Genomic DNA, 56,932 nt, shown 5'->3' with positions numbered 1-56,932 from the left:
TAGATATTGCCAATCAACAAGTTGCAGTACTGAGCGATCCACCTGCGCAAGTACTAATAAAAAACTTAGGCTCATCAACCATTAACTTTATTTTGTACTTTTGGGTTAATGGAGAGCAGCACAGTCCACTAAAAGTCAGCTCCCAACTAATGCGCGAATTAGTTAATGAGTTTACAAAACAAAATATTAGTATGCCTGATGATGCCCGCGAACGAATTTTACTTAATTCGCCTAATACTGAACTTGATAGTTCAGAGCAGCCACAATCGTATAGTGAAACCAAAAACACCGAAACACATGAGCAAACCCAGACACTTAATGATGTAAGCAGTGATACCGACGAAATTAGAGAGCAAGCCGATCAGTCACGCGATCCTGAGCAAGGGAAAAATATTATTTAAGAAAGGTAAATTGTATTGACCACACAGCAATAAACTACAAATCTTGACCTTTGATATGTGAAGTCAAGATTTGACCCTCGGGATCTTTTGTATCAACCAAACTTACTTGACGCTTTATTGCGATTGCCATAAGACACCCTGCTTGTTTTTTGCACTGATGAAAGCCTAGTACTTAGTTCGCCAAACTGCAAAAATTAGGGTGGGTGTCTAGTTTATTCTGTTTTTCTTACCCGAATACATTAGACCTGTCCAACTCTTCTTCTCAACGCCCATTTCTGTTGGGTGGAATTTAGGGGTATAGCTAAAGCCTGATGCTTGTAAAGCAAAATCCGTAACACCATAAATAGCTGCTGGAATTGTGCCTACACCAGTTAATGATGCTAACGCAAAGGAAAAATTAGAGTGGGTGTCTAGTTTATTCTGTTGCCAAAAGCATCGGCTAGCATTTTAGGCTAACCGAAAGTTGCTCACTTAATTAATTTTTACTTAGATTTTATTTTAGGTTTAGACAGGCCTGCTCGAATACAAAATAAAAAATCAGCAATATAGTTAAATGAAAACGCATAACCAAAGGCTACGGTACCAAGAATCAAAATTATAGTTTCAAATAGTGCTCCGCTTCCGCTTGCTTGCATTATCACAGCTAAAGAAGCTGCTACCGCTGAACATGTACCGCCTCTCCGAAGAGTACTTTGGAATGTATCTCCTTTTTTTTTCTTGAAGCCAAAAAACAAAAGAACAGGGTTATCATCTGAAACATCTCTTTGCCAAATGGCTGAATTAAATGAAAAAGAGGAAACTATAAATCTCCCATTTTGTATCCCCATTCTATAATTTGATTTTGGTTCTAATACTCTGACTAGAAGTCCACAAAGGCACATACCCGATATCAAAAATATTATAATTGAAAGCCCGAGCTCACCTCCACTAAACACATTCCATAGATATATTATAATTGATGTTAAATAGGCTAAATATGCTATTGATAGCAGACATTGCCAAAACAAAAAAATAAAAGATAACTTAGACTTCCTTTTGAAGTACAACCCTCCTGATATAAATAAAAACAGCATGAATAAGAATATACTTCCGTAAAATTGTAAGTTTTCCACATCGAAGTATGGGCGAAACAATATAGTCCCGCCTATTACTAAACTAACGATGAAGACACCCCCAAAGTTAATTAATTCACTATTATCTGATCTACTGAGCATCATTCACCTTGAAGGGACTTTACCAGCCCCAATTTTCAACACCGTATCCGATAAACGAATCAAGTCCACTTCGAATACCTTTTGCTAACTAAACTTGACACCCACTCTAATTTAACAAGCAAAGCTGTGTCTAGATTTACTTTTTTAGGTCAATAATTAATGTTTTACGACTACGTTAATTTTATTTCATCCAGAACGCAATTAAACTTGACACCCACTCTAATTTAACAAGCAAAGCTGTGTCTAAATTTACTTTTTTAGGTCAATAATTAATGTTTTACGACTACGTTAATTTTATTTCATCCAGAAAATCAGCAATTATTACTCTTAAACCTGAATTACACGCAAACGCAATTAAACTTGACACCCACTCTAATTTAACAAGCAAAGCTGTGTCTAAATTTACTTTTTTAGGTCAATAATTAATGTTTTACGACTACGTTAATTTTATTTCATCCAGAAAATCAGCAATTATTACTCTTAAACCTGAATTACACGCACGAAAATGACTGCATGATGCAGTTTTAACTTTTCTACTGAGTAATTTAAGGTTTATGCTAATAGCTTTTCACAATTACTTATATTAGCTCGCCGTTTTCTGCTTAAGTTTTCACAATAACTTGCTTGTGAGGTCGGCCTGCCTACTGCGCCGTGAAATACGCGTGTAAATTGTGTGGTGAGTTTTAACCAGTTTTCAGAGGAAATATTGACTCTTTCGAGTAAGGGTAAGTGTGTACTTTCAATATACCCTCGTTTGTCCTCTCGTATACAACGCCCTGTTAACTCAACAAGTTCAAGGTACGATTTAAGCTCAAACGGTAGTCCTTTTGGCATGATTTGACGTGGCATGCCTGCAAAGCGGAGCAATTTTTTCGGTTGCTTGCCTTCTTTTGCGCATGTTAAGCGTAGTTGAGCGCTGGTATGGTCAGATTCTTCTGATGTATTTGCCATTTTGGCTCTGATGGGGTTTAAATCTACATACGCCATGCAGGCCGCCAATGCAGCTTCATCCAATAATGCTTGTGATGTAAATCGTCCCTCCCAAAACCTCCCAGTGCAGTTATCTTCTTTATTTGCTCTGCGGGCTATGCTTTCATTTAATAATCGCATAAACCAACTAATACTTGATAGACGCTCTCGATATTCCTTTACCGTTTGATTAAAAAAGATAAGTTCAGCTTTACTTAGCTTTTCACCTTGTATGTATTTTTGCGTGAGTACAGTGCCTTTACAAAGTTTATGCCAGCGAATAACAATTGCTTTGTCATTCAGCCGATTCGCTTTTTTATCATCAACATACAGGACTAAATGGGTGTGGTTACTCATAACAGCATAAGCACAAACGTCAATACAAAATATCTTGGCTAACTCTAGCAGTTTGTCTTCAACCCACCCTCTGCGGTGCTCGTAAGATTGACCAGTAAAATGGTCTTCACCGCACAAAAAAGCACGCCGAACACAACGTGATATACAGTGGTAGTACTTTGTATCAACCAAACTTACTTGACGCTTTCTTGCGATTGCCATAAGACACTCTGCTTGTTTTCACACTGATGAAAGCCTAGTACTTAGTTCGCCAAACAGCAAAAATTAGGGTGGGTGTCTAGTTTATTGGTTTGTCATTAATCCTGTTCCACCTGAACCTAAGAAGACATTAATCCACCGAGAGAAGGTTAAACCTATAAGCATTGCTGACACTCCCGTTAAACATTGGTGGTTTACTGCCTCTGGAGCATTAGGTTTAGTAGGTAATTTGGCCAGTATATTAGGAGTATGGTTAACCCTTGGAACTGGCGAACAATCGCCGCTTCCAACATTTCCTATCTGGTTTATGTTGCTATCTGGTTTCTTATTTATTTTTGGAATTGGTATGTGGCGTATGCGTTATTTAAACTTACCATTTTCCAGTCAGGCTATAGAGATCAGCAAGGATGGTCAGTTGTATTTAACCCGTATTTCGGGTGTGTGCAGTCAGTGTGGTAGCCCAGTAGAGGTTAGAACGATTGGACCGAAGGAACATAGAATTACCGTTGTGCAATGCACGAACAACCCCCAACAACATCGCTGGGAGTTTGATCGTACTATTTTAGGTGATGTGAAAGGTGATTATCAAAGTTAAATAATCACCTATTTTCTTTTGTTATACTCTCATAACAACCAAACTTCGGTAACGATTCCCAATTACCAGAAACATCAATACTGTTATTAGCTGTAGCAACTTCTGAAGTAATATAGTCTCTTTTTTCAATATAGAGACTACCGTCTGGTTTAAATGCATAAACAGACTTTTCAATTTCTTTTCCTGTCTCTGCATCATGCTCATGGTAGGTCGCAAACGCTAAAAACAACTTACCTTCCACAACATTGAACTGATAAGCAAGATAGACTCTTTTTAAGTCATCCAAAAAGCTTACTAGATAAGTATCGTTAGCTATATCCACTAAGTTACGCGGACTTCCTTCTGAATCTTTAATAACAACGGTGTAGGCTTCATCTGATTGATGAAGCTTAAGAGCATCCTCAGCTGTCATTACATCTATAGGACGCTGCTTTGCCATAAACCATCTTTTACAATACTCTTGTGTGCTCATTAATAAACCTTACCGTTTATATCTCTAATTAAAATACCTAGCCTATCGGCTTCACCTATTATTGAGGTTGGAACTGGCGTGGCTTGGACTGGCACTTCCAGTATTAAATCTCCACTCAGCCTCTGGCCTGCTAACCCTCCACTAGATGGAACGTTAGAAATTACCGAGCCTGCGGGGTATTTATTACTAAGTTCTCTTAAATATCCAACACCAGTTTTTCCTTGAATGTCCCCAAGCTGAGTAAACTTACGAGATATAATTTCACTGTTAATAGAGTAAGAGTCTAAACGAACATACCCCCCGCCCGGCTTATCAATATATAATTCATCAATATCATAAACACCTGCACGCTGCCTATTAAAGTCATTACCAGCATCAAGCTTTTGGAATCCAACGGGGTCAAATCTTTGGAATCCAACGGGGTCAAATCTTGACTTCATACATCATAATTTCTCACAGCCAAGTTATTACTTTTTATTGAAATTCTACTGAGTGCCACAAGCTGACGGCTAAAAGATGACTTATCTTAATTTTTAAGCACAAAAAAACCCGCAGCGTTAACTGCGGGCTTTTTTGTTGAATGAGTGAGTCAGCCGGTAAGCCGGGTTTTGTCCTTTCCGAAGAAAGTGATAATCATTCGTCTAGGCCATAAATCGCTCTATGGCTCAAGCAACCTACCCGGTTCTCACGTGGGCCACGCGTTCATTATTTAAAATGATAGAACCCTATTTGGTCTTGCTCCGAGTGGAGTTTACCTTGCAACCGACTATTACTAGCGGCCCGGTGCGCTCTTACCGCACCCTTTCACCCTTACCAACCGAAGTTGGCGGTCTCCTCTCTGCTGCACTTGTCGTGGGCTCGCGCCCCCCAGCCGTTAACTGGCACTCTGCCCTGTGGAGCCCGGACTTTCCTCCCCCTGATCATTTTCGTCACAGGCAGCGATCATCTTGGCTGACTCGGCGCGCAGTATACATGAGGCGAATGCCAAGCGCAGTAAGATTTACTCTTTTTCTTCAATAATTGTTTTATATAAGGCGTTTTTTTTCATTCCAAAGTATTCGGCAACAACACCACAGGCTTTTTTCATTGGCATTTCATTTTCAAGTAGTGCCAACATTTTGCGTGCTTCTGGTGGAACGTCGTCTACTTGCTTGGGTTTACCTGGCAGCATAAGTACTATTTCGCCGCGTTGCTTGGTTGGATCGTTTGTTAAAAACTGTTTTAGCTCACTTACGCTGCCGTTAAAAAATGTTTCAAACGTTTTGGTCAGTTCTTTAGCAAACACGACTTGTTGATCGTCGCCAAGTGCTTGGGCTAAATCATCAAGGCTTGCCATTATACGGTGCGTGCTTTCGTACATTATGCTGGTCATGCTTGAATTAACGGCTTCGGTAAAAAAGTCTTGGCGGGCTTTACTTTTAGCCGGCGTAAAGCCTATAAACTGAAAGCGGTCGGTGGGTAGCCCAGAGCAACACACGGCTGTAATTGCAGCACACGCACCAGGTATAGGTGTTACATGTGCGCCTTGCTCGCGGCATAAGTTTACAACCGCATAACCTGGGTCACTGATCAAGGGGGTTCCAGCATCAGAAACCAGCGCGATATTTAGCCCTTGGTTAAGCTGATCAATTATTTGTTGCGCTTTTTGCTTCTCGTTATGATCGTGTAATGCAAAGGTTTTAGCCTTGATACCAAAGTGGCTGAGTAGCTTGCCAGTATGGCGAGTATCTTCAGCAGCTATTAAGTCGACTTGCGATAATGTCGCGATTGCACGCTGACTTAAGTCGTCATAATTGCCAATTGGGGTGGCTACGATGTAAAGAGTGCCAATTTTCTGTGAATTCTCCTCATTTAACATTGAGGTCTCCTGCGTCAGTCAGTAATATAAGCAAATCGCGTTAACGTATTGGGAAATCATTGTGCGACTTAAACTAGTTAGTCTATTAATTATATTGTCAGGGTTATCGGCTTGTAGCACAACCGAAAAACCAACTAAAAACAGTGATAACTTCAGTAACAGTGCTAATGCACTAAAAAATCAAGCAACCAGTGCACAATCTATCTATCTATTAGCTCAAAATCGTCAAGGTGCCGATAAAATACAGTTATTATATAGCGCGCGCGATGCTGCTATTAATGAAAAAAACTGGCCTTTATTAGAGCAAATAGGCAGTGACCTTGAGCTAACAGCCAGTGTAGATCAGATTCAAAACCGCCTTTATATTGCGTTTGCGCAAAAACAACAAAATAAAAACAAACAAGCCTTGGTTATTTTGCAGTCTTTAGACGGTCAACTTATTCAGCCTGAACATTTTGCATGGCATCAGTTTTTAACTGCCAGTATTTATGCATCACAAAATTTTCCTAAAAAAGCAGCGCCTTATTTTTTTAAAGCATCAGAAACAGCAGCTAAAAATAATATTGATATCCCGCAGCTTAATGAAAGCTTGTGGGATAACTTAAAAAAGCTCTCGTCTTATGCACTTGAGCGCTTTAACCGTGGAGCAGTGATCCAACAAGGTTGGGTTAACCTTGCTTTATACTACCAAGTTTATGCAAATAGCGGTGTGGAATTAGACCAAGCAATTAATAATTGGCGACGTCGTTATACAGGCCATCCAGCAGATTCTATTTTACCTAAAAAAGATGCAGCGCTTACCGAGTTAGCAGCCATAAAAATTGAACGCTTAGTGGTACTATTTCCGCAGTCGGGCCCTAATGAGCGTTTAGGTGATGCACTTAGAGCTGGCGCTTTAGCGGCGCTGGATACAAAAAAGATAGCTGAAACTATTTTTATTGACGAAAACCTAAGCACCGAAGAAATTGCAATACAGCTTGAAAAAATTAAGCCTGACTTTGTAATTGGCCCACTACTAAAGGCTAACATCGACAAGCTAGCGAGTGCTAAAACATTAATTGATACACCCGTTTTGCATTTGAACACACTTGATGGCGAGCGTATTTCACTACAGCATTACTTTTTTGCATTAAATCCAGAACATGAAGTAGAACAAGCATTGGAGCACTTTTTAGCTATGGGTTACCAAAAACCTATGTTACTTGCGCCTAATAATGCTAACGGACAACGTCTTGTTGATTATTTTAATTTGCAATGGCAGCGCTACAGTGAAACTAAAGCGCAAATTGGCTTATACAATGATAAAAAAGATATGCCAAACACCATTACCAGTTTGCTCGAAGTTGATAAATCAAAAGAACGTATAAAAACTGTAAAAGCGTTATTTAAGCAAGAAGTCGAAAATGAAACACGCTCACGCGGTGATATAGACGTTATTTATATTCTAGGTGATGCAATCGAAACACGTTTAATTAAACCTTACTTAGATGTAAATGTAAGTACATTTGCGGACAGAATTCCGCTTTACGCTAGCTCAAAAAGTCATAGTAAACAGATTGATCGTACAGACAAAGGTGATTTAGATGGCCTATACTTTACCGAGTTACCGTGGATGCTTAATTCACAACTAAAACAATCAAATTTACGCTATCAATATAATACATTGTGGCCTGATCAGGCTGATATAAGCCAGCGCCTATTTGCGATGGCATACGACGCTGTACTCGTGTTACATGATATTAGACAGCTAAGTATAATACCTGGTAAGCAGTTTAATGGCCTAAGTGGCAAACTATCGGTCAACAGTAATGGCTATATAGAACGCACACTCGATTGGGCACAATATGCAAACAGACGCATTAAACCTGTTAAGTTAAAAACACAGCGTCCTATTCCGTTATTTATGCAATCAGCGGGTGAAATACACACTATAAATTAAATAAGGGGGCGACATGTCGTGGTTTAAAGAGCTGTGGCAAAATAGTCGTGAAAAAGGCCAGTATTATGAGCTTGAAGCACAAAAATACTTAGTTACTCAAGGGTTAATCCCGATTGAGCGTAATTATTACTGCCCCTTTGGTGAGCTTGATGTCATTATGAAAGAGGGCAACACCCTTGTATTTGTAGAAGTTAAATTTCGTAAAAATAATTCACGCGGTGGTGCAAACTATGCGTTAAGTCCGCAAAAGCAAGCGAGGCTAAAACGCAGTATTTATCATTATTTAGCGGCTAAAAATTTAACAAACGAAGCACTAAGAATTGATTACGTAGCCATAACGGGAGAGTCATCCCCTAAAATAAACTGGCTTAAAAACGTATTTTAAATACTTAAGCAACATGAGCTTAAGTTCAATATAAAGATCAAGTATAAATTATTGGTAGGCTATGCAAGACACAATTAAAGAAATTTTTACAGAAAGTATTCAAGTTCAAATAGCCGCAGGGGAAGTACTCCCCAGTGCGCTTGAGTCAGCGGCATTTACAATTGCACAAAGCATGATAAACGGAAATAAACTCATTTGCTGCGGAACCGCTAATTGCCATATGTTGGCACAGCATATGGCGGGAGTATTGGTTAATCATTATGAAACTGAGCGTCCGTGCCTACCTGCTATTGCTTTATCTCAAGAAAATGTAAATTTAGGGCAAGCTAGCCAAAACGACGAACATGAAACATTTGCTCGGCAAGTTCGCGCATTTGCTCAGCAAGGTGATTTATTACTGGTATTGGCAATAAATGGTAACGAGAAGCATATTATTTCTGCTGTAGAAGCTGCACTAACCAAAGATATGAAGGTCATAGTCATGGTTGGTGATGATGGGGGAGAATTAGTGGGTTTGCTTGGCCCTAATGACGTAGAGATCAGAACACCTTCTAAACGTCCTAGCCGCATTATAGAATCTCATTTGGTTAACTTACATTGCTTAAGCGAACTAGTTGATTTAACGCTTTTCCCGCAGGATGAAAATTATGTTTAAACGTGCTCTTATTGTTTTAAGTACTGTTGTGTTATTACAAGGTTGTGCCGCTGCAATTGTTGCAGGCACGGCTAGTGCAGTGACCTCTGCAAACGATCGCCGTACTATTGGTTCGCAAATTGATGATAACAACATTGAAATAAAAGCGAGCATTGCTTTTAGTGAAGTAGAACGTCTCGAAAAATTTGCTCATATTAACGCTATAAGCGTTAATGGCATTGTTTTACTTGTGGGTCAGGTTCCAAACCCAGAAATGAAAAATGAAGCTCAGCGTACCATTGAGGGCGTAGCTGGTATCCGTAAAATACATAACCAAATTCGCATTGGCTCGAACATTGGAGTCACTACACAAACACACGACTCTTGGCTTACATCAAAAGTTAAAGCACAGTTACTCACCGCAAAAAATATCAGTAGCAATAACATTAAAGTGGTTACCGAAAATGCTGAGGTGTTTTTAATGGGCTTAGTCTCAGAGCAAGAAGCAAATCAAGCGGTTAATATTACCCGTAATGTATCGGGCGTTGAGCGTGTAATTAAAGTATTTGAATATATGTAAAAATAATAGGCATAAAAAAACCGCTTAAAAGCGGTTTTTTTGACATTTATATATTATTTAATAATACGTAAATGTGAGCCTTTTTTCTTTTCAGGCTTTTCTGGCGGTGTTTCATCAATAAATTCAACTGATGAATCAACGCTTTCAAGCTCTGGAGCAAAGTCGTCTTCGTCCCCTAAAAACTCGTCTACTGTAAAGACTGTACCTTCACCATTTTCACGCGCATATATTGCTAGCACTGCACCTAAAGGCACATACACTTGCATTGGCTGACCACCAAAGCGCGCATTAAAGCTTAGTTGGGTTAAGTCTAACGAAAACTGTGTTACTGCTGATGGGCTTATGTTTAAAACAATTTGTCCATCTTGAACAAACTGTGTAGGCACTTGCACATTAGCAAACTCAGCATCTACCACTAAGTGTGGTGTGCATTCGTTATCGACTATCCAATCAAAAAAGGCACGTAATAAATAAGGACGATTAGGTGTCATTATAAACGGATCTCACGCTCAGCTTCAGTTAAAGAAGCTTGGAATGATTCACGCTCAAATAAACGGATCATGTACTCTTTCATTTCTTTAGAACCCGCACCATTAAGCTCAATACCAAATTCTGGTAAGCGCCATAGTAGTGGAGCCAAGTAACAGTCTACTAAGCTAAACTCTTCACTCATAAAGTAAGGAGCTTCGTTAAAGATAGGTGCTACAGCTAGTAATGCTTCTGTTAACTCTTTACGAGCTTGAGCCGCATCTGATGTGTTGTTGATGATTTTATCAGCTAGGCTGTACCAATCAGTATCAATACGGTGCATCATTAAACGGCTACGGCCACGCATTACCGGATATACAGGCATTAGTGGAGGATGAGGAAAACGTTCATCAAGGTATTCCATGATGATATTTGCCTGATATAAACCAAGCTCACGGTCAATCAGTGTTGGCACTGTACCGTAAGGGTTAATTTCGTGAAGTGCTTCTGGCAGGTTATCTTTTTCAGCCAAATGAATATCTACACTTACACCTTTTTCAGCAAGTACAATGCGTACTTGGTGGCTATACATACAGTTAGCCCCAGAAAAAAGGGTCATTACAGGGCGCTTATTGGCAGCTACGGCCATGCCTACCTCCATTAAATCACTAAAACAGCAATAGGGGCTTAAGCCCCTATTGCAAAATTACCTTTAAATATGTTCAAACTTAATGAACATCTCTCCAGTATTCTTTCTTAAGCATAAATGCCAAAATAAATAGGATGATTAAAAATCCAATTACCTTAATACCTAGTGCTTCCGACTCAAGACGTGAAGGTTCACCCACGTACTCAAGGAAGTTCGTTAAATCACGAGCTGCTTGGTCATACTCATCTACGCTTAACTCACCCGTACCATCTGTTTCAGTAGCGATCACTTTAGTCACTGTGTGACCGTGCTCTTCTACTTCTTTAGTGATAGGAGCTGGTAAACCTTGTAGTTCTTGAAGAACATGCGGCATACCTACCGATGGAAAAACAATATTGTTAACTCCAAACGGGCGAGACTCATCTTTATAAAACGATTTTAAGTACGTGTAAATATAATCAGGTGATTTTACACGCGCAATTAGAGTCAAATCCGGCGGAGCCGCACCAAACCATTTTGCTGCATCGTCTTTTGTGATTGCATTTGTAATATGGCTACCGACTTTAGAACCGTCAAAAATCAACTGCTCTAAACCAACTTCTGTTGGGATACCTATATCACGAAAAGTACGCTCATAACGCTGATACTGCATTTGGTGACAACCAAGGCAGTAGTTCATAAACAACTTTGCACCGCGTTGTAAAGATGGTTGATCAGTAAGGTCGTTATTAGCTTCCATTAAAGGAACCGACGGACCCGCTGCCATAACCATGTTAGGCAACAAGTTTACTGATAAAGCAAATAAACCAATAATAAGCTTCTTCATCATTTTGTTAACCTCTCAGGCAATGGCTTAGTTTTTTCATTCTTACTGTATACGAACAACAGTACGAAGAACATAAAGTAAGTCACAGTACAGATTTGAGAAATTATCGTTTTCAGATCAGTTTGTGGAGTTGCACCCACCCAACCTAAAAGAACGAAAGTAACAACAAAACCTGCAATGTTCCATTTATGGAAACCACAACGGTAACGAACTGACTTAACCGTACCACGGTCTACCCAAGGTAATAACGCAAGCACTACAATCGATGCACCCATTGCTGCAACACCGATTAACTTATCAGGGATTGCACGTAAGATTGCATAGAATGGCGTAAAGTACCAAACTGGAAAAATATGCTCAGGTGTTTTAAGCGGGTTAGCTGCTTCGAAGTTTGGACCTTCTAAAAAGAAACCATTCATCGCAGGCATAAAAAACACAACCCAACAAAACAAGATTAAGAAACCAACCACACCCACAATATCTTTAACTGTGTAATAAGGGTGGAACGGTATTGCATCAACAATGTCTTTTTTGTCAGTGTAATACTCATGAAATTTAAATTTAGGCTTATCTTCTTCAGCTACAGAGCCTTTCTTACGCTTAATTTCAACACCTTCAGGGTTGTTTGAACCCACTTCGTGTAAAGCTACAATGTGTAAGAAAACTAAGATAACAATAACCAGTGGTAATGCAATTACATGCAGTGCAAAAAAGCGGTTAAGCGTTGCACCCGATATTACGTAATCACCACGGATCCAAAGTGTTAAGTCATCACCAATTACCGGAATAGCGCCGAATAATGAAATGATTACCTGTGCACCCCAAAATGACATTTGACCCCATGGTAATAAGTACCCCATGAACGCTTCAGCCATTAATGCTAAAAAGATAAACATACCGAACAACCACAGTAGTTCACGTGGTTTTTGGTAAGAACCGTAGATCATGCCACGGAACATATGCATATATACAACAATGAAAAACGCTGATGCACCAGTTGAGTGCAAGTAACGCAATAACCAGCCATATTCTACATCACGCATAATGTATTCAACTGAGGCGAATGCGCCCTCAGCAGATGGCACAAAATTCATCGTTAACCAAATACCGGTAAGAATTTGGTTTACTAGTACGAGCATGGCTAGTGAGCCAAAAAAGTACCAGAAGTTAAAGTTTTTAGGTGCTGGATACTGTGCAATGTGCATGTTCCAAACACGTGTCATTGGGATTCGGTCGTCTATCCAACCAATAATCTTACCAAACATTAGACTACCCCTCTTTCTTCGCCCACTAAAATAGTGGTTTCATCTAGAAAAGTATAAGGTGGTATTTCTAAGTTTAATGGTGCAGGTACCGATTGAAATACTCGGCCAGCCATATCAAATTTAGAACCGTGGCATGGGCAGTAGAAACCATCGTCAGTCCCTTCTACTTTTTCACCAAAGTTACCTTGTAAAAAGCCAGGAGAACATCCTAAATGCGTACAAATACCTACAGCCAAGAATATTTCTGGGCGTAATGAACGGTAATCATTTGTTGATGATTCTAATTGTTGTGGCTCTTGCGATTGCGGATCACGAAGTTGACCTTCATGTTCTTTCATCTGCTCAAGCATTTTTGGGGTACGTGATACAACCCATACAGGTTTACCACGCCACTCGACACGTATTAATTGTCCAGGCTCAAGTTTGCTGATATCTACTTCTACAGGCGCACCCGCAGATTTAGCTCGCTCACTTGGATTCCAAGACGCAATAAAAGGAACAGCAGCCCCAGCCGCACCAACACCACCAACAACAGAGGTAGCTATGGTTAAAAAGCGACGTCGGCCATTGTCTACAGGCGCATTGCTCATCCACTTATCTCCACTTACGATTCTCAACACTTGCTATATTGAGAACATCAGTTACAGCAGGTTAATTATTCGAAATTTTTAAAATAGAAACGATCATAATTAAAACCCTTGATTAAAACAAGGTTATTCACAGCCTCATGCTCTAACAAACCCAACTTCACCTAAGGTGCAATAAGCCAGTTTGAGTATAGGGCCGAATAGTTATAATACCGTTTCTGTAAAAACAATGTACTGACCAAGATCAACTTCACTAAACAGAAGCTGTAAAAACTACCTATAGCGTCGTTCAACCGATCATTTTACTTACCGGACAATTGTAGCAAATAAATCCATCAATTAACTGATGGATTTAAACTAATTACGATAATTATTTAACTTTTTTGCAGCTATCTGACAATTTCATAACTTTCGTTCGATAAATACGCTGCTCTTGGCAAATATGATCATCAAAAAATCATCATAACCGGATATAGAGGAATCAAAGTAACTAAACTACAATAGCAAAACTTTTGATTCTAAAACAAAAAACCCAGCATAAGCTGGGTTTTTAAATTCTTGATAACGTATAGATTAACGTTTTGAGAACTGTGGACGCTTACGCGCTTTCTTAAGACCCACTTTCTTACGTTCAACTTTACGTGCATCACGAGTAACGAAACCTGCTTTACGAAGTTGTGGACGTAGTGACTCGTCAAACTCCATAAGTGCACGAGTGATACCGTGACGGATAGCACCAGCTTGACCAGTTGTACCACCACCAGCAACGGTGATGTAAAGATCAAATTTTTCAGTCATATCAACTAGCTCAAGAGCTTGATGAACAACCATGCGTGCTGTTTCGCGACCAAAGTACTCTTCTAAAGAGCGCTTGTTGATTACGATGTTACCAGTGCCTGGGCGTAAGAATACGCGAGCACTTGAACTTTTACGACGACCTGTACCGTAGTATTGATTTGCCATGATGGTGCTCCTTAAATGTCTAGAACCTGAGGCTGTTGTGCAGCATGGTTGTGCTCAGTACCTGTGTAAACTTTAAGTTTACGGTACATAGCGCGGCCTAAAGGACCACGTGGCAACATGCCCTTAACAGCCTTCTCGATGATCATTTCAGGCTTTGCAGCTTGAAGTTTATCAAAAGTAGTAGACTTAAGACCACCTGGAAAACCAGAGTGTGAATAGTACACTTTGTTTTTGAATTTGTTACCAGTTACAGTAACTTTTTCAGCGTTGATAACGATGATATAATCACCAGTATCTACGTGCGGTGTATATTCAGCTTTGTGCTTACCGCGTAGGCGATGAGCGATTTCAGTAGCGATGCGACCTAAAGTTTTACCTTCAGCGTCAACTACGTACCAGTCACGTTTTACTGTTTCTGGTTTAGCAACAAACGTTTTCATTTATAAAAATCCAATGTTTTTCAATTAAAACCACAAGTAGTTAATATTAACTACTGCTCTAAGTTTGCTATAACCCCTTCGAGTTTTAGACTTTTGCGCCGCTCACAAGTGGCTAGACTATATGAAGGCATAGAACGCAACGTGGCAGACGCGGGAGTATACCAGCACTTAAACTACATTGCTACCGGCCGCCTGTTTTTTCCACAAAATATTTAACTCAGATAACTTTATTACTTTTTGCTTTATACCAAATGCTCTTTTGCTAAATATTCTAAAGATTGCATTTCCTGTAAGCGGCTAATACAACGCTTAAATTCAAAGTTGAGATTACCCTGCGTATAAAGGTCGGTGATTGGTTGCTCTGCTGAAATAATTAAGGTTACATGACGCTCGTAAAACTCATCTACTAATGCAATAAAACGCCTTGCTGCATCATCGTTTGTTTGTCCAAGCTGTTTTACGTTAGATATAATCACCGTGTTATATAAACGACTAATTTCCATGTAATCGACTTGGCTACGCGCGGTTTCGCACAATTCACTAAATTCGAACATCACCACACATTTAGCCACTTTGCGGGTTTTAATTAAACGCCCTTCTATTTCTATAGACTCGTTTAATTGCCCAGGTTCTGGTGAAAGCTTATCGAAGTAGTCAAATAGATTTTTATCGGCTTGCTCATCAAGCGGGCTATGAAAAATTTCGGCTTGCTCAAGTGTCCGCAATCGATAGTCAATGCCAGAGTCTACATTAACTATGTCAGTATTAAGTTTAACTAACTCGATTGCTGGCACAAAACGCGCTCGCTGCAGGCCATTTCGATAAAGCTCATCCGGCACTATGTTCGATGTAGCAACAAGTACAATACCGCGCGCAAATAGCGCCTCCATTAAGCCGCCTAACAACATGGCATCGGTAATATCTTGAACAAAAAACTCATCAAAGCAAATGATGTCTGTTTCTGCTTTAAAAATATCTGCTATTTTCTCTAATGGATTTGCGGTGTTATTTAGCTTTTTAAGCTCATCGTGTACGCGGTGCATAAAACGATGAAAATGCACGCGCATTTTACGTGTACCTGGTAAGGATTCATAAAATGTGTCAACTAAATACGTTTTACCACGCCCAACTCCCCCCCAAAAGTACAATCCTTTTATAGGTGCAGGCTCATTTTTACTAAATAACTTAGCAAAAAAGCCTTTTGATTTTGGCGCTGCCTGAGTTAAGTCATCGTATAAACGTTGTAAATGACGCACCGCATTTTCTTGTGCTGCGTCATGTACAAAGTCATCTCGCTTTAAGTCTTGTTGATATGTTTGCCAAGGAGTCATATGTATTTACAGTCAAAACGCAGTTTAATTTGAAAAGCATATTAACACGCATCATAACTCGGGGTATATTACCCTTAGTATGATTCGTAATTGAATCGGCATTTATTAGTTATTTTCCCAAGGGGTAGAATTATGGGTACAGTTACGTGGATAGGTTTAATTGTCATTACTGCTGTGGTGGCATTTTTTATTGGTGCATTTATTACTAAAAAGCAATTCAAGCAAGATGAGTTAAAAGAACAAGCAGTACAAGCTCAAAATGCGCTTGAGCAATATCGTCAAGATGTAGCAGATCATTTAGCGAATACAGGTAAGCTCGTAAATAAAATGAAAGAGAACTATGATCAACTACTTAGTCATGTTGAGGCAACCAATCAACTGCTTTTAGAGGATAGAAACCAACAACCAGCCGAACCTTTTTTCTCTAAAGAAACAACGGAGCAGTTGCAGGCGTCTTTAAAGGAACGTCAATCAGATCGTTCATCGGCTAAAGCACAACCTGCTGATTACGTATCAGGCGAATCAGGTTTATTTGCTGGCCAAAATAAAGTTTCAGAACATTCTAAAGCATCTTGATGAACTTTTTTTTGACCCCATAGTCTTTAAATATAACAGCTTTGTTGTTTTATTTTAATAAACCGAAAAGGGCTGCTGTAAAGTAGCCCTTTTTGTTTTGCTTTATCTTAAGTGGAGTTACCCCTGACTATGAAAATGAAATTATCACTTATCAGCGCAGCTATCTTATCTACAAGTTTATTAATAAGTCCTGCCGCATCTTACGCAAAAATGCCGATTGCAGTAAATGGTCAACAACTTCCCACTCTCGCACCTATGTTAGAACAAATATCTCCAGGTGTTGTGAGCATTCAAGTATCGGGATCTAAAGAAGTACGTCGTCGTGCAGATCCGCTTGAATACTTTTTTGGACAGCAACAGCCCCGAAGCCAGAAACGCCAGTTTAGTGGTTTGGGATCAGGTGTAATTATTAATGCAGACGAAGGTTATGTAGTTACAAATAATCATGTTATTCAAGATGCCGAAAAAATGGTTGTCACTTTAGAAGATGGCCGTGAATTTGAAGCGACTAAAATAGGCACAGATAAAGAGTCTGACATTGCGCTTTTGCAAATCGATGCTGATGACTTAACAGAAATAAAGCTCGCTAACTCAGATAAATTACGTGTTGGTGACTTTGCGGTCGCTATCGGTAATCCATTTGGCCTTAGCCATACAGTAACATCGGGTATTGTGAGTGCGCTTGGTCGCAGTGGTTTAAACATTGAAGGCTATGAAGACTTTATTCAAACCGATGCAGCTATTAACCAAGGCAACTCTGGTGGCGCTTTAGTTAACTTAAATGGTGAATTAATAGGGATTAATACGGCTATTTTAGGTGCTTCAGGCGGTAATGTAGGGATTGGTTTTGCTATCCCTTCTAATATGATGAAAAATCTTGTTGATCAAATAATTGAACACGGTGAAGTGCGTCGAGGCTCATTAGGTATTTCTGGCCGCCCACTTGATGCTGGTCTTGCTAAAGCGCAGCAACTTGACGTAAAACAAGGTGCTTACGTTATGCAAGTAATGGACGACACAGCTGCAAGCAAGGCAGGTATTAAAGCCGGCGATGTTATTGTTAGTATTAACGATAGTGATATTAGCGGTTTTCACGAACTGCGCAGTAAAATTGCCACATTGGGCGAAGGCCGTGAGATCAAACTTGGCATATACCGCGATGGAAAAATTAAAACGGTTAAAGTAACCCTTGATGGCGCATCGGGTATTACTGCAACCGGCGAAGAGCTGCATCCTGCTTTTCAAGGTGCCGAACTCGAGAACGTACAAAAAAATAGTAATAAAGGTGTTGAGGTTAGAACGGTAGACCCCCGCTCTCCTTCTGCGCGTGTTGGTCTTGAAGAAGGCGATATTATCATGCAAGTAAACCGCCAACGTGTTGAGACAATTCGCGACATGAATAAGATTATCGACAACACTAAAGGCAATATAGTGCTAGGCGTTAAACGCGGGCGCGAGTCGATTTTTATTCTAATTCAGTAATAACACAACACAACTAACGTAATAAAAAATAACAGCGGCACTTGCCGCTGTTATTTTTTTTGTGTCATCATAAAGAGATTGCTCACTTACATAATAAGAAACTCGTGCTGAAATTAATAAAATTTATTCTCCCCCCTTTATTTGCAGGCCTTAGTATTGCTTTTTTAGTGGTTTTTTTCAGCCCTAATATGCGAGCCGCTTTATTGCCTAATGTGCCTTTACCGAGCGCGATGAGCGCCAGTCACCTGAGTTTTTCGGATGCTGTAAAGCGCGCTGCCCCTTCTGTGGTCACTATTTTTTCTGAGAGTATTTCTAAAGAGCCACGTTATAAACGCAAAAATACGGTGCAAGAACTCGGCTCTGGCGTAATCATGTCGCAAAATGGCTATATTCTCACCAATTACCATGTAGTTAATAATGCAGACCAAATCATGGTAATTTTAACCGATGGCAGGCGCTTTTTTGATGTACAGCTTATTGGGTTTGATACTATTACCGATTTGGCGCTCCTTAAAATAAATGCAGAGCACCTACCTATCATCCCTATAAATGATGACTACATATCCAGTGTCGGCGATGTTGTACTTGCTATTGGCAACCCGCTCAATTTAGGGCAAACGATTACCCAAGGCATTATTAGCGCAACAGGCAAGCAAAAAATTACGGATAGCCCTTATAATAATTTATTGCAAATGGATGCGGCGATTAATGTGGGCAACTCAGGTGGCGCACTCGTCAACTCTAATGGTGACTTAGTCGGGATTACTTCTGCTCAATTTAAAACGCGTGAGAACCTTAATATTCAAGGAATATTTTTTGCTGTTCCCTACACGTTAGCAAAAGAAGTAATGAGTAAATTAATCCGCCATGGTCGAGTTGTACGCGGTTATTTAGGCTTTGAAGGCACTGCCGTTGATAGCACTGGCAAAGAGGTTAACGATAGCCTTACACCTGTGTCTGGAATGCGTATCACTAACTTAGACCCTTTGGGTCCGGCTTGGCAGGCTGGTATTGAAGAGCAAGACATTGTTATTAAAATTGCAGGGCTTTCTGTGGCTAACCCACAAAAGGTACTAAAAGAAATCGGTAATACTGAGCCTGGTAAAGAAATAGAATTTGAACTTTACCGCAATGGTAAAATAGAAAAGATCATGGTTACAGTCGCTGAGCTTGAGACAAAGCTATAACACGATTGTATTCGCTTAGAAAATAAAAAAGCGCGGATAAAACCGCGCTTTTACTTTAAAAACAGTGATTAACTGCTTTTACGTTTAATATTTGCACCTAGCGCACTTAGTTTGTCCTCAATACGCTGATAACCTCTGTCAACATGATAAATACGATCTACAACCGTTTCACCTTGCGCTACTATTCCCGTTAAAATTAAGCTTGCTGAAGCACGTAAATCGGTCGCCATAACTTGTGCACCCGTTAGACTTTGCGTATCACCACAAATGGCGGTATTACCCTCAAGACGGATGTTTGCTCCCATACGTTGCAGCTCTGGTACATGCATAAAACGGTTTTCGAAAATAGTTTCGGTTATGGTTGCACTGCCATTTGCCACTACATTTAAAGCAGTAAACTGGGCTTGCATATCGGTTGGGAAACCTGGATGCGGTGCTGTTTTAATATTAACAGCTTTAAGTTCGCGACCACGCATATCTAGGTAAATACTATTCTCATGAACCTCAAGAAGCGCATTCGTTGCTCGTAATTTTTCAATTACAGGTTCAAGAGAGTGAAAGTCGGTATTTTTACAAAGTACTTCACCACCAGCCATTGCTGCAGCGACTAAAAACGTACCTGTTTCAATTCTGTCAGGCAAAATACGATGCTCACATCCAGCTAAACGTTCAACGCCTTCGACCTCAATACGACTAGTGCCTGCACCCGTAATTTTAGCGCCCATAGCAATCAAGCAATTAGCTAAATCGATTATTTCAGGCTCACGTGCTGCGTTATCAAGCACCGTTTTACCATCAGCAAGTGCGGCGGCCATCAGTAAATTTTCGGTAGCGCCTACGCTTACCATTTCCATAAAGATTTCAGCGCCTTTCAAACGCCCATTTACCTTGGCATTAATATAACCATTTTCAACGCTTATGTGCGCGCCCATGCGCTCTAGACCTTGAATATGAATATCTACAGGACGAGCACCAATAGCACAACCACCAGGTAAAGACACTTGAGCTTCACCAAATCTTGCAACTAAAGGGCCTAAGGCAAGTACAGATGCGCGCATTTGTTTAACTAAATCGTATGGCGCTAATGTTTTATCAACCGTAGCACCATCAATAATGAGTGTGTCACCTTGCCAAATAACATCTGCACCTAAGGTTTTTAATAGCGCTTCGGTAGTAACAATATCGCGAAGACGTGGCACATTGGTAAATGTACTTTTACCATCAGCCAATAGTGAAGCAAATAAGATAGGAAGTGCGGCATTTTTAGCGCCAGAAATAGTCACCTCACCAGCAAGTGAAGTGCCACCTTGAATTACAAATTGATCCATTAGGAGGCCCTATTTATTGCGGTAAAATAAATTTTTGTTCACGCTTCCACTCTACAGGAGTAAATGCACGAATAGATACGGCGTGAATTGTACCATCTGAGATGGTACTCATTAGTGGACCATAAACTAGCTGCTGCTTTTTAACTCGGCTTAAACCGTCGAAGCATTCGCCTACTGCAACAACTTCATAATGACTACCATTGGCTTTTACATGCACTTCAGCTAATTGAAGTTCTTCGCGTAATAATGTTTCGACTTGGCTAGTTTCCATAACTCTCACTCAAATAGGGTTGTAACTTGACCCAATTGCATTAAATTTTGCAATTGCTCAGGTAAATTTTGCAACTCAAGGCGAATGCCTTGCTGCTTTAATTCTGCAAAAGAGTGAATTAACCAAGCTAAGCCCGCCGTGTCAACCCTAGATACCCCACTTAGGTCAAAATAGATGATTTTATGCTTAGTTAATAGCTTATTGTTCAGAAGCCGTTCATCGCCAATTGAATTTCGAGTAAGCTCACCGCTTACCCGAAAGTGTTGTTCATCAACATGGCTTATCGCCAATTTAGTCATTTGCACCATTACCTCTAAACTGAACCGGTAGCTGACTCTTTTGCTCTAGAAGGTTACTTACATTGTCGATACCTTGCTGGCGCAAAATACCTTGTAGTTCACTTTGTTTCGCATCTAATAAACTAATACCTTCAGCAATCATATCGTACGCACGCCATTCACCGCCACGATCTTCTCGTACCTTAAAGTCAATTTTGATATCTGGTTTACCATCTTCAATGATTTTAGTTTTAACAACAACGACATCTTTACCTTTAAATGCTTGCTCAGCACCAAACTCAACTTTTTGGTTTGTGTACTGTGTAAATACACCCGCATACGTTGCAACTAAGTACTCTCTAAATACAATAATAAAACGTTGAATATCTTTAATTGCCTGAGCTTTTTCGGCTTCATCCGTTATCGCACGCACTTTAGATACTTCACTACCTAACACACGAAGTGCAGCGTATTTATAATCTATGTAAGGCATCAATTCTTCTTCAACAATAACGCGAAGATGCTCGCTATTTTTAACGATTAGTGGTTGATCCTTTTTTATTCTTGCAAATGTATTATCGGCAACTTGGCGAACCATTTTATTAGGATCGACGAGCTTAACATCAGCTGCATTTATACTTTGCGCAAACGTCATTGTACCTAGTGCTATAATAGCTAAAAACTTTTTCAACATAATAATTACTCACTACCTTGGTTGAATAAAAACTGCCCAATTAACTCTTCAAGTACGATGGCAGACTTAGTATCAGTGATTGAATCGCCGTCACCTAGTGCTTTACTATCTACACCAAATAAATCGTCAATTGCTTGGTCTTGCTTATTTTCGGTTACTGTTTCGCCTAAACAACGTTGTTCTGCAGAATTTGGCGAAATCACTGGGTGGAGACCTAAGTACTGCTCACCCAAAATCCCCGATGTTAAAATAGAAATTGAACTCGTATCTGAAAAACGACATAAATACTGTGCATCAATAGTCATATTAACGACTGGTAAAAATTCTTGTGGATGAACATAAATAGAGTCAACTCGACCAATAACAACGCCCCCGACTTTAACTGGGGCACGTGCTTTTAATGAGCCTATATTTTCAAACTTGGCATTTAGCGAATATGTTTCGCCTGTGCCACTAATACCTGAATTGGCAACTTTAAGCGCAAGCATCGCAAACGCTAAAATTCCTAACGCTACAAAAAAACCAACTAAAATTTCTAATTTCCGTGAATTCATTATCTATACCCTATTAGCTGGTAAACATTACCGCTGTCAAAATAAAGTCAAAACCTAAAACTGCCAATGACGAATGTACAACCGTTTCGGTGGTTGCTTTACTGATCCCTTCAGAGGTCGGTACACAGTCATAACCTTTATAAAGTGCAATCCAGGTCACCACAATGGCAAATACAATGCTTTTAATTATGCCGTTTAATATATCTTGCTGAAACGACACTTGTGATTGCATGATTGACCAAAAACTTCCAGTATCAACTCCTAGCCAATCAACGCCCACTAAATGAGCGCCTATAATAGCCACAGCTGAAAATATCAATGCAAGCAATGGCATACTAATAAAGCCCGCCCAAAAGCGCGGTGCAATTATGCGTTTTAGTGGATCAATTGCCATCATTTCGAGTGATGATAACTGCTCTGTTGCTTTCATTAAGCCAATTTCAGCAGTCAGTGCGCTACCTGCTCGTCCTGCAAATAGTAATGCAGTAACAACTGGGCCTAGCTCTCGTAATAAACTCAGCGCAACTAACGGCCCCAAACTATCTTCAGCGCCATACCCCACCAATACGGTGTAACCTTGCAACGCCAACACCATGCCAATAAACAACCCCGACACCATAATAATGAGCAGCGATTGCGATCCCACCATGTAAAGTTGGCGAATAAGTAGCGGAGTGCCTTTTTTAAAATTAGGTACATGCGCTAACGCACTAAACAGCATATAAGCAGAACGACCCAGGGCCGCAAAACGCCCTAGCGTTTTATGTCCTAGCTTTTGAAATAAATCAAACATTATGCTTTTTCTCCAAGTAGCTCATCTGCATAAGCTTGGGCTGGGAAATGAAATGGTACAGGACCATCCGACAAGCCTTTTAAAAACTGTTGGACTAAAGGAGATTCATGGTTGCGCATCTCATCAGGAGTACCACAACCAATTACACCTTGATCAGCAATAATAATAACGTGATCCGCAATACTCATTACCTCGGTAACGTCATGGGTCACAATTAAAGACGATAGTCCCAACACTTCATTAAGTGATTTAATTAACTTAACTAAAACCCCCATTGAAATTGGGTCTTGGCCAGCAAATGGCTCATCGTACATTATTAGCTCTGGATCAAGTGCTATAGAACGAGCAAGTGCAGCACGTCTTGCCATACCACCTGACAACTCTGATGGCATTAAATCTTTAGCACCACGTAAGCCAACAGCTTGCAATTTCATTAGCACCACTAAGCGAATAAGATCTTCGCTTAACTTAGTATGCTCTCTTATCGGAAACGCGATATTGTCAAATACCGACATGTCGGTAAACAACGCACCACTTTGAAAAAGCATACTCATTTTAGTACGCGCTTCGTATAGCTCTTTGCGAGACATTTTAGGAATGCTACCGCCTTCAAATAAAATATCACCCGAATCTGGCTTAAGCTGACCACCAATTAAACGTAACATCGTGGTTTTGCCAATTCCGCTTGGCCCCATAATCGCAGTGATTTTACCTTTAGGTACACTAAAACTCATATTTTTATATATGGTTCTATTGCCTCTCGAAAAGCTAACATCCTTGACTTCTACTATTGATTGCGACAAGTCGCTCTCCATAAAATGTTCACTAGTGCAGCTATTTTAAAGCTTTTTGATCCAAGATGGAAAAAACAATTCGTAAGATTTTGTAATACACATGTGAAAAGGATTATAAGACTCACTCAAAACAGCTTAACCTCAGCTTAAATAGCTAAGTAAGCTGTTTTAAAGCACCATAGGTATACAGTTGACCTTACTCTTTTATTTATACTTTCATCTTGGCTTTTGTTACTATTCGCGCCATTACTATTTTGAATAACTGGCTTAACACAATGGTTACCTCGTTTGTTATTTTAATTCTTGGTTTTGCAGCTCTAGTTTGGAGTGCAGACAGGTTTGTTTTTGGTGCAGCAGCGCTTGCAAAAAACTTTGGGGTTCCAACTCTCATTGTTGGTTTGACTGTGGTAGCGATGGGTTCATCAGCTCCAGAAATGATGGTTTCAGCTTCGGCAGCACTTGCAGGTAAAACGGATACTGCGGTAGGCAATGCCATTGGTTCAAATATAACAAACATATTACTCGTGTTAGGTATAACTGCATTATTTCGTCCGCTTTCAGTATCATCTGGTACATTAAAACGAGAAATACCACTGGTACTTCTCGTATCGTTAGCTAGCTGGTATATTTTTTCTGACAACTACTTTTCATTAGTCGAAGGCGTAGCCTTGTTAATTGGCTTCATTGTCTTTATTGGCGGATTAATTATTGTATCTATGCGTGCAAAAAATCAAGACGACCCATTTGTATCAGAAGCCTGTGATGATGTGCCTAGCAATGTACCAACAAAAAATGCTGTCTTTTGGTTAGTCATTGGCATGATATTACTCCCTGTCAGCTCATATTTTTTAATTGGTTCTGCTGTCGACATTGCTAAGTTTTTCGGTCTAAGTGACCTAGTAATTGGCCTAACTATCATTGCCATTGGCACCAGTTTACCAGAGCTTGCAGCCTCCATTGCAGGTGTGCTTAAAAACGAAGATGACTTAGCGCTGGGTAATATTGTTGGCTCAAATATTTTTAATATTTTGGCGGTGTTACCACTGGCTGGTATTATCAACCCATCAATCATTGACCCTTCTGTAGCAAGTCGTGACATACTAATAATGATTGGTGCAACAATTGCGCTTATTGTTATGTCATTGAACTTTAGAGGCACACAACGCATCAATAGAGTAGAAGGTAGCCTATTGTTAATCGCATTTTTGGGCTATCAAGGATATATTTTCAGTCAAGTAGGGTAAATAATGGCAGCGCTAAACTTTATTGAACAAGGCCTTCGCGTTTTAAACATAGAGCGCCAAGCACTGAGTGATATTGCACAATATGTAGATGAAAACTTTCATCAAGCTTGTCAATTAATATACGATTGTAAAGGTCGCACTATTGTTATTGGCATGGGTAAATCCGGTCATATTGGCAATAAAATAGCAGCCACACTAGCCAGTACTGGTAGTCCCGCTTTTTTTGTACACCCTGGTGAAGCAAGCCACGGGGATTTAGGAATGATCACTAAAAATGATGTGGTGATGCTTCTTTCAAACTCAGGTGAGACCAGCGAAGTTTTAAATATTATCCCCGTGTTAAAACGCCTTGGCGCAAAAATGATAGCGATGACGGGTAATGAAAAATCGACCATGGCAACACTTGCAAACGTACACGTATGCATAAAAGTAGAACAAGAAGCCTGCCCGTTAGGGCTCGCACCAACAGCAAGTACCACAGCAACACTTGCTATGGGCGATGCAATAGCTGTCGCCCTTTTAGAAGCCCGTGGATTTACAGCCGATGACTTTGCACTTTCACACCCTGGTGGCAGCTTGGGCAAACGCTTATTACTTACTTTAAAAGATGTTATGCACGGTGGCGCAAACACGCCTATTATTAATATTTCACAAACAGTAAAAGACGCACTGATTGAAATGTCGGCTAAAGGTTTAGGAATGACCTCTATTGTTGATGAAAACCAACAATTAACGGGGCTATTTACTGATGGCGATTTACGTCGTATTTTAGAGCAACGAGTTGATATTCATACCACGCAAATTAGCGAAGTAATGACTAAATCATGTACGACCGCAACCCAAGATATGCTGGCTGCCGAAGCACTTAATATTATGGAACATAAACGCATTAATGGTTTAATTATTGTCAATGAGCAAAACCAGCCTATCGGTGCACTAAATATGCAAGACTTATTGAAAGCAGGAGTATTATAAATGCAATTTGAAGAACTCTATCAACCGCTAAGCGATGATGCTAAAGCACGTGCTAAAAAAGTAAAATTGCTTATTTGCGATATTGATGGTGTATTTTCTGATGGGCGCATTTACTTAGGCAACCAAGGTGAAGAACTAAAAGCATTTAATACTAAAGATGGATTTGGTATAAAAGCGCTCATTAATAGCGGCTTTAACGTTGCGGTTATTACTGGACGTCACTCGCAAATTGTACAAAACCGTATGAGTAGCTTGACCATACAACACATCTACCAAGGTCAAGAAAATAAACTCGTTGCTTATGAAGAACTAAAACATAAACTTGATCTAACGGATGAACAAATTGCTTATATTGGTGATGATGGTCCTGACATGCCAGTGATGGAATTAGTCGGCTTTGCAGTCGCTGTTAACGATGCTCACCCGCTAATTAAGCGCCTGTCACACTACACCACACAAATGCCTGGCGGCTTCGGTGCAGTAAGAGAGCTTACAGACTTATTAATGCTAGAAAATGGGCACCCACTGACCACACAAGGTACAAGTTCATGAATATAGCGCGCATAATATTAAGCGTTTTATTCATCAGCTGTATGGTTTGGCTTTGGTACCCTTATTTTACGCAAACAAACATTACTACACAGAGCACATCTGAGGTTATAGCTGAGCCTGATTATACTGCAATAGAACTAAAACAAACTGCGTATGATGAGCAGGGCAAAATAAGTCACAAAGTGACAGCTGCCAAAATGGAGTTATATCAACAATTAGGTTTTACCTTTTTTGAAAAACCTATTTTTACTTTATATAACGAAAAACAGGCTTGGCGCATAAATGCTGATGAAGCAACCCTGTACGAAGGCAAACAATTAGTTTTAGAAGGTAATGTTGTCGCTAAAAATCTAACCGATAAAGCAATGATAGAAAAAATCGATGCCGATAATATTCAAGTTGATATAAAGCTACTAACAATGCGCTCAGAGCAACCTGTAGTTGTAACTGGACCTAATTTAAAGATCACTGGTAAAGGCCTAGAAGCCGATCTAAAAACCGAAGTGATAAAACTTATTAACCATACGCGAACCATATATTATGACCAATAAATTTTCAAAAATACTTATTATCCCAACGTTTTTATTAGCATTTAACAGTAATGCAGCAGAGCAGTCGACTCAACCGGCTGCCAACCAAATCTCAATAAGTGCCGATAAACAAGAAGGCCAATTAAAAGCCAATGTGGGTATTTTCGAGAAAAACGTTGAAATTATTCATGGAAATCGCCGTATTACCGCCGACCGTTTAGAAGTACACAAACGCGAAGAGCTCGGTGATAATAAGCAGCTATTAATTGCCACAGGCAGTCCGGCACATTTTGAAGAAAAACAACCCGATGGCACGACTATGAGCGCAAGTGCTAATGAAGTGCGTTACGATGTATCTAAGCGTTTTTTAACGCTTGTTGGTAATGCACAAGTATCACAAGCTGGGCAAAAAATAAATGCAAAAAGTATTACTTACGATATAGAACAGCAATTAATTAGCGCTGAAAAAGATGAAAATTCAACGGATCGCGTTCACACAATTTTAGTGCCTATTGAAGCTAAAAAAAGTAAAACAAGCGACAAAGGCCAACCATGAGCACATTAAAAGCAGAACTATTAGCCAAAAGCTATAAAGGCCGTGAAGTTGTAAAAAACGTCGGCCTTGAAGTTAAAGCTGGCAGTATTGTTGGCTTACTTGGCCCAAATGGCGCAGGTAAAACCACCACGTTTTATATGATTGTGGGCTTAGTACCTAGCGATAAAGGAAAAATATCTATCGACGATAACGATATTACTCTTTTACCTATGCACAGTCGTGCTAGATTAGGCATAGGCTACTTACCACAAGAGTCTTCAATTTTTAGAAAGCTAACTGTTTATCAAAACTTAATGGCAATTTTAGAAACACGTAAAGAGCTTAAGAAGCAGCAAAGAGAAGATACGCTAAATAATTTATTAGACGAATTTAATATTCAACATATCCGTGACAGCCAAGGTATGGCGTTATCGGGTGGTGAACGTCGCCGCGTAGAGATAGCCCGCGCATTAGCGGCTAATCCCAAGTTTATATTATTAGATGAACCGTTTGCGGGCGTTGACCCAATCTCTGTACTTGATATAAAAAAAATCATAGAACATCTTAAAAATCGTGGGATTGGTGTGTTAATTACCGATCATAACGTAAGAGAAACCCTTGATGTTTGCGAAAAAGCCTACATTGTTTCTCATGGGGAGCTGATTGCATCAGGTACTCCAGAACACGTATTAAATGACAAAACAGTACGCGATGTTTACTTAGGCGAGCAATTTAGGCTGTAACATTTACGCCATGGCTTTAAGCATCTGCTAGTATTAATTATAACAACATAAAAGGATTGTTAGAGATACATGAGGCAATCACTACAGCTGCGCATGGGCCAGCAACTTACAATGACTCCACAGTTGCAACAAGCTATTCGTTTGTTGCAACTCAGTACATTGGATCTCCAGCAAGAAATACAAGAAGCGCTCGACAGCAACCCACTTTTAGAGGTTGAGGAGCAAGACTATTCTGAAGACGCTGCAGGTAAAAATGAACAAAAAGCAGACACCGATGATATAACTGTTAGCGCATCTGCCGACGATGCTCCAAGCGAATACGAACAAGACAGCGGCGAAGCACTTGCTAAAGATACGGTAAGTGACGACATGGCGATGGATGTTAGCTGGGACGAGTACATGAGCGCAGCTCCAGCCTCTTCATCAGGTCCAATGCCTGAAGACGAGTCTATATACCAAGGTGCATCAACGGAAACGCTCCACGAGTATTTAATGTGGCAACTTCAACTAACGCCATTTAGCCCTACTGATGAAGCGATTGCGATTGCTATTGTGGAAGCCGTAGATGATTCAGGCATTTTAACACTAAGTTGTGAAGAGATTCTCGAAAGCTTCAACCAAGAAAACGAAGATGATAATGAAGTTGAACTTGATGAAATAGAAGCTGTTTTAAAACGCATTCAATTATTTGATCCGGTCGGTATAGCAGCGCGTAGTTTACAAGAGTGTTTGTGCATTCAGCTTAATCAGTTTGATAAAGAAACACCCTATATTAATGAAACAAAAATGATTTTAACCGAGCACATAGACTTATTAGCAGCTCGCGACTATCGTACATTAATGAAAAAAACGAAGCTCAAAGAAGAAGAGCTTAAAGAAGTAATGACACTCATCCATACGCTAAACCCAAAGCCTGCAGATACTATTGTTAGGGAAGAGTCTGAGTATGTAATTCCTGATGTGTCAGTGAAAAAAATTAAAGGCCGCTGGGTTGTTGAACTAAATCCAGATAGCATGCCAAAAATTCGCGTAAACAGCCAATATGCTGCGATGTCTCGCACTGTTAAATCAAGCGGTGATAGCCAGTTTATACGCTCGCATTTACAAGAAGCTAAATGGTTTATTAAAAGCTTAGAAAGTAGAAACGATACATTATTAAAAGTAACTAACTGTATTGTTAAGCAGCAGCAAGGCTTTTTTGAACATGGTCCTGAGGCCATGAAACCTATGGTTTTAAATGATGTTGCTGAAATGGTGGAAATGCACGAATCAACTATTTCGCGTGTAACCACTCAAAAGTATATGCATACACCTCGGGGGATATTTGAGCTTAAATACTTTTTCTCAAGTCATGTAAGTACCGAAAATGGCGGTGAATGCTCATCTACAGCAATACGTGCACTTATCAGAAAATTAATCGCTGCAGAAAACTCAGCAAAACCATTGAGTGATAGCAAAATAGCGGATATATTGGCTGAGCAAGGAATTAAAGTAGCGAGACGTACAATCGCAAAATATCGCGAATCTCTGGCTATTCCACCGTCAAATCAGCGAAAAAGTCTGATTTAAGACGCAAACAAAGAGGGTAATGCTTATGCAACTAAACTTAACTGGTCGTCACGTAGAATTAACTGATTCACTAAGAGACTATATAAATACCAAATTTGCGAAGCTAGAAAGACACTCTGATCATATTAATAATGTTCATGTCATTCTTGATGTAGAAAAACTAAGCCAAAAAGCAGAAGCAACAATACATGTAAGTGGTGCTGAGTTATTTGCCTCAACTGAGCATCAAGACATGTACGCTGCCATCGATTCGTTGATTGATAAGCTCGATCGCCAAGTAATTAAACACAAAGAGAAGCTTGCTCGACACTAATATGATGAAATTAAGCTCACTTATATGCCAGGACTGCAGCAAAGCTGCGGTCCTTTTTAATAGCAAAAAAAGAATTTTAGAGTTTATCAGCGAACTTGCTCACGATAAGCTTCCGTACCTTTCTCAACAAGATATTCTTAGCGCTTTACTAAGTAGAGAAAAGCTAGGCAGTACTGGTATAGGTAGAGGCATAGCGATCCCTCACGGGCGCATGAGCGGTGCACAAGAGCCCTTAGCCTTAGTACTCGTTAGTGAAACACCTATTAGCTTTGATGCAATTGATAATCGTCCCGTTGATATTTTTGTTGCACTCATCGTACCAGATGGTGATAACCAGCAGCACTTAAAGACTCTGGCAACCATTGCTGATAAACTTAACGACAAAGAATTTTGTAAGCAATTGCGCAGTGCAAAAACGGATACCGAACTGTATCAAGTTATTGTTAAGCAATCGTAATTAATATAAAGGGTGATAAATGGAGCTAATTATCATAAGTGGCCGATCAGGTTCTGGTAAGTCGGTTGCTTTACGCGTTGTTGAAGATTTAGGTTATTATTGCGTAGATAACATTCCGTTAAATCTTTTACCTTCTTTGGTACGCAGCGTTTCTGATAACTACGATAAAATCGCAGTGAGCATTGATGTACGAAACCTTCCTAAGGAACAAGAACAGTTTAATGATATTCTTGAATACTTACCCGGTTTTGCAAAGCCTACTTTATTTTATTTAGACAGCGAAGATCAAACACTGATAAAACGTTTCTCTGAAACTCGCCGCTTACATCCCCTATCGGTTGACTCGCTGCCGCTTGATTTAGCAATCAAAAAAGAAAAAGAATTACTTGATGTACTGACCAATCGAGCAGATTATATGATTGACACAAGTGACTTAAGTGTTCATCAACTTGCTGAATCTATTCGTGAAAAAATATTAGGAAAAAAAGACAAGCAGCTTATTGTCACGTTTGAATCGTTTGGTTTTAAACACGGTATCCCTAAAGAAGCAGATTATGTATTTGATGCACGCTTTTTGCCAAATCCGCACTGGGAGCCTGAGTTAAAACCGTTAAATGGGTTAGATCAACCTGTTAAAGATTATTTAGCGAGTCATAGCATAGTGCAAAAGTTCACATGGCAAATTCAAACTTTTGTACAAACATGGTTACCCCATTTAGAACGAAATAACCGCAGTTACCTAACGATTGCTATTGGCTGTACTGGTGGGCAACATCGCTCAGTGTATTTAGCACAAACAATTGGTGAAAGCTTTGCGATGACACACCCCAATGTAAAAATTCGCCACCGAGAGCAAGAGAAATAATTCTCACATAAAATAATAATCAGTTCAGCTTAGGTAGGGTAACGTATGCGCTTAGAAGATACCTTTTTAATACAAAACAAATTAGGGCTACATGCTAGAGCTGCAACTGTATTAGCTCAATTGGCCGTAAAGTTTGACGCTTCGATAACCTTGTTCCAAGATGAAAAAGAAGCGGCGGGTGATAGCGTACTCGCATTAATGCTACTTGAAAGCAGCCAAGGTAAAGAAGTTAAGGTAGTATGTGAAGGCCCTGATGCAGAGCAAGCCTTGAGCGCCGTTGGTCAACTAATATCACAGCGATTTAACGAACAAGAATAGTCAGTAATAAATACTTAAAAAGTAAAATTAAATTAGTTAACCTGAACTCTGGTTAAGAGATTTACTAACGTATTGAATCAGGTGATATTTAAATTTATTTTCTCTAGCCAGAGATTTTCAGTGAAAATAAGGCGAATTTACGCGTCAATAGCGGGCCTATTGCAAGTAAATTCAACGCAGTTAGCGCTGAAAATAGCTGCTTGAGATAGATTTATTATCCAGAGTTCAGGTTAGTTAACCTCTCCCACCAAAGTAATATTAAAATTAATTAAGGATGCCAATGCCCGAAGCTTTTGAACAAGACTATCCACTACAACAACTAAAACAAGTGACTAAGTCGCTTAACAGTGGTCAATTTGTTCAAGTTAGGCGCATGTTAGCAAAAACAGCTCCTTGTGATACTGCATTATTATTAGAATCATCACCGCATAAAATTCGCCGACTCCTTTGGCAATTAGTTGACCCTGATGTACAAGGTGATGTACTTGAAGAATTATCTGAAGATGTTCGTTTAGGCATTATTGCCCAAATGGAACCTAAGCATATTGCGGCCGCAACTGAAGATATGGGCCACGATGACTTAGGTGAAGTACTCCGTAGCCTGCCAGACACCGTTTATAAAGACGTTGTTAGCGCAATGGACATTCAAGACCGTGAGCGAGCAACACAAGCACTTTCTTATCAAGAGCGCTCCGCTGGTGCGCTAATGAATACCGATACGGTGACCATTCGCCCTGACGTTACGCTCGATGTTGTACTTAGATATATTAGGCTACGCGGAGAGCTACCTGAAGGCACCGATGACCTCTATGTTGTTGATAAACATAACTGCTTTATAGGCGCTTTATCGCTCAGTACATTATTGACTAACCCGCCCGAAAAAATTGTTCGCGATTTGATGGATGAAGATTGTGAGTCAATTCCAATTTCAATGGATGAAAGTGAAGTCGCACAACTCTTTGAGCGTCATAATTGGATATCAGCCCCTGTTGTTGATGACAACGCTCAACTACTTGGTCGTGTCACTATCGATGATATTGTTGACGTAATCCGAGAAGATGCCGAGCATAGTTTACTCAGTTTAGCGGGTCTTGATGATGAAGAAGACACCTTTGCGCCTGTTTTAAAAAGCTCGAAAAAACGCTCAGTTTGGCTAGGAGTCAACTTATTAACCGCACTTGCAGCAGCCTTTGTAGCTAGCTTTTTTGAAGGCACTTTAGATGTATTACCAATTTTAGCGGTACTTAACGGCATTGTCCCTTCTATGGGTGGTGTTGCAGGTAGTCAATCATTAACCCTTGTTATTCGTGGTATTGCTGTCGGCCACATAAATCAAACTAACCAACGATTTTTGATGATGAAAGAGCTTGCCATTGGCGCGCTAAACGGCATTTTGTGGTCACTGTTAATAGCGGGCGTTATTGCCCTATGGCAATGGGACTTTATGCTGGGTGGCGTACTCGCCTTTGCGATGTTTATGAACTTAGTGGTGGCTGGAGTTGCTGGTGCTAGTATTCCGATAATTCTTAAACGAATGAATATAGACCCAGCGCTTGCAGGGAGTGTGGTGCTCACTACTGTTACAGACATCGTTGGTATATTTGCCTTTTTAGGTACAGCCACTTGGCTGTTAGTTTAGCTTTCTAAAACTTATATTTAAAAAAAGCGGGAAGTTAAATTTAACTTCCCGCTTTTTTATAGCTTAAAAATTTTAACAACATTATAGAGTGATTTAATTCGTTAAATTGTTCAAATCTTTATGCCGGTTGGTATAAACCCTATTATCGGGCTCTTTGGCGGTTACCACCGACTTTAGGCTTAGTGTTTGCCTTTTTAAATTGGCTAAAACCTGTGTGGCGCGTTAATGCAGGTCGCCCTCCCTTGCTACTACCTTTACCGGCTTTTTCATCACGTCCTTCTTCAGGCACTAAACAGCCAGGCCCTTTACCAATTAAATTAGCTTTACCCATTTTACGCAGTGCCTCACGTATCATCGGCCAACCAGCTGAGTCATGGTAACGTAAAATTGCTTTATGCAATCTACGTTGACGTGCCCCTTTAGGGACAGGCACGACTTCTGAGTTATTTTTTATATTACGTAAAGAATTCATCTCTGTATGATAAATAGTTGTCGCATTAGCCATGGGTGATGGGTAAAAGTTTTGCACTTGATCTAGCTTAAAGTCATTCGACTTAAGCCATAAAGCCATGTTTACCATGTCCTCATCTTTTGTGCCTGGGTGAGCTGAAATAAAGTAAGGAATTAAATACTGCTTTTTACCGGCTTCTTTTGAGTATTTATCAAATAATTCTTTAAACTGATCATACGCGCCCATACCTGGTTTCATCATTTTTGATAATGGACCATCCTCGGTATGCTCTGGGGCTATTTTTAAGTAGCCACCGACATGATGCGTTACTAACTCTTTAACGTAGCGAGGGTCGCGTACTGCTAAGTCATAACGCACACCCGACGCAATCAACACCTTTTTAATACCCTTAACTTCACGTGCTTTTTTATACAAGTCTATTGTTGGCGTATGATCTGTATCCATGTGCTTACAAATATCTGGATACACACATGATAAACGTCTGCAGGTACTTTCTGCTTTTTTACTGGTACAACGCAATTTATACATGTTCGCCGTTGGGCCACCTAAATCAGAAATAACACCGGTAAAACCTGGTACTTTATCTCTAATTTGTTCAATTTCTTCAATAATTGACTCTTGCGAACGGCTTTGAATAATACGCCCTTCATGCTCTGTAATTGAGCAAAACGAACAACCACCAAAACACCCACGCATAATGTTCACCGAGGTTTTAATCATATCGTAAGCCGGTATTTTCGCATCACCGTAACTTGGGTGAGGAATACGCTGATACGGTAAACCAAATACAGCATCCATTTCATGGGTTTCCAACGGATATGCTGGGGGATTTACCCAAATAGATCGATCGCCATGACGCTGATACAACGCCCTTGCACAACCAGGGTTTGTTTCTTGATGCAAAATACGCGAAGCATGCGCATATAAAGGTTTATTAACGCTGACTTGCTCATAGGCAGGTAATTTAACGTAAGTTTTTTCCCACGGTTTAGGGCGCGCGGGCTGAACCATAATTGGTTTTGCAGCTTCCGCTTTTAAATCAATACCGGCTTGTTTAAATTCAGACTTACTACAGCCAACATCATCCGCGCCGTATGGATTTGGAATAGGATCTATTTTACCAATTTTATCTATCGCGGTAGAGTCGCTACCACGCCAACCTGGTAACGGTTCTTTTCGAATAACGGCTGTGCCACGAATATCCTGAATAGTATCCATCGTTTCACCCGCAGCAATGCGATGTGCGACTTCAACTAACGGACGCTCTGCGTTGCCGTAAATTAAAATATCGGCTTTTGCATCAAACAAAATACTACGACGTACTTTTTCTTGCCAGTAATCGTAATGAGCAATACGGCGCAGACTGGCTTCAATACCACCAATAACAATGGGGATGCCTTTGTATGCTTCACGGCATTTTTGAGAGTAAATCATTACGGCGCGATCGGGGCGTTTACCACCGACATTATTTGGCGTGTAAGCATCATCATGACGCATACGTTTTTCGGCAGTATAGCGGTTGATCATTGAATCCATGTTCCCAGCTGTTACACCAAAAAATAGATTCGGTCTGCCGAGCTCCATAAATGCATCTTTAGAGTCCCATTCTGGCTGGGCAATAATACCCACTCTAAAACCTTGCGCTTCAAGTACACGACCAATTACCGCCATGCCAAAACTAGGGTGATCAACGTAAGCGTCACCACTGATAATTATTATGTCGCAGCTATCCCAGCCAAGTGCATCCATTTCTTCACGTGTAGTTGGTAAAAATGGCGCGGTGCCATAACATTCAGCCCAATACTTTGGGTATGAAAATAAGGCGCGCTTAGCTTTGAGTGTGCTCATAAATTTGGCCGTAGAATAACAAAAGGCGCGAATTATACCCTACTACATTGTTTATATATACAACTAACCAAAGGAGGTATTTTATTATTCAATAATTTACTTTAGAGAGCATTGCGAGGCCGTGTTGACCTTTGTCGATTGAAATTTGTTCAACCTAGGGACGGTTGAATCGCGGCGTGAGGTTTGTAACCTAGTAGGCTCGGTAACAACTCCTGCGTTATCGTCTATTTATGGGGAACAAGCATAGATCATAGGCTCTGCCTTGCTTAAATACCAAACAGCCTGCTGCAAATTCAACCTCGAAAGATCAACATGCCCTAGCTAAAGGTTGAACTTACACTGTACGTTTGGTTTTAGACAAAACTAAACTTATTAAGGATGGTTACACCCTGCTATAAAAACAGGTAAAAGCAAGGCCTGTATAAACGAAGCAAATTTACTTACTTTTTACTTAGCTTTTTAAAAGTCAGCAATCTGAAAGGATTAATAATTTTTAAGTAACTCATTAAACTTTTGGTTTATAAATCAATTCATACTATATTTGGCTTATAAATCTTTACCTTTGTATATTGAGCATTCTTTTATAAGGCGCACTTATTAAATTATTAAAAACGTTATTACAATTTCTCTTTATATTATTACTGCTGGCTTTAGTAATTGGCTTAACGCTACCTCAAAATTACAGTGTTGATAAAAAAATGGTAATAAACGCAGATACTCGCACTATTAAATTATTAGTTAGCGATTTTGATCAGTGGCATAAATGGTCCCCATGGCAACAAGTGGATACATCAATTCGTTTTAGCGTTAATGAACCGAGTGCTGGCGTAGGGGCTCATCAATCATGGGTTAGTAAGTGGGGTTATGGAGAGATGACCATTACTTCCATAAATAAAGATAAAATAGCATTTAACTTACTATTAGATAATGAACATATAGTACAAGGAACCTTAGAGTTTGCTCAAGCAAATCAAGTCATCATGGTTACATGCCATATTGAAGGTCAGGCAACTACATTATTAATCTCAGGCTATATGGCTATGTTCTACAAATATATATTAAGTAATGCAGTAACCTTGGGGTTAAATAATTTAAAAACAGTCGCTCAACTATATGAGCCACAAGCTACTACGGACAGCCATGACAGTAAAAACAGCACAAGCCCGAATTAATCTCGCTAACATAATTGAGTCATTACTTGGCTACTCAGTCGCAAAAATAGCAAGCAATGGGCTTTCCTCATCAAATGAGCAAAGTTATGGGCCACAAGGAAGAATAAAACCTCTGTACCACATCAATAGTGATAACTCTATTTTAGCTCGCGCTCAAAAAAGACAAGATCTATTACTCATTAAACAACAACAAAATATTGAAGCAATTTTATCAATGGCAATGAGTTTTTGCCCTGATGTAGCCAGTAGTCACCGACCGGATGCAGACTGGGTTGAGCACTTTGTTGCTTTATGTGAAGATACTTCTAATGAGTCAATGCAAACGCTATGGGCAAAAATTTTAACGGGAGAGACTCTCAATCCTGGGACTTTCTCAATTAAAAGCCTGCAAACTCTCAAGCACATGACCCAGCGCGAAGCCGACTCGTTGCAAAAATGTGTTTCACTTTCTGGCTATAATGAAAAAGACGACAGTCATTTTATTTTGCTTGGCTTTTATAAAAAGCCATCCCTGTTTGATTTACTGCGCAAGGGCAATAAAGTGTCATTAAATTTAGGAAGAACAGGCATTAGCTTCCCTGATATTTTAACGCTAATGGACCTTAACCTACTCTATAGAAAAGAAATTGAATCAGCGGTACTTAAAGCAGGACAAGAACTTACACTGTCTTTTTTGTCACAAAAAGTAACATTAAAAGCAAAAAGCAGTGATTTAGTATTGAGCTATTACAAATTCACTCAAACCGGTGATGAGCTATCTAAACTTATTAATTTTCCAATCAACAAAGTCTACAAGCAATTGATTAATAATGCATTAGAGGGAGAGTTTGAGTTAGCATGGCATGCTATAAAATAGCACACCACACTTTATTTAATTAGTCTGTGCTAATTAGAAGTGAACTTGCACACCTACAAATGGGCCTGACGCATCAATATTAGTATTAATATCATCAACGTCGTCTAACTCCAAAGTCATAGAGCGATAACCTGCTTTAACTGCAACATCTACAGCTAGGTTATCAAGCAGTTCCCACGCTACACCCACTTGATAATCTTGTACTTTGCTGTCGTCGATAGCTAAGAAACTACCTTCAACAAACATGCTTAAACCTGTAAATGGTAGACCAGCTTCAGCACGACCGTAAGCTAGTGGTACAAAACCTGAAAAATCAACGTTTTCTGTAAAGTTAGCACCACCAGTTTGCGTAGTACCCGTTACTATCATATCACCGTCAAACTGCTTTACATTTAAACCTAAATCAATCGAGATCAAGTCGTTATCAAATATTTCGTAGTAAAAAATATAATCAATATGTGTCAAATCGTTTACCGAATTAACAGCAGTACCCACGACATAATCAGAACCATTAAAACTAAATGTATCAGTTAATACTGCAGAGCCATTTAATTCAAGCTCTGTATATTTAAATTTGAAATTAGGTACTACAGGGACTGGGTGTTCAAGCGCGATGTAATAACTTACAAATGTTTCATCTTTAAATTTAAAATCTTGAGGTTGATTTCCTTTATAAGAAAACTGACCATCGCTATCTGATTTCCAACCATCAACACCTGCGTACAAGCCTAATAACGTATCAGCTTGTGCTGCTGGTGCTAAACATGCCAGTGAAAGGGCTGCTGCTAAACAATACTTTTTCATTTTTTATCCTTGAGCTAATAGCTCGCTAAGTTCGATTAAAGCCGCGTTGGCTCTAGAAATATAATTTGCCATAACCAAAGAATGATTAGCTACATAGCCAAAACCATTTCCGTTTAAAATTATTGGGCTCCATACGGTTTCTTGAGTTGCTTCAAGTTCACGTATAATTTGTTGTACACTTACACGGGCATTCTTCTTTTCAAGTACATCAGCAAAGTCATACTCCACGGCCTGTAAAAAATGCAATAGTGCCCAAGTTGCACCGCGAGACTCATAAAACACGTCATCAATCTCTAACCATGGTGTTCTTATTTGTTGCTGTAATGGCGCAAGTGTCGCTTGTTTATTAGATGAATTACCCGCTAAATCTGTGTTTACTTTTTCTTGGCCTACACTAGCACTCAAGCGCTGACTTAAGCTGCCTAGGCGCTTTTCTGCTTCTTTAAGCCAACCGCGAAGATTATCAGCCCGTGCGTAAAATTGACTATCACGCTCGTGTTGATTTGCAATTTGCGTACGATAAACAACTAAGTAATCAATCCCTTTTTGATATTCACCTTCAGCACTTGGCCATGCCCATGCTTCAGAGCTTATATTAAACTGTGGCTGCGCTTTTTTAAGTGCTTCATGTTCAGTTGACTGTGATTGTGAGCGGCTAAAATCTTTACGCATAGAAAGTGATAAATCACGCACCATTTCTAGTGCACCATATTCCCATGCTGGCATGTCATCCATAATCACACTTGGCGGCATTACATCATTTGACAAATAGCCTCCTGATTTATTAAGTAAGGTATTTGCTACTGTGATTAATGTGGAGGTGGTGATATAGCCCGTTACTATTTTTTCGTTACGCAGCTGTGCTTGCTCTTTTGCATTTGCAACAACGTCAAAGCGTGAAGGCTCGGTGCTCCAATATACAGCAATGGCATAAAATATGATGAGCAGTAAAACAATTGCTCCTGCTATTTTTCCTTTATGTTGCGACATACATACTCCTAATGGTGGGAATGTTGTGTTGATGACTTTGATTGCTTCGCTTGCGATTCAAGCGACACCACCTGCGCATTAGTGAAAAGGCGGTTGCCATCACTAAAATATAGCGTGAGTTTACGTTCTTGCCCTACTTTTAGTGGCTCTTGTGGCTCAAACACCATTAAATGATATCCACCAGGTTGAAAGATTACACTTTCATGGCCTTTAATTACTACTGAGTCAACCTTTTGCATTTTCATCATGCCATCAACGTGTGAATGCTCATGTATTTCTACACGCCCTACACCATCAATGCTCGCTTTTATTAGCGTTGCAGCTGCTTTATTGTGATTAGTAATTGTTAAATACCCTACACTTGATGTACTTGCAGGTAAAAACTCTCTAACTTGAGCATTATTTACTATAAGTTCTGCGGTATCAGCGTCATGATCATGTCCAGAATGCGCCGCCAGTGATGACGAAAAAAAACCAAACATTAATGTAGTCGCTATCGAAAAACACCATTTCATCATCATTATAATCCTTGTTAAAACATAAAATAACACGCTAAATTTAACATAGTTACTTTATAATAGTCAGTAAAATTAAGGATTAAGAAATCATTTTTTTGTTATCAGCAACTAACCAACACACTATTGCGATAAACAATAACGGCCATGCAATAATTACCGAGCCAAACAGTAAGGCTAAAATAGTACCCACTAATGCAACTACACCAGCACCAATTAACCCCATAGCTACAAGCGCAACAACAACCACTACTGCAACTATTGCTGCAAATGCACCTACCAGCTCAAGCCCTGCCCAGCTAATATCAGCAATCCAAAGCGGAAACTGCCAAGTATCAAAGTGCGTAAACGATATTAAATTAGTAAACAACAATAAATAAACAAGTACACATACGACTAAGGCTTTCATTGGATTACTCCTTAAGATATTTTTTCATCAAGGCAGCAATGTGCAATAAAATAACCTAATGCAATTGCAAACGGAAAACTCAAAAATAACAAAATAGTGACCAAACGCGTTGACCACACTGGAAAATCTAATCGATATGCCAAACCACTACACACACCCGATATTTTTTTATCAAGCGTATTTTTATACCAGCCACGTTGACGATTAAAACTATTCATAACACCCTCCTAAGCAGTTTGCTTTACGTTAGTTTTTAAGCTCGCTTTTAAACTTGCAAGCTCTGCATCAATTTTTTCATTTTTAACTAACGACTCTATTTCAGATACAGTCGAGCTTGCTGAGTCAGTGAGTTCATAAGCTTCTACTTGCGCCTCAATACCTTCAACACGTTGCTCAATTTGTTCAAAACGAGATAACGCATGCGCCACTTTATCGCTTTGTAATTGGGTATTAATTTTATTTCTTGCAACAACAACGTTATGACGCTGTGATAATTGAGTTTGCTTAACTTTGGCTTCTGCCATTTTTTGTTGAAGACGCTCACAATCGTTTCTAATTTTTGTAATAGACTCTTGAAGGGCCACTAATTGAGTTTGCTTATTCGCAATACTTTCGCTCAGTTCCTGCTTTGCAACTAATGCTGATTTAGCAAGATCATCACGCCCTCTTTCAACAGCAAGTTCAGCTTTGGTTTGCCATGTTAAGAGCGTGTTTTTTTGAGTATCAATTTGGCGGTTGATTATTTTCTCTTCGCACAATAAGACTGCTGCAGTACTACGACACTCATTCAGTGCATCTTGCATCTCGCTAAGCATTAAATTGACCAGCTTTTTAGGATCTTCTGCTTTATCAAGCATGGCAACAATGTTTGATTGAATTACATCATTTACGCGATTAAATATGCCCATGGTATTCTCCAGTTGATTTTAAATTGATTACAACAAGACGATTCCAAGAGTTGTGCCAAGTCAATTAAAATAGAAGTAAATACAATAATATCAGTAGATTAAGCAGTTTATAACCAAAATAAGAATGACTTGAAACTGAATGAAATAAAGTGTAATTAGCCAATAAAGTATGTTTTTGACTACTTTTTAGGATCAAAAAAGCCACTCGAAAGTGGCTCAATATTTAATGCTTGTGCATAACTTTATTCTGGTACAAAGCTGAGTGCCTTATCCATAACCGATAAATCTGCTTGCTTGCCATGACCGTTTTCAGAAAGGTGGCGCCTAAACCCACGTGCGCCTGGTTGTCCCTGAAAAATACCGAGCATATGGCGCGCAACATGCCAAAAGTTGGCCCCCAAGCGCATTTCTTCTTCAATGTAGTCATACATAGAACGTACTACATCATGACGAGATTGCGTATTGGCAGCATCACCATATATTTTTTCATCAACGTCATTGAGCATAAATGGATTACTGTAAGCTTCGCGACCAATCATTACACCATCGATATGTTGTAGGTGTTCTAGGCTCTGCTCAATTGTTTTTACACCGCCATTTAGGCTTAAATCAAGCTGTGGGTAATCTTTTTTAAGCTGGTAAACACGAGGGTAATCAAGAGGTGGAACTTCACGGTTTTCTTTCGGACTTAAGCCATTGAGCCACGCTTTACGAGCATGAATAATAAAATCATCACACCCTACTTTATGAGACGCTTCAATTAACGCACATAAAAACTCATACGAATCCTGCTCATCAATACCAATACGCGTTTTAACGGTAACCGGAATAGTAACTTCACTTTTCATAGCTGCAACACAGTCAGCAACTAATTGAGGTTCTGCCATTAAACACGCACCAAAACGGCCATTTTGAACTCGGTCTGATGGGCAACCTACATTTAAATTTATTTCGTCATAACCACGCTCACCTGCAAGCTTGGCACATTGCGCAAGTGCTTTAGGATCTGAGCCACCTAATTGCAACGCAACTGGGCCTTCGTGTTTATTAAAATGTAAGTAGTCGCCTCGACCAAATAAAATAGCACCCGTAGTTATCATCTCAGTATACAACACCGTGTGCTTAGTCATCTTGCGATGAAAAGTACGACAATGGCGATCAGTCCAATCAAGCATCGGGGCTACAGAAAAACTTCGATTCAGCTTATTCATTCCCACACCTTATTAACACTGGGTTACAGCTTGGAAAAATCAAATTATATTCTCACTTATTTTTGCTTGTTTTTACACTTTTATGCATATTTTTAAAAAAATGTTCCCTAGGGAACTTTAAAAAGGGACATTTTTTGATGTGTAATTTAAGCGCTCGTGTTAAAGTTTAAGCACTATTATATAATAAAAAAGGAATAATGTATGGCTACTATTTCAGTAGAAAAACGCCAATTAAAAAACGGAGTTTCCTACCGTGGAAGAGTAAGAATTACGAAATTTGGAAAAGTTATCGATAAAGCAGAAGAAACTTTTAAAAATCGTGAATCGGCTAGAAAATGGGCAGAAAAAACAGCTAAAAAACTTGAAGAAAAACAAGCTGAAATTTTGTCTGGAACTTATTACTCAACGAATAAAGACAAGAAATTAAGAGAAATAACTGTTGGTGAACTAATCAATGAATATTTGAAAAATCCTAAAACGTCAAAAGATATAGGAAGAACAAAGGGCTATGTATTAGAGTCTCTGTTAAATTATGATATATCTTTTATAATTGTAAGCCAATTAACACCAGACGATCTAATCCAGCACTGTCAAACTCGTTTAAGTGATATTACAAAACCTTCTCCGCAAACGGTATATCATGACATAACATACCTTCATTCTGTTATTAAACGCGCAAAGCAAGTATTTAAAGTGAATGCCAATACAGCATATCACGAAGAAGCAATACCTGAGTTAGTATCGATGAAGTTAATCGGCAGAGCAGGAAAACGAAGTAGAAGACCAACTAATCAAGAACTAATCTTGTTAGAAGAAGCATTAAAAAAACGGGAAACACATCGCTCAGCTAAAATCCCTTATTCTGATTTACTTCAGTTTTCAATTTACACAGCTATGCGAGTAGGTGAAATTACAAACTTAAAGTGGACTGATGTAGATCATGAGCATAAAACAGTAATAGTGAGAGATAGAAAGGATCCTCGAAGAAAAGAGCAAAATGACTGGGAAGTTCCACTTTTAGGCGAAGCTTATTCAATATTATTAAAACAAAAGAATAATATTGACCCAGAAAAACCAAATTTAATATTTCCTTATAAATCTAAAAGCATTACTGCTGGCTGGCAACGTGTGAGAGCAGCATTAGGCATTGAGAATTTGCGGTACCATGACTTGAGACGTGAAGGAGCATCTAGGCTTGCAGAACAAGGATATGACATTAGGACAGTAGCTAAAATCACAGGTCATAAAAATTTAAATATCCTTTATGATATATATTCAACGTTAGAAATCAAAGCGTTTTCAAAAAGGGAAAATGAAAAATATTATGCTAATAAATAGTAATTATAAAAAACTCCCCTCCATGAAAAATGGGGGGATTACCGATTAAAAAGCTGAACCCAAATCTAATATTTTCAATTTCAGGGTGATCAGGTGCTTTAAAAAGCAAATTATTCTCCTCTAACCAAATGAGCATTATACCCTGCTCTGCATTACTAAAGTCAGTATGCCTCTATATTGTCATTAGCTCTGAAATTAACTCTCGATTACGATTATCAAGACCAACGTCTATTCTAAATATTTTAAAGTCACCATCTCCGATTTATTATCTTTTCTTTTCTTTTCTTTTCTTTTTCAGAATGAAAACCCGCCTATCGGAGATAGGTTTTAGTGGGTTAAAACTTTTTATCTACTAGTCTTGAATTTTTTAAATATATGGTCTTATTAAAGTATAACTACTTAACTATTAATGAAAAAATTCGCAGCTGTTAGAACCGCATATTACAAAGATCAAGCATTAAGTAAAGATGTTAAGAAAAATGCTTGGATAAAAGAAAAACAAAAAGACGGCTCAATTATAAGTGTAAAAAAGCAAACGACAGTCAGAAAATCGTACAAAAGCGCAATTGCAGAACTTGAACATGTAATGCGAACAGGGAATACAAACTCTGTTAATATTTTTGATGAATACACACATCACAACTTGTAGTGGTCAACTAATTTTGGCCACAGTTTTAGAATCTTGATATCTAACCTCAGATTCATTTGGCGCTAAACCAGCATTATAATGATGTGGCCTAACATTATTGTAATATCCATTTATGTAATCGCTCACGCTATATTTAGCGTCTATAAAGTTTTCATATCCAACCTTTGGCATCCATTCTGTCTTAAAACTTCTAAAAAATCGCTCCATTGGCGCATTATCCCAACAATTTCCACGTCTACTCATACTTTGTGTCATTTTATAGCGCCATAAACGTTGGCGATATTTTAAACTTGTATAATGGCTACCTTGGTCTGAATGGAACATGAGTCCTGTCGGTTTCCCTCTGCTTTCATATGTGAGTTCAAGCGCTTTTAGCGTTAAATTAGTATCTGGTGACAACGACATTGCCCAGCTAACCACTTTGCGTGCAAATAAATCAATAACCACGGCTAAATAAGCCCAGCGATTGCCTGTCCAAATATACGTCACATCACCGCACCACACGGTATCTGGCTCAACAACATCAAACTGTCTATCAAGCAGGTTTGGGATTTCAAGGTGTTCATTACCACCACGTTTATATGAATGTTGAGGTACTTGGCAGCTTTCGAGCTTTAATTTAACCATTAGCTTAGCTGCACGATAACGGCTCAATTCAAAATCATTGTTCGTTGCTATCGCTGCGATTGTCCGTGCCCCTGCTGAACCACCACTCATCGCATGTATTGCTTTTACTTCAGCCTCTAACCTTACTTGCTCAGGTGTCGGCGTTGTATCCCGTATGGCCCAGTACTTATAGCTGCTGCGATGCACATTGAATACGCGACATAGCACATTAATTGGATAACGCTCTCGTTGATTTAATTTCTCAATTAACGAGAATTGTTCAGGGAGTCGGACATCAAGAGAGCGGTGGTGTATTCAATCGGTCAATGCGTTGGATTTGCTTTTTAAGTTCGCGGATTTCAATTTGTTCGGGCGTCATTGGTGAAGCTGATGGTGACTGACCATTGCGTTCTAGCTTTAATTGAGTAACCCACTTACTGACGGTTGATTTACCCACCCCCATCGCTTTTGCTGCGTCTTCTTGCGTATAACCTTGGTCTACTACAAGCTGAGCCGTTTCTAATTTAATTGCCGCTGAATATGTTGCGCGTTTTAATTTCGTCATTTTTTTACCCAAATTTGTATGCTTATTAGCATAACATTTCTTTCTTAATGGGTGGCCAAAATCACTGTACCACTACAAGGGCGAACGGTCGCAAAAGCAAATGGAAAACATCTTGGTCGCCACAAAAATGAAACTTTGCATGCTCAGATTAAAGAACTTTTTATGAAAGGGATGAATAAAAAGTTAATTTCAGAAACCTTAAATTGCTCAAGGACAACTGTGTATCGATGCTTGGCTAGCTAGCTTTAATTGAAATTGAATTCACTTTTAATGGATTACCTTAATATTATCTTAAATACTAATTTGGATGGACTGTACTGTCTTATATTACTGATAAATAAAATGAGTTTTTAATTATAGGGTTTATTGCTATAGTCTTTAACGATTAAACTTAAGACCTATTGGCTAATGGATATCAATACATGGAATGTAGGTAATCAATGAATTCGACTAGAGCATGAGTTGTAAATTGTTGCCACTATAACAATCAGGAAATCTTATGATTAATCAAAAAAGTGCAACTACATCCACTATGTACCTTCTCATGGCAGAATATGGTTCAAGTATTATGATTCCACTGGAAGATCTAGCATTTAAAGTGCTAGGTATGAGTGTAAATACAGCTAAACGCAAAGCAAGAAGTAATGAGCTTCCTTTCGCTGCAGTTAAGCTAAATAATAGTCAAAAAGCTCCATATTTAGTTCATATTCATGACTTAGCAGCATACATTGAACAGCAATGTTCATCTGCAAGAATTGAGTGGGGAAAAGCACAGTGTTTTTAGTAACGCGCGGAAAAGGGGGCAAGAAATTGTCCCCTTTTTTTATATCTTACAAAATTTCACTTATCGCCAATCTTCGAATAATCTAAAAATATATGTAACTCCATTAATTGACCTATAAAAACTCTATAAATCATGAATTAAATCCCCCTGAATCATTGTTTTATAAATTCTAATATCTCTCCAAAAATCCAAGTATAACTTGGAGCTTTACTTATCAATAATACCTAACATTAACACTCTGCTTTTTTAAGAGGTTCAAGTGAGAGAACAAAAAGAAATCAATAGCCTAATTTCAAAGAACTTGCGAGCAATACGACAAGAGAGAGGTCACTCACTTCAAGCTTTAGGGGATCTTTTAAATGTATCTAATCAGCAATATTCACTATTTGAACTAAATAAAAATCGTATTTATGCGTCTCAACTGGCAGTCATAGCTAATTTTTATGAAGTTAGCATAACTTATTTTTTTACTAACTAGCCTCGTAAAAGTTACCACTCAGATTAAATTTAAATGGAATTACTATGGAACAAAATATAATAACCGAAGCAAATAGGCTTAAGAACCTTGCTGGCCAAGAGCTTGATGCTCTACTAACTCTAAAATTTAATGAACTTAAAGAGCAAGGAATAATTAAGCAGTTTTGGGGAAAAACTAACTTTAATCACACAGGCTTTACTTATAAATACCAATACAAAACAAACTATATTCTAAAAACTCTTGATGATAAATTAATTATCATCAACAGCAGTAATTCATTTAGAGATCGTGTAAAACAAGATTTATATGACTTTCAAGGAATTATGCAACATGCAGACATTTCGAATGACATTATCGCATCTATCCTACTGTACCCTGATGAAGAATTTGAAAGAAACTCAGGATTAGTAAATTTTAAGTCAAATGTCATAAATAAAGTAGCATATTGCCCTGCATCACATATATTGAGCTTTACAGGTCTAATTCACTTCCTTGAAAACCATAAAATTACTGTTGAACAAGAGAGAGAACGCGAAGAAGAAGAAGCGAATTCATTAATAAAAGATGGCAGTTATTATGGCCTAAGAGGTAATGCTTTTGAAAAAGAGGTTGTTGATTTGCTCAACTGTTACGAGCAACTAAACTTATTTAAGTCAAGCTCCTCAGAAACAGACACATTATATCGTTGTGTATTAGGACAATTAACATCTGATTATACTATAGGCTTGCATGAATTAATTTCTGTCAAAGCCACAAATACTGTTAAAAAACTAGCTAGTGGTGGTAACGCTAAAGCCGATGTAATTATTGAGATTCAGACAGTTAGGGGTGTACTAATGGAGACTATCTCCATTAAGAATACGACTCAAAACCGTGTAAGTTGCCATGATTATCGCGCTGAAGACTTTATTCGAGTTTTGAATATCGCAGGCCAAAAACTAGCTGATTATTTTTTATATTATCAAGAGCTTGGCTCTCACAAGGATTTTGTGGAAGGTTTACCTCCAGGATATTCGGCAGAAGATTTTGAAGCACTACTGATACCTCATCATCAAACTTTTATTGAATGGGCTTTAAAAGGTGAGCATGACCACCAGAACCTTATTGATCCAGGGAAGCAAGTTTCAAATTACCTTTTAATTAATAAGTCGGGTCAGATTAAGTTTACTAAGTTTGATTTTTATATTGATGAAATATATAAAAATTGTAACCACGTTTATGGTGTACCTTTAAGCTGGACTTACCCATCTAAAAAACGTGGTCAAAGAATTCAATTAAAACTTCCGATTATAATTTAGAATAAATGGGGGAAGCTCCCCCCTTTTATGATACTTTTTGACAATTTTTCGATTGCTTTTTAGATAATGCTTTATCAATCTCTTTAGCAATTTCACTAACTACTTTAATTACTACTGAGTTACCCATCTGTCTATACATCTGAGTTCTTGATACAGGAATTATAAAGTCCTCAGGGAATCCCATAATTGCTTTACACTCATTTTTAGTAAGCAATCTTATCCCCGTTTCACCATCTTTAACAAATGTCCCAGTTAGTCTTTGAATCTTATGATAGGTGGATACAAGAGTTTTAACATACCCTTTTGTATTTTCATCAATTAATACAGGTCTACCGTCATCTTTCTTAAATAGATATGACTTTTGTAGATGTTCAGATATTGAGAAGCCTGTAATACCTTTCTCTATATAATCTCCGATATCTGAACTAATCATTGGCGGCTCTGGAAATGAAAAATCAATATCATCTAAAAATGCTACAAGATAAAAACGGTTACGGTTCTGGGGGACGCCAAAGTCTTTTGCATTTAAGAGTGTGGTATGGCATTTATAACCAAGTTTTTCTAGTTCGCTCAAGATGACTTCTAAGGTTCTTCCCTTATCATGATTAACTAGGCCTGAAACATTTTCAAGAAAAACAACTCTAGGTTTTTTATGGTTAACGATTCTTAAGACTTCATGAAACATAGTTCCTTGTGTAGGATGCTCAAAACCTTCTCGTTTACCTATATTACTAAAAGGCTGGCAAGGGAACCCACCACATAAAATATCATGGTCGGGTACATCTTCTGGATTTATCTTTGTAATATCGCCAAACGGTACAACACCATAATTACTATAATACGTAAACTGAGCATGCTGATCGATTTCAGAAGAAAATACACAGCCACCACCTATAGATTCAAGAGATTTACGTATACCACCTATTCCAGCAAACAAGTCTATAAATTTGTATTTTTTATTTTTGTTTATTTCTTGTTCTTTTTTATGAGTCTCAAGAGCTAATTCCTCATGATTCTTTTTAATATCTTTAGGAGTATATTGAGTATATATTTGCTTCATTTCTAGGCTCTCAGGCTGGTAATTCATTTTTATCATAAAAAGCTCCCATTGCTGCCACGTCCTTTTACTGACATGTAAAATATCCGCTGCTTGAGATTGAGTCAAATCCAACTCTTTTCTAGCTAGAACGATTTCTATTGTATTCATTTTAGCTCACGTGTTTATTACGGAATTTTATACTCATTGAGTACTTGAAACAACAAATATCAGTTAGGTATGGGTGTGATCAAAGCTAGACATCAAGAAAAGAGAAATAAATGATAATTGCTACTGTGAAACTTAAAAATAGCCTCGACTCGTCTAATCCAACTTATCCTAAGACAGGGTGCATATAATAAAAGCCAATTAATTACATCAAAACCGAATTGAAAAACACATTACTTTTAATAATGTCTTAGTAAACTCAATATTAATCATCTCTAATGTTCCCCCCCACAGAAACGCTTCAACTTATCCCCTTTTATCCCCTCCATGAAAAAAACAACATTCAATAGATTGTTTTAAAAGAAGAAAGGAAATTAATACGTCCAATCAAGCATTGGTGTCACAGAAAAGCGTCTATCCAAAGTACATTTATTCAAAGCAAACCTCAGGGTATTAAAGTTATTAAGCACAGCTTAAAAGGCGCTGTATTTTACACAAAAGCCTAACGGGCATCAATGTTAAGAAAACACCTGTAATCCAAAGTAATGAGCGATGCCGTTTAAAATATTAGTCACGGCAACAGAGCTTAAAATAAGCCCCATTATTCTACTAACAATACTTGCGCCACTGTCACCTATTAACTTGTGAACATGTGTAGCCATCAGCAGCAATACAAGCACAATGGCCAGCACTGCTAGCATCATAGATGACGTCATTAACTGCTCAACCCACGTATATTCTTCATTTCGGGTCATTAAAACGGCGCCTAACATTGCCCCGGGGCTTGCTATAGAAGGAATTGCGAGAGGAAAAATAGCGGTTTCGGTGCTGTCTCTTACGCTTTTTATTTCGGTTTCAGGTTTACTTTCACCAAATATCATCGAAAGAGCAAAAATAAGTAATACAATACCACCTGCTATTTGAAATGCCGAAAGTGGAATAGCTATGGCATTAAGTAGTTGCTCACCTGCAACAACAAAAAACAAAAGTACAAGGGCTGAAACCCCCACTGCTTTGAATACAACTTTACGTTTAAATTTTTCATCATCGCCACGTGTAACTGCAATAAATACAGGCACTGTACCAATGGGGTCTATTACCGCAAAAAAGAAAATAAAAATAGCTAATAGTTCATGCATTACTAGGTTTCCTAGATAAAAAGCGTTTAATAAAAACGCTGCAACTACAACACAGTATGTTAGTATATCATGGCAAAGTAAGGATGAGAGAATGATGAATATAGAATCACTCGTAAGTAAAGCAAAACAAGTATGTGATAATCGCGGTGCGCGTTTTACACCGATCCGCGAGAAGGTATTTCGTCTGCTCGCCAGTGCGCAAGGCGGTGTAGGTGCATACGACTTACTCGAACAACTAAAAGTAACAGAGTTAGGTGCTAAACCTGCCACTATTTATCGTGCATTAGATTTTTTAGCGGAACTGGGCTTTATACATAAAATTGAAAGTACAAATGCATTTATGCTGTGCCATCACTTTGATCATATTCATCCTGTGCAACTATTAATTTGCGATACATGTGGTTTTGTTAAAGAGCTTCATTCAACCGTTATCTCACATGAGTTAAATAACTTAGCAGCTGAAGGCGGGTTTGTTGTATCAGGACAAACTATAGAAGCGCATGGTAAATGTGAGTCTTGTAGAGCATCATAATCCCCAAAGTTATTCCTAATGGCTATACTCGTATGATATAACCATTTCATAGCACTAATTTAAGAGAACAAATATGAATGTAGAGTTCATCAATCCTTTTTTATCTTCTTTAATCAATGTATTGAGTACAATGGCTCAAACTCAATTAAAGCCTGGTAAGCCGCGTATCAAAACAGATGAAATTGCGTGTGGCGATGTATCAGGTCTGATTGGTATGGTGGGACCACAAACTCGCGGTTCATTTTCAATTACTTTTGATGAAGAGCTTGCACTTACTATCATGGAACGTATGCTTGGTGAACGCCCTGATTCAATTGATGAAGAAGTCACTGACATGGTTGGCGAAATAACCAATATGGTAACCGGTGGCGCCAAAAATTTATTGGGTGAAAAAGGGTTTGATTTTGACATGGCAACGCCTATTGTAGTATCCGGTCAAGGGCATACAATAACGCATAAAAGCCAAGGTAAAAAAATCATCATGCCATTCACTAGTGATGCTGGTAATGCAAATATTGAAGTTAGTTTCGATAAGCTATGAGTTGGCAACAAAAGGTCATAGTATTAAAACCTCGCTCGCGGGGTTTTCATTTAATTGACGACGAAATATTGTCTCAACTCCCTGAGCTTGCCACTTACACAGTAGGATTGTTGCACCTATTCATCCAACACACCTCCGCTAGCCTTACTATAAACGAAAATGCCGATCCTACGGTGCGTATGGATATGGAAAGCCATTTCAATAAATTCGTTCCTGAATGCCAGCCTTATTACCGTCATGATTATGAAGGCGATGACGACATGCCTGCACATATTAAAACCAGCACATTGGGCTGTGAATTAACTATTCCTATTTCTAATGGGTATTTAGCACTAGGTACATGGCAAGGTATTTACTTAGGTGAACATCGCAACTCTGGTGGCGCTAGGCGTATTATAGCAACTATTCAGGGGGAGCGGCTTTAACAAAAGCTCTCGGTTGCAAAGTATTAATACCAAACTGCATAAATCTTTGATCATTTTAACGAATTAAATTGCACTATAACGTCGTTAAAAATTTTTTATTTAGAACAACTAGATACAAAAATTTTTGCCTAGTTCTAGCGTAATTTTCTTAACGTTAAATAGACCCCATATATAAGCAGATTGGTATAACTCTTCTCTACCTCACTCATACCTCATAACTTTAAAGTATAAAACCTTTATTGTAAGCGCAGAGCTTGCTCGCGCGAGAAGCTATAGCTTCTAATAACAAAACTTCAATACTGAATATTACATATAAAATAAAGTAGATAAGAGAGATTTGTGATTATAATTTTGTTTATGATTTTTAATACAGAAAACTTTGAGGGTATAAAAAGATTGGAGCGGTACACGAGGCTCGAACTCGTGACCTCGACCTTGGCAAGGTCGCGCTCTACCAACTGAGCTAGTACCGCATATAAATTTCTAGTTATATAAATAACTTCAATTTCTTTTGGTTAGAAATTGGAGCGGTACACGAGGCTCGAACTCGTGACCTCGACCTTGGCAAGGTCGCGCTCTACCAACTGAGCTAGTACCGCATTTTTATTTCTTCAGTTATTTTACGTTGGTGCGCGACAGGTCGCGTTCAACATTCTAGCCAACTGAGCTAGTACCGCATTTTTATTTCTTCAGTTATTTCACGTTGGTGCGCGACAGGTCGCGTTCAACATTCTAGCAACTGAGCTAGTACCGCATTTTTATTTCTTCAGTTATTTTACGTTGGTGCGCGACAGGTCGCGTTCAACATTCTAGCAACTGAGCTAGTACCTCATTACTTAATTTACTATCACTACAATTTCTTTTGGTTAGAAATTGGAGCGGTACACGAGGCTCGAACTCGTGACCTCGACCTTGGCAAGGTCGCGCTCTACCAACTGAGCTAGTACCGCATTTTAATTATGGATATAAAACGACCACAATAAAAACAACTCAAACACACTAACCCCGCGTGGGTTATCGTCTTGAGCGGGGCAGGATTCTACAATAATCCAATGTGTTTGCAAGTGTTTTTTACAAATTAAAGAAATTTTCTCTATAGACTTTTAATTCCATAATCGAATCTTTAATATCATCCAGAGCAAGATGCGAGCCTTTTTTGTTCACTTTAGCAAGCACTTCAGGCTTCCAACGACGTGCTAATTCTTTAATCGTACTCACATCAAGATTTCGATAATGAAAAAAGTCTTCGAGTTCGCGCATGTATTTATTCATAAAACGGCGGTCTTGCCCAATAGAGTTACCGCACATTGGCGATGCGCCAGCTGGCACCCACTGTTTTAAAAAATCTAACGTTTGCGCTACGGCGTACTTTTCATCAAAGGTGCTTGCTTTACAGCGCGCTGTTAAACCCGATTTACCATGTTGAGTAGTACACCACTCGTCCATGCCATCAAGGAGTTCATTACTTTGATGAATAGCGATAGTTGGCCCTTCGGCTAATATATTCAGGTCTGCGTCAGTGACAACCGTCGCAATTTCGAGTATTTTATCGGTCTCTGGTTCGAGCCCTGTCATTTCAAGATCGAGCCAAATTAAATTTGATTTATTAATAGTCATAATTACCTAAGCGGTGCTTTCCTTTAGATCCAACGCATTTCGATATATCATATTAGCATCAACCGTCGAGCTAAAGCTTTTTTTAGGAAAAGCGACATTTAACTAAGGTTATAGGCCTCCAGTGGCAAAACAGAAAAAATTAAGTAAAGGCCAATCGCGTCAGATCAAGGCCAATCACCAAAAACGCATTAATAGTGCAGACTCAAGGCCAGCTAAAAAAGGCGCGCAAGAATGGCAAACCGACAATTTAGGTCAGGTCGAGAGCGCAATTGTGATCAGTCGTTTTGGCCAGCACGCCGATGTAGAAACTGAAAATGGCGATGTACTGCGCTGTAATATACGCCGTACCGTGTCTAATTTAGTGTGTGGTGATGAAGTATTGTTTCGCCGTGCCAAAGTAAGTGAAGGCGATTTAGCCGGTGTAATTGAAGCCACGCAAGAGCGTCGTTCGCAACTTACCCGCCCTGACTTTTACGACGGTGTAAAAGTTATTGCTGCCAACATTGACCAAATACTCATGGTATCGGCGGTATTACCCGAGTTTACCCCAAGTATTATCGACCGTTATTTAATAGCCTGTGAAGATATGGGTATTGAGCCAATTTTAGTGCTCAATAAAACCGATTTAATTGACGATGCTGGCCTTAGCGAAATACAAAAAGTTCTTGATATCTATCGTAAACTTGATTACCAAGTACTCCTTGTTAGTAATATATCGGGCGATGGTATTGATGAATTAAAAGAAGTACTTGTTGATAAGAATAATATTTTTGTTGGTCAAAGTGGCGTAGGTAAATCAACCCTCGTTAATACTGTATTGCCTAATGCTGAAATATTAACTAAAGAAGTATCCGAAAACAGCGGCTTAGGCCAACACACTACAACCGTTTCGCGCCTTCACCATTTACCTAGCGGCGGTAATTTAATCGACTCGCCAGGAATTCGTGAGTTTGGTTTATGGCACTTAGATGTTGAGCGTGTAACGTGGTGTTTTAAAGAGTTTAGAGAATTTATTGGCGGATGCCGCTTTAGGGACTGTAAACATTTAAACGATCCGGGCTGTATAGTTAAAGAAGCTGTAGCCGATGGCAGAATTTCTCAATTGCGCTTTGACAGCTACCACCGAATTTTAGAAACAATGGCCGATGGCCGTGCCGGCGCTCGTGCGCCTCGCGTATAATTTAGGAAAAAGACTGTGAGTTTAGACAAATTTAAAATCGCAATGCAGTACGCAATGCCAAAACATTTTATTTCACGCGTAGTAGGCAAATTAGCCGCTGCCAAAGCGGGCGCATTAACAACCACATTAATTAAACTATTTATTAAGCAATACAAAATAGATATGAGCGAAGCGAAATATTCAGATCCAGCTCATTATAAAAGCTTTAATGAATTTTTTACCCGCCCTTTAAAAAACGGCGTACGCCCTATGGTAGAAGATAGCAATACCATCATTCATCCAGTGGATGGCGCAATCAGCCAACTAGGCGATATTGTTGACGGACAGCTAATACAAGCTAAAGGTCACGATTACAGCTTGCAAGCTCTGTTAGGCGGCTCACAAGATGATACAACAGCATTTTTAGGCGGTAAATTTGCCACTATTTACTTAGCCCCTAAAGATTATCACCGTATTCACATGCCAATTGATGGCACGCTAAGCAAAATGATTTACGTGCCAGGTGATTTATTTTCAGTAAATCCACTTACAGCGCAAAACGTGCCTAACTTATTTGCACGTAACGAACGCGTAGTAGCAATTTTTGAAACTGAGATTGGTCCGCTTGCTATGGTGCTAGTTGGCGCAACAATTGTAGCCAGCATTGAAACTATTTGGGCAGGTACTGTAACACCACCAGCAGGCAGTGATGTATTTAGTTGGAATTATCCAACTAAAGGCGAAAACGCTATCACGCTTAAAAAAGGTGAAGAAATGGGCCGCTTTAAGTTAGGCTCTACTGTGGTACTTGCATGGGGTGCTGATAAAGCTGAAATACTGGATGATCAACTACCAGAAGTGGTTACTCGCTTAGGTACTGCGTTTGCAAAAATTAACGATTAAAATCAATCGTTAATTCGAAATCAAAAAACCGCGTTTATTTAAACGCGGTTTTTTCATTTTTGTAGGCGTTAAGTTTACTTACGCGAAAAGCGCAGCTTTTGGTTTATATGTAATTGTAGGCTGTAGCGTTTATGTTTTTATGGACTTCGCCCATCACGCCAGCAAGCTCTGCGTCTACAAGTTTGGTACAGAAGCTTAATGTGTTGTAGACGTAGAGCTTGCTCACGTGAAAAGTGTCAGCTTTTGGTTTATATAGTTGCAGGCTGCACCGTTTATATTTTTATGGACTTCGCCCATCACGCCAGCAAGCTGTGCGTCTACAAGTTTGGTACAGAAGCTTAATGTGTTGTAGACGTAGAGCTTGCTCACGTGAAAAGTGTCAGCTTTTGGTTTAATAGTTGCAGGCTGCACCGTTTATATTTTTATGGACTTCGCCCATCACGCCAGCAAGCTGTGCGTCTACAAGTTTGGTACAGAAGCTTAATGTGTTGTAGACGTAGAGCTTGCTCACGTGAAAAGCGTCAGCTTTTGGTTTATATGTTATTGCAGGCTGCACCGTTTATATTTTTATGGGCTTTGCCCATCACGCCAGCAAGCTGTACGTCTACAATTCTGGCGCAGAAGTTTGATATGTTGTAGGCGTAGAGCTTGCTCACGTTAAAAGCGTCAGTTTTTGGTTTA

Annotated in this window: 66 protein-coding genes, 3 tRNA genes and 1 other RNA gene (1 of these 70 cut by a window edge); 34 read left to right on the top strand and 36 right to left on the bottom strand. The window is 39.1% G+C overall.

Going from position 1 to position 56,932, the window contains the following annotated elements:
• A protein-coding gene (locus PALI_RS14690) for a mechanosensitive ion channel family protein (protein ID WP_193156295.1) crosses the window boundary here: on the top strand, positions 1-401 show its 3' end. The gene continues 676 nt to the left of window position 1, outside the view; the window shows 401 of its 1,077 coding nt (coding positions 677-1,077); its start codon lies off the left edge, out of view; its stop codon occupies positions 399-401.
• A 482-nt stretch (positions 402-883) separates the two neighbouring features.
• Here PALI_RS14690 and PALI_RS14685 read toward each other — a convergent pair whose 3' ends face one another.
• Together PALI_RS14685 and PALI_RS14680 are read right to left on the bottom strand one after the other, a co-directional pair.
• Positions 884-1,534, bottom strand: a complete 651-nt coding sequence (locus PALI_RS14685; protein ID WP_193156294.1) for a hypothetical protein — start codon at positions 1,532-1,534, stop codon at positions 884-886.
• A gap of 633 nt (positions 1,535-2,167) precedes the next feature.
• Positions 2,168-3,142, bottom strand: coding sequence for a transposase (locus PALI_RS14680; RefSeq protein ID WP_193156293.1), 975 nt, complete (start codon positions 3,140-3,142; stop codon positions 2,168-2,170).
• A 343-nt stretch (positions 3,143-3,485) separates the two neighbouring features.
• Here PALI_RS14680 and PALI_RS14675 point away from each other — a divergent pair, with 343 nt between their 5' ends.
• Positions 3,486-3,734, top strand: coding sequence for a hypothetical protein (locus PALI_RS14675; protein WP_193156292.1), 249 nt, complete (start codon positions 3,486-3,488; stop codon positions 3,732-3,734).
• Between the two features lie 4 nt (positions 3,735-3,738).
• On the opposite strand, the gene PALI_RS14670 is transcribed toward PALI_RS14675, so the two are convergent.
• The 4 genes from PALI_RS14670 to rsmI all read right to left on the bottom strand — a co-directional run bounded on the left by PALI_RS14670 (position 3,739) and on the right by rsmI (position 6,064).
• Entirely contained in the window at positions 3,739-4,206 is a 468-nt protein-coding gene (locus PALI_RS14670) for a hypothetical protein (RefSeq protein ID WP_193156291.1), read from the bottom strand.
• On the bottom strand, positions 4,206-4,646 hold the full coding sequence (locus tag PALI_RS14665; protein WP_193156290.1) for a hypothetical protein: 441 nt from the start codon (positions 4,644-4,646) through the stop codon (positions 4,206-4,208). The genes PALI_RS14670 and PALI_RS14665 overlap by 1 nt, the downstream gene beginning before the upstream one ends.
• A 141-nt stretch (positions 4,647-4,787) precedes the next feature.
• Positions 4,788-5,165: RNase P RNA component class A (gene rnpB / locus PALI_RS14660), an RNA gene on the bottom strand.
• A gap of 41 nt (positions 5,166-5,206) precedes the next feature.
• Entirely contained in the window at positions 5,207-6,064 is an 858-nt protein-coding gene (rsmI, locus tag PALI_RS14655) for a 16S rRNA (cytidine(1402)-2'-O)-methyltransferase (RefSeq protein ID WP_193156289.1), read from the bottom strand.
• Positions 6,065-6,125: 61 nt separating this feature from the next.
• On the opposite strand from rsmI, the gene PALI_RS14650 reads away from it, so the two are divergent.
• The 4 genes from PALI_RS14650 (at position 6,126) to dolP (ending at position 9,602) form a co-directional block, all read left to right on the top strand.
• Entirely contained in the window at positions 6,126-8,003 is a 1,878-nt protein-coding gene (locus tag PALI_RS14650; RefSeq protein WP_193156288.1) for a penicillin-binding protein activator, read from the top strand.
• Positions 8,004-8,016: 13 nt separating this feature from the next.
• Positions 8,017-8,388, top strand: coding sequence for a YraN family protein (locus PALI_RS14645; RefSeq protein WP_077535996.1), 372 nt, complete (start codon positions 8,017-8,019; stop codon positions 8,386-8,388).
• Positions 8,389-8,449: 61 nt separating this feature from the next.
• Positions 8,450-9,043, top strand: coding sequence for an SIS domain-containing protein (locus PALI_RS14640; RefSeq protein ID WP_077535997.1), 594 nt, complete (start codon positions 8,450-8,452; stop codon positions 9,041-9,043).
• Positions 9,036-9,602 (top strand): division/outer membrane stress-associated lipid-binding lipoprotein, encoded by a 567-nt coding sequence (gene dolP / locus PALI_RS14635; protein ID WP_138584690.1) that lies wholly within the window; start codon positions 9,036-9,038, stop codon positions 9,600-9,602. The genes PALI_RS14640 and dolP overlap by 8 nt, the downstream gene beginning before the upstream one ends.
• A 53-nt stretch (positions 9,603-9,655) precedes the next feature.
• On the opposite strand, the gene PALI_RS14630 is transcribed toward dolP, so the two are convergent.
• The 8 genes from PALI_RS14630 to zapE form a co-directional block, all read right to left on the bottom strand.
• Positions 9,656-10,093, bottom strand: coding sequence for a ClpXP protease specificity-enhancing factor (locus PALI_RS14630; protein ID WP_193156287.1), 438 nt, complete (start codon positions 10,091-10,093; stop codon positions 9,656-9,658).
• Positions 10,093-10,719 (bottom strand): stringent starvation protein SspA, encoded by a 627-nt coding sequence (gene sspA / locus PALI_RS14625; protein WP_077538834.1) that lies wholly within the window; start codon positions 10,717-10,719, stop codon positions 10,093-10,095. The genes PALI_RS14630 and sspA overlap by 1 nt, the downstream gene beginning before the upstream one ends.
• A 79-nt stretch (positions 10,720-10,798) precedes the next feature.
• On the bottom strand, positions 10,799-11,548 hold the full coding sequence (locus PALI_RS14620) for a cytochrome c1 (protein WP_193156286.1): 750 nt from the start codon (positions 11,546-11,548) through the stop codon (positions 10,799-10,801).
• Complete coding sequence (locus tag PALI_RS14615; protein WP_077536000.1) at positions 11,545-12,810, bottom strand: cytochrome b; 1,266 nt, start codon at positions 12,808-12,810, stop codon at positions 11,545-11,547. Before PALI_RS14615 ends, PALI_RS14620 begins: the two co-directional genes overlap by 4 nt.
• Positions 12,810-13,400: a ubiquinol-cytochrome c reductase iron-sulfur subunit gene (petA, locus tag PALI_RS14610; protein WP_007378319.1), complete on the bottom strand. Its 591-nt coding sequence runs from the start codon at positions 13,398-13,400 to the stop codon at positions 12,810-12,812. The genes PALI_RS14615 and petA overlap by 1 nt, the downstream gene beginning before the upstream one ends.
• Before the next feature lie 570 nt (positions 13,401-13,970).
• On the bottom strand, positions 13,971-14,363 hold the full coding sequence (gene rpsI / locus PALI_RS14605) for a 30S ribosomal protein S9 (protein WP_024599268.1): 393 nt from the start codon (positions 14,361-14,363) through the stop codon (positions 13,971-13,973).
• 8 nt (positions 14,364-14,371) lie between these two features.
• Positions 14,372-14,800 carry a 50S ribosomal protein L13 gene (rplM, locus tag PALI_RS14600; RefSeq protein WP_077536001.1) on the bottom strand — a complete coding sequence of 143 codons (429 nt, stop codon included), beginning with the start codon at positions 14,798-14,800 and terminating at the stop codon, positions 14,372-14,374.
• A 242-nt stretch (positions 14,801-15,042) separates the two neighbouring features.
• Entirely contained in the window at positions 15,043-16,131 is a 1,089-nt protein-coding gene (zapE, locus tag PALI_RS14595) for a cell division protein ZapE (protein ID WP_077536002.1), read from the bottom strand.
• A 132-nt stretch (positions 16,132-16,263) separates the two neighbouring features.
• Between zapE and PALI_RS14590 the strand changes: the two genes are divergently transcribed.
• From PALI_RS14590 to PALI_RS14580, 3 genes are all read left to right on the top strand, one after another.
• Positions 16,264-16,707 (top strand): YhcB family protein, encoded by a 444-nt coding sequence (locus tag PALI_RS14590; protein WP_077536003.1) that lies wholly within the window; start codon positions 16,264-16,266, stop codon positions 16,705-16,707.
• A gap of 129 nt (positions 16,708-16,836) precedes the next feature.
• Positions 16,837-18,189, top strand: a complete 1,353-nt coding sequence (locus tag PALI_RS14585) for a Do family serine endopeptidase (RefSeq protein WP_138584691.1) — start codon at positions 16,837-16,839, stop codon at positions 18,187-18,189.
• 104 nt (positions 18,190-18,293) lie between these two features.
• Entirely contained in the window at positions 18,294-19,376 is a 1,083-nt protein-coding gene (locus tag PALI_RS14580; RefSeq protein ID WP_077536005.1) for a trypsin-like peptidase domain-containing protein, read from the top strand.
• A gap of 68 nt (positions 19,377-19,444) precedes the next feature.
• On the opposite strand, the gene murA is transcribed toward PALI_RS14580, so the two are convergent.
• Genes murA through PALI_RS14545 form a run of 7 tightly spaced genes read right to left on the bottom strand, consistent with a single transcriptional unit; the run spans position 19,445 to position 24,109 of the window.
• The gene (gene murA, locus PALI_RS14575) at positions 19,445-20,704 is read right to left on the bottom strand and encodes a UDP-N-acetylglucosamine 1-carboxyvinyltransferase (protein ID WP_138584693.1); all 1,260 of its coding nucleotides are present in this window, start codon (positions 20,702-20,704) and stop codon (positions 19,445-19,447) included.
• A gap of 13 nt (positions 20,705-20,717) precedes the next feature.
• Positions 20,718-20,975, bottom strand: coding sequence for a BolA family protein (locus tag PALI_RS14570; RefSeq protein ID WP_077536007.1), 258 nt, complete (start codon positions 20,973-20,975; stop codon positions 20,718-20,720).
• A gap of 5 nt (positions 20,976-20,980) precedes the next feature.
• The gene (locus PALI_RS14565; RefSeq protein WP_077536008.1) at positions 20,981-21,274 is read right to left on the bottom strand and encodes an STAS domain-containing protein; all 294 of its coding nucleotides are present in this window, start codon (positions 21,272-21,274) and stop codon (positions 20,981-20,983) included.
• Positions 21,267-21,947 (bottom strand): MlaC/ttg2D family ABC transporter substrate-binding protein, encoded by a 681-nt coding sequence (locus tag PALI_RS14560; RefSeq protein ID WP_193156285.1) that lies wholly within the window; start codon positions 21,945-21,947, stop codon positions 21,267-21,269. Before PALI_RS14560 ends, PALI_RS14565 begins: the two co-directional genes overlap by 8 nt.
• Positions 21,948-21,952: 5 nt before the next feature.
• Positions 21,953-22,501, bottom strand: coding sequence for an outer membrane lipid asymmetry maintenance protein MlaD (gene mlaD / locus PALI_RS14555; RefSeq protein ID WP_193156284.1), 549 nt, complete (start codon positions 22,499-22,501; stop codon positions 21,953-21,955).
• Positions 22,502-22,514: 13 nt separating this feature from the next.
• A complete protein-coding gene (gene mlaE, locus PALI_RS14550; RefSeq protein WP_077536011.1) occupies positions 22,515-23,294 on the bottom strand; it encodes a lipid asymmetry maintenance ABC transporter permease subunit MlaE in 780 nt (259 codons plus the stop codon).
• Entirely contained in the window at positions 23,294-24,109 is an 816-nt protein-coding gene (locus PALI_RS14545; protein WP_182702878.1) for an ATP-binding cassette domain-containing protein, read from the bottom strand. The genes mlaE and PALI_RS14545 overlap by 1 nt, the downstream gene beginning before the upstream one ends.
• Positions 24,110-24,363: 254 nt before the next feature.
• Between PALI_RS14545 and PALI_RS14540 the strand changes: the two genes are divergently transcribed.
• From PALI_RS14540 to mgtE, 12 genes are all read left to right on the top strand, one after another.
• Entirely contained in the window at positions 24,364-25,332 is a 969-nt protein-coding gene (locus tag PALI_RS14540; RefSeq protein WP_077536013.1) for a calcium/sodium antiporter, read from the top strand.
• A gap of 3 nt (positions 25,333-25,335) precedes the next feature.
• On the top strand, positions 25,336-26,307 hold the full coding sequence (locus PALI_RS14535) for a KpsF/GutQ family sugar-phosphate isomerase (protein ID WP_077536014.1): 972 nt from the start codon (positions 25,336-25,338) through the stop codon (positions 26,305-26,307).
• Complete coding sequence (kdsC, locus tag PALI_RS14530; protein WP_077536015.1) at positions 26,308-26,859, top strand: 3-deoxy-manno-octulosonate-8-phosphatase KdsC; 552 nt, start codon at positions 26,308-26,310, stop codon at positions 26,857-26,859.
• A complete protein-coding gene (gene lptC / locus PALI_RS14525) occupies positions 26,856-27,410 on the top strand; it encodes an LPS export ABC transporter periplasmic protein LptC (protein WP_193156283.1) in 555 nt (184 codons plus the stop codon). The genes kdsC and lptC overlap by 4 nt, the downstream gene beginning before the upstream one ends.
• A complete protein-coding gene (gene lptA, locus PALI_RS14520) occupies positions 27,400-27,945 on the top strand; it encodes a lipopolysaccharide transport periplasmic protein LptA (RefSeq protein ID WP_193156282.1) in 546 nt (181 codons plus the stop codon). Before lptC ends, lptA begins: the two co-directional genes overlap by 11 nt.
• Positions 27,942-28,667: an LPS export ABC transporter ATP-binding protein gene (gene lptB / locus PALI_RS14515; RefSeq protein ID WP_138584697.1), complete on the top strand. Its 726-nt coding sequence runs from the start codon at positions 27,942-27,944 to the stop codon at positions 28,665-28,667. Before lptA ends, lptB begins: the two co-directional genes overlap by 4 nt.
• Before the next feature lie 69 nt (positions 28,668-28,736).
• Positions 28,737-30,236 carry an RNA polymerase factor sigma-54 gene (locus tag PALI_RS14510; protein ID WP_077536019.1) on the top strand — a complete coding sequence of 500 codons (1,500 nt, stop codon included), beginning with the start codon at positions 28,737-28,739 and terminating at the stop codon, positions 30,234-30,236.
• Positions 30,237-30,261: 25 nt separating this feature from the next.
• Positions 30,262-30,549, top strand: coding sequence for a ribosome hibernation promoting factor (gene hpf, locus PALI_RS14505; protein ID WP_077536020.1), 288 nt, complete (start codon positions 30,262-30,264; stop codon positions 30,547-30,549).
• A gap of 4 nt (positions 30,550-30,553) precedes the next feature.
• On the top strand, positions 30,554-31,006 hold the full coding sequence (gene ptsN / locus PALI_RS14500) for a PTS IIA-like nitrogen regulatory protein PtsN (protein WP_077538835.1): 453 nt from the start codon (positions 30,554-30,556) through the stop codon (positions 31,004-31,006).
• Positions 31,007-31,025: 19 nt separating this feature from the next.
• Positions 31,026-31,871, top strand: a complete 846-nt coding sequence (gene rapZ / locus PALI_RS14495) for an RNase adapter RapZ (RefSeq protein WP_193156281.1) — start codon at positions 31,026-31,028, stop codon at positions 31,869-31,871.
• Between the two features lie 45 nt (positions 31,872-31,916).
• Positions 31,917-32,189 (top strand): HPr family phosphocarrier protein, encoded by a 273-nt coding sequence (locus tag PALI_RS14490; protein ID WP_193156280.1) that lies wholly within the window; start codon positions 31,917-31,919, stop codon positions 32,187-32,189.
• Positions 32,190-32,469: 280 nt separating this feature from the next.
• On the top strand, positions 32,470-33,828 hold the full coding sequence (gene mgtE, locus PALI_RS14485; protein WP_193156279.1) for a magnesium transporter: 1,359 nt from the start codon (positions 32,470-32,472) through the stop codon (positions 33,826-33,828).
• Between the two features lie 142 nt (positions 33,829-33,970).
• On the opposite strand, the gene PALI_RS14480 is transcribed toward mgtE, so the two are convergent.
• Positions 33,971-36,148: a YgiQ family radical SAM protein gene (locus PALI_RS14480; RefSeq protein ID WP_193156278.1), complete on the bottom strand. Its 2,178-nt coding sequence runs from the start codon at positions 36,146-36,148 to the stop codon at positions 33,971-33,973.
• 704 nt (positions 36,149-36,852) lie between these two features.
• On the opposite strand from PALI_RS14480, the gene PALI_RS14475 reads away from it, so the two are divergent.
• Both PALI_RS14475 and PALI_RS14470 read left to right on the top strand, forming a co-directional pair.
• A complete protein-coding gene (locus PALI_RS14475; protein ID WP_182770393.1) occupies positions 36,853-37,320 on the top strand; it encodes an SRPBCC family protein in 468 nt (155 codons plus the stop codon).
• A complete protein-coding gene (locus PALI_RS14470; protein WP_138584382.1) occupies positions 37,289-38,176 on the top strand; it encodes a TIGR03899 family protein in 888 nt (295 codons plus the stop codon). The genes PALI_RS14475 and PALI_RS14470 overlap by 32 nt, the downstream gene beginning before the upstream one ends.
• A 33-nt stretch (positions 38,177-38,209) precedes the next feature.
• Here PALI_RS14470 and PALI_RS14465 read toward each other — a convergent pair whose 3' ends face one another.
• The 7 genes from PALI_RS14465 to dusA form a co-directional block, all read right to left on the bottom strand.
• Complete coding sequence (locus PALI_RS14465; RefSeq protein ID WP_077536027.1) at positions 38,210-38,980, bottom strand: TIGR04219 family outer membrane beta-barrel protein; 771 nt, start codon at positions 38,978-38,980, stop codon at positions 38,210-38,212.
• Positions 38,981-38,983: 3 nt separating this feature from the next.
• The gene (locus tag PALI_RS14460) at positions 38,984-39,970 is read right to left on the bottom strand and encodes a DUF2333 family protein (protein ID WP_182701550.1); all 987 of its coding nucleotides are present in this window, start codon (positions 39,968-39,970) and stop codon (positions 38,984-38,986) included.
• Positions 39,971-39,978: 8 nt separating this feature from the next.
• On the bottom strand, positions 39,979-40,488 hold the full coding sequence (locus tag PALI_RS14455; protein ID WP_077536029.1) for a copper chaperone PCu(A)C: 510 nt from the start codon (positions 40,486-40,488) through the stop codon (positions 39,979-39,981).
• A 79-nt stretch (positions 40,489-40,567) separates the two neighbouring features.
• Complete coding sequence (locus PALI_RS14450; RefSeq protein WP_077536030.1) at positions 40,568-40,894, bottom strand: hypothetical protein; 327 nt, start codon at positions 40,892-40,894, stop codon at positions 40,568-40,570.
• Positions 40,895-40,905: 11 nt separating this feature from the next.
• Positions 40,906-41,112: a PspC domain-containing protein gene (locus tag PALI_RS14445; RefSeq protein ID WP_182701549.1), complete on the bottom strand. Its 207-nt coding sequence runs from the start codon at positions 41,110-41,112 to the stop codon at positions 40,906-40,908.
• Positions 41,113-41,121: 9 nt separating this feature from the next.
• Positions 41,122-41,802, bottom strand: coding sequence for a PspA/IM30 family protein (locus PALI_RS14440; protein ID WP_193156277.1), 681 nt, complete (start codon positions 41,800-41,802; stop codon positions 41,122-41,124).
• A gap of 242 nt (positions 41,803-42,044) precedes the next feature.
• Complete coding sequence (dusA, locus tag PALI_RS14435; RefSeq protein WP_193156276.1) at positions 42,045-43,013, bottom strand: tRNA dihydrouridine(20/20a) synthase DusA; 969 nt, start codon at positions 43,011-43,013, stop codon at positions 42,045-42,047.
• A 201-nt stretch (positions 43,014-43,214) separates the two neighbouring features.
• Here dusA and PALI_RS14430 point away from each other — a divergent pair, with 201 nt between their 5' ends.
• The gene (locus PALI_RS14430) at positions 43,215-44,351 is read left to right on the top strand and encodes a tyrosine-type recombinase/integrase (RefSeq protein WP_193156275.1); all 1,137 of its coding nucleotides are present in this window, start codon (positions 43,215-43,217) and stop codon (positions 44,349-44,351) included.
• A 409-nt stretch (positions 44,352-44,760) separates the two neighbouring features.
• Complete coding sequence (locus tag PALI_RS14425; RefSeq protein ID WP_193156274.1) at positions 44,761-45,000, top strand: hypothetical protein; 240 nt, start codon at positions 44,761-44,763, stop codon at positions 44,998-45,000.
• 3 nt (positions 45,001-45,003) lie between these two features.
• Here the strand turns inward: PALI_RS14425 and PALI_RS14420 are convergent.
• Positions 45,004-46,171 (bottom strand): IS3 family transposase gene (locus PALI_RS14420; RefSeq protein ID WP_404935936.1). Its coding sequence is split into 2 segments (ribosomal slippage): positions 45,004-45,916 and positions 45,915-46,171, totalling 1,170 coding nucleotides; the frame shifts between segments, so codons are not numbered across the junction.
• Between the two features lie 51 nt (positions 46,172-46,222).
• Here PALI_RS14420 and PALI_RS20355 point away from each other — a divergent pair.
• The 4 genes from PALI_RS20355 to PALI_RS14400 all read left to right on the top strand — a co-directional run bounded on the left by PALI_RS20355 (position 46,223) and on the right by PALI_RS14400 (position 48,731).
• Complete coding sequence (locus PALI_RS20355) at positions 46,223-46,414, top strand: helix-turn-helix domain-containing protein (protein ID WP_193156273.1); 192 nt, start codon at positions 46,223-46,225, stop codon at positions 46,412-46,414.
• Between the two features lie 256 nt (positions 46,415-46,670).
• Positions 46,671-46,955, top strand: coding sequence for a pyocin activator PrtN family protein (locus PALI_RS14410; RefSeq protein ID WP_193156272.1), 285 nt, complete (start codon positions 46,671-46,673; stop codon positions 46,953-46,955).
• Positions 46,956-47,214: 259 nt separating this feature from the next.
• A complete protein-coding gene (locus PALI_RS20350; RefSeq protein ID WP_193156271.1) occupies positions 47,215-47,433 on the top strand; it encodes a helix-turn-helix domain-containing protein in 219 nt (72 codons plus the stop codon).
• A gap of 44 nt (positions 47,434-47,477) precedes the next feature.
• Complete coding sequence (locus tag PALI_RS14400; RefSeq protein ID WP_193156270.1) at positions 47,478-48,731, top strand: MspI family type II restriction endonuclease; 1,254 nt, start codon at positions 47,478-47,480, stop codon at positions 48,729-48,731.
• Between the two features lie 25 nt (positions 48,732-48,756).
• Here PALI_RS14400 and dcm read toward each other — a convergent pair whose 3' ends face one another.
• Both dcm and PALI_RS14390 read right to left on the bottom strand, forming a co-directional pair.
• On the bottom strand, positions 48,757-49,938 hold the full coding sequence (gene dcm / locus PALI_RS14395; protein WP_193156269.1) for a DNA (cytosine-5-)-methyltransferase: 1,182 nt from the start codon (positions 49,936-49,938) through the stop codon (positions 48,757-48,759).
• 515 nt (positions 49,939-50,453) lie between these two features.
• Positions 50,454-51,074 carry a MarC family protein gene (locus PALI_RS14390; RefSeq protein ID WP_077536035.1) on the bottom strand — a complete coding sequence of 207 codons (621 nt, stop codon included), beginning with the start codon at positions 51,072-51,074 and terminating at the stop codon, positions 50,454-50,456.
• Positions 51,075-51,168: 94 nt separating this feature from the next.
• On the opposite strand from PALI_RS14390, the gene PALI_RS14385 reads away from it, so the two are divergent.
• The 3 genes from PALI_RS14385 to PALI_RS14375 all read left to right on the top strand — a co-directional run bounded on the left by PALI_RS14385 (position 51,169) and on the right by PALI_RS14375 (position 52,572).
• A complete protein-coding gene (locus PALI_RS14385) occupies positions 51,169-51,606 on the top strand; it encodes a transcriptional repressor (protein ID WP_077538837.1) in 438 nt (145 codons plus the stop codon).
• A 73-nt stretch (positions 51,607-51,679) separates the two neighbouring features.
• A complete protein-coding gene (locus PALI_RS14380) occupies positions 51,680-52,147 on the top strand; it encodes a chemotaxis protein CheX (protein ID WP_077536036.1) in 468 nt (155 codons plus the stop codon).
• Positions 52,144-52,572, top strand: coding sequence for a secondary thiamine-phosphate synthase enzyme YjbQ (locus PALI_RS14375; protein WP_193156268.1), 429 nt, complete (start codon positions 52,144-52,146; stop codon positions 52,570-52,572). Before PALI_RS14380 ends, PALI_RS14375 begins: the two co-directional genes overlap by 4 nt.
• A gap of 397 nt (positions 52,573-52,969) precedes the next feature.
• Here PALI_RS14375 and PALI_RS14370 read toward each other — a convergent pair.
• The 4 genes from PALI_RS14370 to orn all read right to left on the bottom strand — a co-directional run bounded on the left by PALI_RS14370 (position 52,970) and on the right by orn (position 54,189).
• Positions 52,970-53,045: transfer RNA gene (locus PALI_RS14370), tRNA-Gly, on the bottom strand.
• Positions 53,046-53,095: 50 nt separating this feature from the next.
• A tRNA-Gly gene (locus PALI_RS14365) sits at positions 53,096-53,171 on the bottom strand.
• A gap of 275 nt (positions 53,172-53,446) precedes the next feature.
• A tRNA-Gly gene (locus PALI_RS14360) sits at positions 53,447-53,522 on the bottom strand.
• A gap of 121 nt (positions 53,523-53,643) precedes the next feature.
• Entirely contained in the window at positions 53,644-54,189 is a 546-nt protein-coding gene (gene orn / locus PALI_RS14355) for an oligoribonuclease (protein ID WP_077536037.1), read from the bottom strand.
• Between the two features lie 121 nt (positions 54,190-54,310).
• Between orn and rsgA the strand changes: the two genes are divergently transcribed.
• Positions 54,311-55,369 (top strand): small ribosomal subunit biogenesis GTPase RsgA, encoded by a 1,059-nt coding sequence (gene rsgA, locus PALI_RS14350; protein ID WP_138586723.1) that lies wholly within the window; start codon positions 54,311-54,313, stop codon positions 55,367-55,369.
• Between the two features lie 15 nt (positions 55,370-55,384).
• Positions 55,385-56,251, top strand: coding sequence for an archaetidylserine decarboxylase (asd, locus tag PALI_RS14345; RefSeq protein WP_193156267.1), 867 nt, complete (start codon positions 55,385-55,387; stop codon positions 56,249-56,251).
• Positions 56,252-56,932: the final 681 nt, after the last annotated feature.

This window comes from Pseudoalteromonas aliena SW19 (assembly GCF_014905615.1).
Classification (GTDB): Bacteria; Pseudomonadota; Gammaproteobacteria; order Enterobacterales; family Alteromonadaceae; genus Pseudoalteromonas; species Pseudoalteromonas aliena.
The sequence above is the reverse complement of the archived record's forward strand: the minus strand, read 5'-3'. Positions and strand labels throughout refer to the sequence as shown.

Coding starts and splice junctions, on each gene's coding strand:
- PALI_RS14680 (WP_193156293.1), bottom strand. CDS start 3,142: ATGGCAATCGCAAGAAAGCGTCAAGTAAGTTTGGTTGATACAAAGTAC.
- PALI_RS14675 (WP_193156292.1), top strand. CDS start 3,486: ATGTGGCGTATGCGTTATTTAAACTTACCATTTTCCAGTCAGGCTATA.
- PALI_RS14670 (WP_193156291.1), bottom strand. CDS start 4,206: ATGAGCACACAAGAGTATTGTAAAAGATGGTTTATGGCAAAGCAGCGT.
- PALI_RS14665 (WP_193156290.1), bottom strand. CDS start 4,646: ATGAAGTCAAGATTTGACCCCGTTGGATTCCAAAGATTTGACCCCGTT.
- rsmI (WP_193156289.1), bottom strand. CDS start 6,064: ATGTTAAATGAGGAGAATTCACAGAAAATTGGCACTCTTTACATCGTA.
- PALI_RS14645 (WP_077535996.1), top strand. CDS start 8,017: ATGTCGTGGTTTAAAGAGCTGTGGCAAAATAGTCGTGAAAAAGGCCAG.
- PALI_RS14640 (WP_077535997.1), top strand. CDS start 8,450: ATGCAAGACACAATTAAAGAAATTTTTACAGAAAGTATTCAAGTTCAA.
- dolP (WP_138584690.1), top strand. CDS start 9,036: ATGTTTAAACGTGCTCTTATTGTTTTAAGTACTGTTGTGTTATTACAA.
- PALI_RS14630 (WP_193156287.1), bottom strand. CDS start 10,093: ATGACACCTAATCGTCCTTATTTATTACGTGCCTTTTTTGATTGGATA.
- sspA (WP_077538834.1), bottom strand. CDS start 10,719: ATGGCCGTAGCTGCCAATAAGCGCCCTGTAATGACCCTTTTTTCTGGG.
- PALI_RS14620 (WP_193156286.1), bottom strand. CDS start 11,548: ATGATGAAGAAGCTTATTATTGGTTTATTTGCTTTATCAGTAAACTTG.
- PALI_RS14615 (WP_077536000.1), bottom strand. CDS start 12,810: ATGTTTGGTAAGATTATTGGTTGGATAGACGACCGAATCCCAATGACA.
- petA (WP_007378319.1), bottom strand. CDS start 13,400: ATGAGCAATGCGCCTGTAGACAATGGCCGACGTCGCTTTTTAACCATA.
- rplM (WP_077536001.1), bottom strand. CDS start 14,800: ATGAAAACGTTTGTTGCTAAACCAGAAACAGTAAAACGTGACTGGTAC.
- zapE (WP_077536002.1), bottom strand. CDS start 16,131: ATGACTCCTTGGCAAACATATCAACAAGACTTAAAGCGAGATGACTTT.
- PALI_RS14590 (WP_077536003.1), top strand. CDS start 16,264: ATGGGTACAGTTACGTGGATAGGTTTAATTGTCATTACTGCTGTGGTG.
- PALI_RS14585 (WP_138584691.1), top strand. CDS start 16,837: ATGAAAATGAAATTATCACTTATCAGCGCAGCTATCTTATCTACAAGT.
- murA (WP_138584693.1), bottom strand. CDS start 20,704: ATGGATCAATTTGTAATTCAAGGTGGCACTTCACTTGCTGGTGAGGTG.
- PALI_RS14570 (WP_077536007.1), bottom strand. CDS start 20,975: ATGGAAACTAGCCAAGTCGAAACATTATTACGCGAAGAACTTCAATTA.
- PALI_RS14565 (WP_077536008.1), bottom strand. CDS start 21,274: ATGACTAAATTGGCGATAAGCCATGTTGATGAACAACACTTTCGGGTA.
- PALI_RS14560 (WP_193156285.1), bottom strand. CDS start 21,947: ATGTTGAAAAAGTTTTTAGCTATTATAGCACTAGGTACAATGACGTTT.
- mlaD (WP_193156284.1), bottom strand. CDS start 22,501: ATGAATTCACGGAAATTAGAAATTTTAGTTGGTTTTTTTGTAGCGTTA.
- mlaE (WP_077536011.1), bottom strand. CDS start 23,294: ATGTTTGATTTATTTCAAAAGCTAGGACATAAAACGCTAGGGCGTTTT.
- PALI_RS14545 (WP_182702878.1), bottom strand. CDS start 24,109: ATGGAGAGCGACTTGTCGCAATCAATAGTAGAAGTCAAGGATGTTAGC.
- PALI_RS14540 (WP_077536013.1), top strand. CDS start 24,364: ATGGTTACCTCGTTTGTTATTTTAATTCTTGGTTTTGCAGCTCTAGTT.
- PALI_RS14535 (WP_077536014.1), top strand. CDS start 25,336: ATGGCAGCGCTAAACTTTATTGAACAAGGCCTTCGCGTTTTAAACATA.
- kdsC (WP_077536015.1), top strand. CDS start 26,308: ATGCAATTTGAAGAACTCTATCAACCGCTAAGCGATGATGCTAAAGCA.
- lptC (WP_193156283.1), top strand. CDS start 26,856: ATGAATATAGCGCGCATAATATTAAGCGTTTTATTCATCAGCTGTATG.
- lptA (WP_193156282.1), top strand. CDS start 27,400: ATGACCAATAAATTTTCAAAAATACTTATTATCCCAACGTTTTTATTA.
- lptB (WP_138584697.1), top strand. CDS start 27,942: ATGAGCACATTAAAAGCAGAACTATTAGCCAAAAGCTATAAAGGCCGT.
- PALI_RS14510 (WP_077536019.1), top strand. CDS start 28,737: ATGAGGCAATCACTACAGCTGCGCATGGGCCAGCAACTTACAATGACT.
- hpf (WP_077536020.1), top strand. CDS start 30,262: ATGCAACTAAACTTAACTGGTCGTCACGTAGAATTAACTGATTCACTA.
- ptsN (WP_077538835.1), top strand. CDS start 30,554: ATGAAATTAAGCTCACTTATATGCCAGGACTGCAGCAAAGCTGCGGTC.
- rapZ (WP_193156281.1), top strand. CDS start 31,026: ATGGAGCTAATTATCATAAGTGGCCGATCAGGTTCTGGTAAGTCGGTT.
- PALI_RS14490 (WP_193156280.1), top strand. CDS start 31,917: ATGCGCTTAGAAGATACCTTTTTAATACAAAACAAATTAGGGCTACAT.
- mgtE (WP_193156279.1), top strand. CDS start 32,470: ATGCCCGAAGCTTTTGAACAAGACTATCCACTACAACAACTAAAACAA.
- PALI_RS14480 (WP_193156278.1), bottom strand. CDS start 36,148: ATGAGCACACTCAAAGCTAAGCGCGCCTTATTTTCATACCCAAAGTAT.
- PALI_RS14470 (WP_138584382.1), top strand. CDS start 37,289: ATGACAGTAAAAACAGCACAAGCCCGAATTAATCTCGCTAACATAATT.
- PALI_RS14465 (WP_077536027.1), bottom strand. CDS start 38,980: ATGAAAAAGTATTGTTTAGCAGCAGCCCTTTCACTGGCATGTTTAGCA.
- PALI_RS14460 (WP_182701550.1), bottom strand. CDS start 39,970: ATGTCGCAACATAAAGGAAAAATAGCAGGAGCAATTGTTTTACTGCTC.
- PALI_RS14455 (WP_077536029.1), bottom strand. CDS start 40,488: ATGATGAAATGGTGTTTTTCGATAGCGACTACATTAATGTTTGGTTTT.
- PALI_RS14450 (WP_077536030.1), bottom strand. CDS start 40,894: ATGAAAGCCTTAGTCGTATGTGTACTTGTTTATTTATTGTTGTTTACT.
- PALI_RS14445 (WP_182701549.1), bottom strand. CDS start 41,112: ATGAATAGTTTTAATCGTCAACGTGGCTGGTATAAAAATACGCTTGAT.
- PALI_RS14440 (WP_193156277.1), bottom strand. CDS start 41,802: ATGGGCATATTTAATCGCGTAAATGATGTAATTCAATCAAACATTGTT.
- dusA (WP_193156276.1), bottom strand. CDS start 43,013: ATGAATAAGCTGAATCGAAGTTTTTCTGTAGCCCCGATGCTTGATTGG.
- PALI_RS14430 (WP_193156275.1), top strand. CDS start 43,215: ATGGCTACTATTTCAGTAGAAAAACGCCAATTAAAAAACGGAGTTTCC.
- PALI_RS14425 (WP_193156274.1), top strand. CDS start 44,761: ATGAAAAAATTCGCAGCTGTTAGAACCGCATATTACAAAGATCAAGCA.
- PALI_RS14410 (WP_193156272.1), top strand. CDS start 46,671: ATGATTAATCAAAAAAGTGCAACTACATCCACTATGTACCTTCTCATG.
- PALI_RS14400 (WP_193156270.1), top strand. CDS start 47,478: ATGGAACAAAATATAATAACCGAAGCAAATAGGCTTAAGAACCTTGCT.
- dcm (WP_193156269.1), bottom strand. CDS start 49,938: ATGAATACAATAGAAATCGTTCTAGCTAGAAAAGAGTTGGATTTGACT.
- PALI_RS14390 (WP_077536035.1), bottom strand. CDS start 51,074: ATGCATGAACTATTAGCTATTTTTATTTTCTTTTTTGCGGTAATAGAC.
- PALI_RS14385 (WP_077538837.1), top strand. CDS start 51,169: ATGAATATAGAATCACTCGTAAGTAAAGCAAAACAAGTATGTGATAAT.
- PALI_RS14380 (WP_077536036.1), top strand. CDS start 51,680: ATGAATGTAGAGTTCATCAATCCTTTTTTATCTTCTTTAATCAATGTA.
- PALI_RS14375 (WP_193156268.1), top strand. CDS start 52,144: ATGAGTTGGCAACAAAAGGTCATAGTATTAAAACCTCGCTCGCGGGGT.
- orn (WP_077536037.1), bottom strand. CDS start 54,189: ATGACTATTAATAAATCAAATTTAATTTGGCTCGATCTTGAAATGACA.